Source organism: Amycolatopsis speibonae, from assembly GCF_042647925.1.
In the GTDB taxonomy this organism is placed as follows: domain Bacteria; phylum Actinomycetota; class Actinomycetes; order Mycobacteriales; family Pseudonocardiaceae; genus Amycolatopsis; species Amycolatopsis speibonae.
This window is the reverse complement of sequence record NZ_JBHRWK010000054.1, coordinates 1-53,944: the sequence shown is the minus strand read 5'-3', so window position 1 is coordinate 53,944 and position 53,944 is coordinate 1. Positions and strand designations below refer to the sequence as shown.

General features: G+C 68.3%; 56 protein-coding genes and 2 pseudogenes. 38 read left to right on the top strand and 20 right to left on the bottom strand.

The features are described 5' to 3' along the window. Positions 1–527 precede the first annotated feature (527 nt). From ACFOSH_RS29900 to kstD, 5 genes are all read left to right on the top strand, one after another. Complete coding sequence (locus tag ACFOSH_RS29900) at positions 528–1,451, top strand: hypothetical protein (RefSeq protein ID WP_378242587.1); 924 nt, start codon at positions 528–530, stop codon at positions 1,449–1,451. 60 nt (positions 1,452–1,511) lie between these two features. After that, positions 1,512–2,027 (top strand): winged helix-turn-helix transcriptional regulator, encoded by a 516-nt coding sequence (locus ACFOSH_RS29895; RefSeq protein ID WP_378242490.1) that lies wholly within the window; start codon positions 1,512–1,514, stop codon positions 2,025–2,027. A gap of 48 nt (positions 2,028–2,075) precedes the next feature. Then, positions 2,076–2,594 (top strand): SRPBCC family protein, encoded by a 519-nt coding sequence (locus ACFOSH_RS29890; protein ID WP_378242488.1) that lies wholly within the window; start codon positions 2,076–2,078, stop codon positions 2,592–2,594. Then, entirely contained in the window at positions 2,594–3,631 is a 1,038-nt protein-coding gene (locus ACFOSH_RS29885) for an LLM class flavin-dependent oxidoreductase (protein WP_378242486.1), read from the top strand. The genes ACFOSH_RS29890 and ACFOSH_RS29885 overlap by 1 nt, the downstream gene beginning before the upstream one ends. 143 nt (positions 3,632–3,774) lie before the next feature. Beyond that, positions 3,775–5,532, top strand: coding sequence for a 3-oxosteroid 1-dehydrogenase (gene kstD, locus ACFOSH_RS29880; RefSeq protein ID WP_378242484.1), 1,758 nt, complete (start codon positions 3,775–3,777; stop codon positions 5,530–5,532). On the opposite strand, the gene ACFOSH_RS29875 is transcribed toward kstD, so the two are convergent. Both ACFOSH_RS29875 and ACFOSH_RS29870 read right to left on the bottom strand, forming a co-directional pair. Next, positions 5,520–6,497, bottom strand: coding sequence for a hypothetical protein (locus ACFOSH_RS29875; protein WP_378242596.1), 978 nt, complete (start codon positions 6,495–6,497; stop codon positions 5,520–5,522). The genes kstD and ACFOSH_RS29875 overlap by 13 nt on opposite strands. Before the next feature lie 140 nt (positions 6,498–6,637). Continuing rightward, positions 6,638–6,829 (bottom strand): annotated as a pseudogene (locus ACFOSH_RS29870) (DUF1772 domain-containing protein); the annotation flags it as partial. Positions 6,830–6,945: 116 nt separating this feature from the next. Here ACFOSH_RS29870 and ACFOSH_RS29865 point away from each other — a divergent pair. Together ACFOSH_RS29865 and ACFOSH_RS29860 are read left to right on the top strand one after the other, a co-directional pair. Further along, positions 6,946–7,590, top strand: coding sequence for a TetR/AcrR family transcriptional regulator (locus tag ACFOSH_RS29865; RefSeq protein ID WP_378242482.1), 645 nt, complete (start codon positions 6,946–6,948; stop codon positions 7,588–7,590). A gap of 90 nt (positions 7,591–7,680) precedes the next feature. Further along, positions 7,681–8,235, top strand: a complete 555-nt coding sequence (locus tag ACFOSH_RS29860) for a TetR/AcrR family transcriptional regulator (protein ID WP_378242480.1) — start codon at positions 7,681–7,683, stop codon at positions 8,233–8,235. A 250-nt stretch (positions 8,236–8,485) separates the two neighbouring features. Here the strand turns inward: ACFOSH_RS29860 and ACFOSH_RS29855 are convergent, their stop codons facing one another. Both ACFOSH_RS29855 and ACFOSH_RS29850 read right to left on the bottom strand, forming a co-directional pair. Continuing rightward, the gene (locus ACFOSH_RS29855) at positions 8,486–10,048 is read right to left on the bottom strand and encodes an amidase (protein ID WP_378242585.1); all 1,563 of its coding nucleotides are present in this window, start codon (positions 10,046–10,048) and stop codon (positions 8,486–8,488) included. Between the two features lie 349 nt (positions 10,049–10,397). Beyond that, positions 10,398–11,090, bottom strand: a complete 693-nt coding sequence (locus ACFOSH_RS29850) for an IclR family transcriptional regulator (protein ID WP_378242478.1) — start codon at positions 11,088–11,090, stop codon at positions 10,398–10,400. Positions 11,091–11,319: 229 nt separating this feature from the next. On the opposite strand from ACFOSH_RS29850, the gene ACFOSH_RS29845 reads away from it, so the two are divergent. Continuing rightward, entirely contained in the window at positions 11,320–12,723 is a 1,404-nt protein-coding gene (locus tag ACFOSH_RS29845; protein WP_378242476.1) for a serine/threonine-protein kinase, read from the top strand. On the opposite strand, the gene ACFOSH_RS29840 is transcribed toward ACFOSH_RS29845, so the two are convergent. Both ACFOSH_RS29840 and ACFOSH_RS29835 read right to left on the bottom strand, forming a co-directional pair. Beyond that, entirely contained in the window at positions 12,698–13,555 is an 858-nt protein-coding gene (locus tag ACFOSH_RS29840; RefSeq protein ID WP_378242474.1) for an LLM class F420-dependent oxidoreductase, read from the bottom strand. The two genes, ACFOSH_RS29845 and ACFOSH_RS29840, sit on opposite strands and share 26 nt — an antisense overlap. Positions 13,556–13,581: 26 nt before the next feature. Next, positions 13,582–14,772 carry a cytochrome P450 family protein gene (locus ACFOSH_RS29835; protein ID WP_378242472.1) on the bottom strand — a complete coding sequence of 397 codons (1,191 nt, stop codon included), beginning with the start codon at positions 14,770–14,772 and terminating at the stop codon, positions 13,582–13,584. Between the two features lie 107 nt (positions 14,773–14,879). Here ACFOSH_RS29835 and ACFOSH_RS29830 point away from each other — a divergent pair, with 107 nt between their 5' ends. Continuing rightward, positions 14,880–15,962 (top strand): TetR/AcrR family transcriptional regulator, encoded by a 1,083-nt coding sequence (locus ACFOSH_RS29830; protein WP_378242470.1) that lies wholly within the window; start codon positions 14,880–14,882, stop codon positions 15,960–15,962. Here ACFOSH_RS29830 and ACFOSH_RS29825 read toward each other — a convergent pair. After that, complete coding sequence (locus tag ACFOSH_RS29825; protein ID WP_378242468.1) at positions 15,959–16,483, bottom strand: GNAT family N-acetyltransferase; 525 nt, start codon at positions 16,481–16,483, stop codon at positions 15,959–15,961. The genes ACFOSH_RS29830 and ACFOSH_RS29825 overlap by 4 nt on opposite strands. A 79-nt stretch (positions 16,484–16,562) precedes the next feature. On the opposite strand from ACFOSH_RS29825, the gene ACFOSH_RS29820 reads away from it, so the two are divergent. The 3 genes from ACFOSH_RS29820 to ACFOSH_RS29810 are packed head-to-tail and all read left to right on the top strand — an operon-like array spanning position 16,563 to position 18,387. Continuing rightward, on the top strand, positions 16,563–16,931 hold the full coding sequence (locus ACFOSH_RS29820; protein ID WP_378242466.1) for a winged helix-turn-helix transcriptional regulator: 369 nt from the start codon (positions 16,563–16,565) through the stop codon (positions 16,929–16,931). A gap of 46 nt (positions 16,932–16,977) precedes the next feature. After that, entirely contained in the window at positions 16,978–17,574 is a 597-nt protein-coding gene (locus tag ACFOSH_RS29815) for a TetR/AcrR family transcriptional regulator (protein WP_378242464.1), read from the top strand. 33 nt (positions 17,575–17,607) lie between these two features. After that, entirely contained in the window at positions 17,608–18,387 is a 780-nt protein-coding gene (locus ACFOSH_RS29810; protein ID WP_378242462.1) for an SDR family NAD(P)-dependent oxidoreductase, read from the top strand. Positions 18,388–18,465: 78 nt separating this feature from the next. On the opposite strand, the gene ACFOSH_RS29805 is transcribed toward ACFOSH_RS29810, so the two are convergent. From ACFOSH_RS29805 to ACFOSH_RS29785, 5 genes are read right to left on the bottom strand one after another with little or no spacing between them, the layout of a single operon-like run. Further along, complete coding sequence (locus ACFOSH_RS29805; RefSeq protein WP_378242460.1) at positions 18,466–18,969, bottom strand: hypothetical protein; 504 nt, start codon at positions 18,967–18,969, stop codon at positions 18,466–18,468. Positions 18,970–18,979: 10 nt separating this feature from the next. Continuing rightward, positions 18,980–20,275, bottom strand: a complete 1,296-nt coding sequence (locus ACFOSH_RS29800) for an NAD(P)/FAD-dependent oxidoreductase (protein ID WP_378242458.1) — start codon at positions 20,273–20,275, stop codon at positions 18,980–18,982. A 2-nt stretch (positions 20,276–20,277) separates the two neighbouring features. Next, complete coding sequence (locus ACFOSH_RS29795; RefSeq protein WP_093937072.1) at positions 20,278–20,544, bottom strand: DUF4235 domain-containing protein; 267 nt, start codon at positions 20,542–20,544, stop codon at positions 20,278–20,280. Further along, positions 20,541–20,834, bottom strand: a complete 294-nt coding sequence (locus ACFOSH_RS29790) for a DUF3618 domain-containing protein (RefSeq protein ID WP_378242456.1) — start codon at positions 20,832–20,834, stop codon at positions 20,541–20,543. Before ACFOSH_RS29790 ends, ACFOSH_RS29795 begins: the two co-directional genes overlap by 4 nt. After that, positions 20,831–21,244, bottom strand: a complete 414-nt coding sequence (locus ACFOSH_RS29785) for a phage holin family protein (RefSeq protein WP_378242454.1) — start codon at positions 21,242–21,244, stop codon at positions 20,831–20,833. The genes ACFOSH_RS29790 and ACFOSH_RS29785 overlap by 4 nt, the downstream gene beginning before the upstream one ends. A 137-nt stretch (positions 21,245–21,381) precedes the next feature. Between ACFOSH_RS29785 and ACFOSH_RS29780 the strand changes: the two genes are divergently transcribed. Together ACFOSH_RS29780 and ACFOSH_RS29775 are read left to right on the top strand one after the other, a co-directional pair. Further along, positions 21,382–21,843 (top strand): SRPBCC family protein, encoded by a 462-nt coding sequence (locus ACFOSH_RS29780; protein WP_378242452.1) that lies wholly within the window; start codon positions 21,382–21,384, stop codon positions 21,841–21,843. A 96-nt stretch (positions 21,844–21,939) separates the two neighbouring features. After that, positions 21,940–22,404: a hypothetical protein gene (locus ACFOSH_RS29775; protein ID WP_378242450.1), complete on the top strand. Its 465-nt coding sequence runs from the start codon at positions 21,940–21,942 to the stop codon at positions 22,402–22,404. A 67-nt stretch (positions 22,405–22,471) separates the two neighbouring features. On the opposite strand, the gene ACFOSH_RS29770 is transcribed toward ACFOSH_RS29775, so the two are convergent. From ACFOSH_RS29770 to ACFOSH_RS29760, 3 genes are all read right to left on the bottom strand, one after another. Continuing rightward, positions 22,472–23,260, bottom strand: a complete 789-nt coding sequence (locus ACFOSH_RS29770; protein ID WP_378242448.1) for a SigB/SigF/SigG family RNA polymerase sigma factor — start codon at positions 23,258–23,260, stop codon at positions 22,472–22,474. Continuing rightward, the gene (locus tag ACFOSH_RS29765; RefSeq protein WP_378242446.1) at positions 23,257–23,709 is read right to left on the bottom strand and encodes an anti-sigma factor; all 453 of its coding nucleotides are present in this window, start codon (positions 23,707–23,709) and stop codon (positions 23,257–23,259) included. The genes ACFOSH_RS29770 and ACFOSH_RS29765 overlap by 4 nt, the downstream gene beginning before the upstream one ends. A 64-nt stretch (positions 23,710–23,773) precedes the next feature. Continuing rightward, positions 23,774–24,106, bottom strand: a complete 333-nt coding sequence (locus ACFOSH_RS29760) for a plasmid stabilization protein (RefSeq protein ID WP_378242445.1) — start codon at positions 24,104–24,106, stop codon at positions 23,774–23,776. A gap of 111 nt (positions 24,107–24,217) precedes the next feature. On the opposite strand from ACFOSH_RS29760, the gene ACFOSH_RS29755 reads away from it, so the two are divergent. Next, positions 24,218–25,180 (top strand): TIGR03557 family F420-dependent LLM class oxidoreductase, encoded by a 963-nt coding sequence (locus tag ACFOSH_RS29755; RefSeq protein WP_378242443.1) that lies wholly within the window; start codon positions 24,218–24,220, stop codon positions 25,178–25,180. 116 nt (positions 25,181–25,296) lie between these two features. Further along, positions 25,297–25,488 carry a hypothetical protein gene (locus ACFOSH_RS29750; protein WP_378242441.1) on the top strand — a complete coding sequence of 64 codons (192 nt, stop codon included), beginning with the start codon at positions 25,297–25,299 and terminating at the stop codon, positions 25,486–25,488. Between the two features lie 13 nt (positions 25,489–25,501). On the opposite strand, the pseudogene ACFOSH_RS29745 reads toward ACFOSH_RS29750, so the two are convergent. Further along, positions 25,502–25,876: pseudogene (locus ACFOSH_RS29745) on the bottom strand (helix-turn-helix domain-containing protein); the annotation flags it as partial. Positions 25,877–26,200: 324 nt separating this feature from the next. Between ACFOSH_RS29745 and ACFOSH_RS29740 the strand changes: the two are divergent. Continuing rightward, entirely contained in the window at positions 26,201–26,608 is a 408-nt protein-coding gene (locus tag ACFOSH_RS29740; RefSeq protein ID WP_378242439.1) for a VOC family protein, read from the top strand. Between the two features lie 212 nt (positions 26,609–26,820). Then, positions 26,821–27,267: a hypothetical protein gene (locus ACFOSH_RS29735; RefSeq protein ID WP_378242437.1), complete on the top strand. Its 447-nt coding sequence runs from the start codon at positions 26,821–26,823 to the stop codon at positions 27,265–27,267. Between the two features lie 606 nt (positions 27,268–27,873). Here ACFOSH_RS29735 and ACFOSH_RS29730 read toward each other — a convergent pair. Together ACFOSH_RS29730 and ACFOSH_RS29725 are read right to left on the bottom strand one after the other, a co-directional pair. Further along, positions 27,874–28,023, bottom strand: a complete 150-nt coding sequence (locus ACFOSH_RS29730) for a hypothetical protein (protein ID WP_378242594.1) — start codon at positions 28,021–28,023, stop codon at positions 27,874–27,876. 510 nt (positions 28,024–28,533) lie between these two features. After that, positions 28,534–29,085, bottom strand: coding sequence for a dihydrofolate reductase family protein (locus tag ACFOSH_RS29725; RefSeq protein ID WP_378242435.1), 552 nt, complete (start codon positions 29,083–29,085; stop codon positions 28,534–28,536). A 91-nt stretch (positions 29,086–29,176) separates the two neighbouring features. Between ACFOSH_RS29725 and ACFOSH_RS29720 the strand changes: the two genes are divergently transcribed. The 13 genes from ACFOSH_RS29720 to ACFOSH_RS29660 all read left to right on the top strand — a co-directional run bounded on the left by ACFOSH_RS29720 (position 29,177) and on the right by ACFOSH_RS29660 (position 43,124). Further along, the gene (locus ACFOSH_RS29720; protein WP_378242433.1) at positions 29,177–29,662 is read left to right on the top strand and encodes a winged helix-turn-helix transcriptional regulator; all 486 of its coding nucleotides are present in this window, start codon (positions 29,177–29,179) and stop codon (positions 29,660–29,662) included. Positions 29,663–29,843: 181 nt separating this feature from the next. Continuing rightward, positions 29,844–31,100, top strand: coding sequence for an ATP-grasp domain-containing protein (locus tag ACFOSH_RS29715; protein ID WP_378242431.1), 1,257 nt, complete (start codon positions 29,844–29,846; stop codon positions 31,098–31,100). Positions 31,101–31,158: 58 nt separating this feature from the next. Continuing rightward, positions 31,159–32,472, top strand: a complete 1,314-nt coding sequence (locus ACFOSH_RS29710) for a lysine N(6)-hydroxylase/L-ornithine N(5)-oxygenase family protein (RefSeq protein WP_378242429.1) — start codon at positions 31,159–31,161, stop codon at positions 32,470–32,472. Positions 32,473–32,495: 23 nt separating this feature from the next. Next, positions 32,496–32,861, top strand: coding sequence for a cupin domain-containing protein (locus ACFOSH_RS29705; RefSeq protein WP_378242428.1), 366 nt, complete (start codon positions 32,496–32,498; stop codon positions 32,859–32,861). Beyond that, the gene (locus ACFOSH_RS29700) at positions 32,858–34,483 is read left to right on the top strand and encodes a class I tRNA ligase family protein (RefSeq protein ID WP_378242426.1); all 1,626 of its coding nucleotides are present in this window, start codon (positions 32,858–32,860) and stop codon (positions 34,481–34,483) included. Before ACFOSH_RS29705 ends, ACFOSH_RS29700 begins: the two co-directional genes overlap by 4 nt. A 7-nt stretch (positions 34,484–34,490) precedes the next feature. Continuing rightward, a complete protein-coding gene (locus tag ACFOSH_RS29695; protein WP_378242424.1) occupies positions 34,491–35,747 on the top strand; it encodes an MFS transporter in 1,257 nt (418 codons plus the stop codon). 30 nt (positions 35,748–35,777) lie between these two features. Beyond that, a complete protein-coding gene (locus ACFOSH_RS29690) occupies positions 35,778–37,517 on the top strand; it encodes an ABC transporter substrate-binding protein (RefSeq protein WP_378242422.1) in 1,740 nt (579 codons plus the stop codon). Next, positions 37,514–38,794 carry an ATP-grasp domain-containing protein gene (locus ACFOSH_RS29685; RefSeq protein WP_378242420.1) on the top strand — a complete coding sequence of 427 codons (1,281 nt, stop codon included), beginning with the start codon at positions 37,514–37,516 and terminating at the stop codon, positions 38,792–38,794. The genes ACFOSH_RS29690 and ACFOSH_RS29685 overlap by 4 nt, the downstream gene beginning before the upstream one ends. Then, positions 38,791–39,252 (top strand): cobalamin B12-binding domain-containing protein, encoded by a 462-nt coding sequence (locus ACFOSH_RS29680; RefSeq protein WP_378242418.1) that lies wholly within the window; start codon positions 38,791–38,793, stop codon positions 39,250–39,252. Before ACFOSH_RS29685 ends, ACFOSH_RS29680 begins: the two co-directional genes overlap by 4 nt. Next, positions 39,249–40,556, top strand: a complete 1,308-nt coding sequence (locus ACFOSH_RS29675) for a methylaspartate mutase (protein ID WP_378242416.1) — start codon at positions 39,249–39,251, stop codon at positions 40,554–40,556. Before ACFOSH_RS29680 ends, ACFOSH_RS29675 begins: the two co-directional genes overlap by 4 nt. Next, entirely contained in the window at positions 40,553–41,548 is a 996-nt protein-coding gene (locus ACFOSH_RS29670; protein WP_378242414.1) for an asparagine synthetase A, read from the top strand. Before ACFOSH_RS29675 ends, ACFOSH_RS29670 begins: the two co-directional genes overlap by 4 nt. Beyond that, complete coding sequence (locus ACFOSH_RS29665; RefSeq protein WP_378242412.1) at positions 41,545–42,798, top strand: glutamate synthase-related protein; 1,254 nt, start codon at positions 41,545–41,547, stop codon at positions 42,796–42,798. Before ACFOSH_RS29670 ends, ACFOSH_RS29665 begins: the two co-directional genes overlap by 4 nt. Then, positions 42,795–43,124, top strand: coding sequence for a hypothetical protein (locus ACFOSH_RS29660; protein WP_378242410.1), 330 nt, complete (start codon positions 42,795–42,797; stop codon positions 43,122–43,124). Before ACFOSH_RS29665 ends, ACFOSH_RS29660 begins: the two co-directional genes overlap by 4 nt. Positions 43,125–43,390: 266 nt before the next feature. Here the strand turns inward: ACFOSH_RS29660 and ACFOSH_RS29655 are convergent, their stop codons facing one another. Further along, a complete protein-coding gene (locus ACFOSH_RS29655) occupies positions 43,391–43,741 on the bottom strand; it encodes an MmcQ/YjbR family DNA-binding protein (protein ID WP_005163860.1) in 351 nt (116 codons plus the stop codon). Continuing rightward, positions 43,725–44,417, bottom strand: coding sequence for a hypothetical protein (locus ACFOSH_RS29650; RefSeq protein WP_378242408.1), 693 nt, complete (start codon positions 44,415–44,417; stop codon positions 43,725–43,727). The genes ACFOSH_RS29655 and ACFOSH_RS29650 overlap by 17 nt, the downstream gene beginning before the upstream one ends. A 187-nt stretch (positions 44,418–44,604) precedes the next feature. Here ACFOSH_RS29650 and ACFOSH_RS29645 point away from each other — a divergent pair, with 187 nt between their 5' ends. The 7 genes from ACFOSH_RS29645 to ACFOSH_RS29615 all read left to right on the top strand — a co-directional run bounded on the left by ACFOSH_RS29645 (position 44,605) and on the right by ACFOSH_RS29615 (position 53,589). Next, positions 44,605–46,071, top strand: coding sequence for an NB-ARC domain-containing protein (locus ACFOSH_RS29645; protein WP_378242406.1), 1,467 nt, complete (start codon positions 44,605–44,607; stop codon positions 46,069–46,071). An 87-nt stretch (positions 46,072–46,158) separates the two neighbouring features. Then, entirely contained in the window at positions 46,159–47,727 is a 1,569-nt protein-coding gene (locus ACFOSH_RS29640; protein WP_378242404.1) for a carbamoyltransferase C-terminal domain-containing protein, read from the top strand. 110 nt (positions 47,728–47,837) lie between these two features. Continuing rightward, on the top strand, positions 47,838–48,995 hold the full coding sequence (locus ACFOSH_RS29635; protein ID WP_378242402.1) for an NAD(P)/FAD-dependent oxidoreductase: 1,158 nt from the start codon (positions 47,838–47,840) through the stop codon (positions 48,993–48,995). After that, entirely contained in the window at positions 48,992–50,245 is a 1,254-nt protein-coding gene (locus tag ACFOSH_RS29630; RefSeq protein ID WP_378242400.1) for an ATP-grasp domain-containing protein, read from the top strand. Before ACFOSH_RS29635 ends, ACFOSH_RS29630 begins: the two co-directional genes overlap by 4 nt. 79 nt (positions 50,246–50,324) lie before the next feature. Beyond that, positions 50,325–51,137 carry a dimethylargininase gene (gene ddaH / locus ACFOSH_RS29625; protein WP_378242398.1) on the top strand — a complete coding sequence of 271 codons (813 nt, stop codon included), beginning with the start codon at positions 50,325–50,327 and terminating at the stop codon, positions 51,135–51,137. A gap of 10 nt (positions 51,138–51,147) precedes the next feature. Then, entirely contained in the window at positions 51,148–52,569 is a 1,422-nt protein-coding gene (locus ACFOSH_RS29620) for a cation:proton antiporter (protein ID WP_378242396.1), read from the top strand. Positions 52,570–52,575: 6 nt separating this feature from the next. Next, positions 52,576–53,589 carry a TauD/TfdA family dioxygenase gene (locus ACFOSH_RS29615; protein WP_378242394.1) on the top strand — a complete coding sequence of 338 codons (1,014 nt, stop codon included), beginning with the start codon at positions 52,576–52,578 and terminating at the stop codon, positions 53,587–53,589. Positions 53,590–53,944: the final 355 nt, after the last annotated feature.

Below are 53,944 nucleotides of genomic sequence, written 5' to 3'. Positions count from 1 at the left end.
GTTCGGTTGCTGTTGATCTTCAACTATTGATAACGCAATGTGAAGCGGTTTCGTGACCCGAGCCGACAACTTTCACACGTTCGGCTGAGAGCTGCGTCTCAGACGCTCACGCACGGTCCCCGTCGAGCACGTGCGGTGAGCACGCGGGAAATGCGGTCATTCGTGCAAAAGAAAGAGATTCCGCACGTGCATATTCCGGTGAATTGAAATACCCAACCGTTCGGCGGAGTGAATCGATATTTCGCGCGGTTAGCATCATCGTGCGTCGTTCAAGTATTTCCAGGAGACCGGCGTGGCACCGTCCTGGACCTCGGCGAGCTTGATCGTTGTGGATCAGGAGGGAGCAGCAATGGGCGTGCGAATAACCATCGCCATTCCAAGAGAAGACCAAGAGCGGCGAGACGCGGTTTACGGACCGCGACGGCGGGCTGTCCCGGGACGTGTTCACGCCCCGTCCCGGTTCGGTGCCGGGCCCGAACCTGCCGTGCCGAGGGTCCTGGGGCGTCGCCGTGATTGACCGGCTCCCGATGCGCGTCGGGCAGGCCGACATCGATCGGCTGGAGGGCGTCATCGCCGCGCTCCGGGCGCGCGACTATCGGGAAGGCGGCGGGTCCTGCCGGGAGCTGCTGCGGGTGCTGGAGCCATACGGTGTGGCACTGCGGCGGGGAATGATGTCCGAGACGCTGGCCCGGCGGCTGGCGGGTGTGATCGCGGATCTGCACAACCTGAGGGGGTGGACGGAATTCGACTCCGGCCGTCCCGCGCGGGCGGAGCGGCACTTCCACCTCGCGCTCGAACTCGCCGCGGAGTCGGGTAACGACGACCTCGTGGCCAACATCCGCTACCGGCTCGGCCGGATGTATCTGCATCACCGCTCTCCGGTGGAGGCGCTCGAACAGTTCGGTCACGGCCAGCTCGCGGCACGTCGCGCGGGAAGGCCGCTGTCGCAAGCGATCCTTTCGGCGAACGAGGCATGGGCGTACGCGCTGCTCGGCGACGTCCGTCAGTCACTGGACAAGATTTCCCTTGCGCCGGAACAGTTCGCCAGTTCCTTGGGAGACTTCGTCCCGTCGTGGTCCGCCTTCTTCACGGCCAACGACATGGCCGCGATGATCGGCACGGTGCGCACCGAGCTCGCCAGGATCGTCGACGTCCGCCACAGCCGGGAGGCCATCCCCGCGCTCACCGAGGCCATCGACGGCTATGGCCCGGACATGGAGCGCAGCCGGTCGCTGACGATGATCTGGCTCGCCGTCGACCACGCGCTGGAAGGCGACCTGGACCGGGCGGCGGAGGTCGGCCTCGCCGCGATGGAGATCGCGTACGGAATCCGTTCCGCGCGTACGCGGGATCGTTTGCGACCGCTGTCGGAAAGCGTGCGGAAGCGGGTGGGCGACATTAATGCACGAGATCTTCTTGACCGGATCGCAACATTTCGTGCCAGCGCCTGAGCGCCGCGTAATAGGTGGAGGAATGACCGGATCAATTCCGGCGGGCGTAGGCTCGCGGGCATGAAACGGACTTCGTTCGCGCAGTGGCCGTGCTCGATCGCGCGCACCATGGATCTGCTCGGCGACTGGTGGACGCCGCTGGTCCTGCGGGAGGCGTTCTACGGGATCCGCAGGTTCGACGAGTTCCAGCAGGAACTCGGCATCGCGCGGAACACCCTCGCCGACCGGCTGCGCCGCCTCGTCGGCGAAGGCCTGTTGGAAAAGCGTGCCTACCAGGCCGACCCGGTCCGTTACGACTACGTGCTGACCGAGAAGGGCGCGGATTTCTACGGGGTGCTCGCCGCGATGTCGCGCTGGGGTGACCGCTGGCTCGCCGAGGAGGCCGGGCCGCCGATCACGCTCCACCACGACACGTGCGGCCACGACACGCACGCCGAGGTCGTCTGCGCGCACTGCGCCGGGCCGCTCACCGCCGAGAACACGCGGGCGCGACTCGGGTCGGGCTACCCGCCGAAGCTCGCGAACCGGCCCGACGTGGTGCGCCGTTTCGCCGCGCAGGAAGGTTTGACAACGTAAGTCCATCTACGCAACTATCGAGGTCACGAGCACGGGAGGCGGACCACGATGGAGTGGACGGGCGCCAAGTACGCCGACAAACCGACGGTCGAGGTCGAGGCGTGGGTCGACGCGAATCCGGAGCGGGTCTGGTCGATCGTCTCCGACGTCCGGCTGATGCCGCAGATGAGCCAGGAACTCCAGGCGGCCGAATGGTGTGACGGCGCGGACGGCGAGGCGGCGGTCGGCAGGCGGTTCGTCGGCCGCAGCAAGCACGACGCGCTCGGCGAATGGGAGACCACGTCGCACGTCGTCGAATGCGACGAGCCGCGCGTCTTCACCTGGGCCGTGCACGATCCCGAGACGCCGACAGCGCTGTGGCGCTTCACGCTGGAGCCCGAGAACGGCGGGACGAAGCTCCGGCAATGGATGCGGCTCGGGCCGGGGCGGTCGGGCCTCTCGCTGGCCATCGACCAGATGCCGGACAAGGAGGAGAAGATCGTCTTCGTCCGGCTGCGCGAGTTCGAGAAGGCGATGACCGGGACCCTCGCGGCGATCAAGGAGCGGGCCGAGGTGGCCGGCGCGTGATGCGGACGGCGACCACGATCGAGGCTTCCCGAGGCTGGCGGGAGACGCTGGACTTCGTCCTGGAGGCGGAGAAGCTCGGTCTCGACGACTGCTGGGTCGCCGAGGCGTGGGGTTCGGACGCGCCGTCCGTGCTCGGCTATCTCGCCGCGCGGACCGAGCGGGTCCGGCTCGGCTCGGGGATCATCCAGCTCGGCACCCGGACCCCGGTGGCGATCGCACAGGCCGCGCTGACGCTCTCGGAGCTCTCCGACGGCCGGTTCGTCCTCGGGCTCGGCGCTTCGGGGCCGCAGGTGATCGAGGGTCTCCACGGCGTTTCGTTCGCCCGGCCGCTGACGCGGATGCGGGAAACGGTCGAGATCATCCGCCTGGCGTTCAGCGGGGAGAAGATCGCGTTCTCCGGCAAGGAGTTCGAGCTCCCGCTACCGGGCGAGAGCAGGCCGATGCGGCTGTCGACGACGCCGAATCCGGACATCCCGATCCATCTGGCCACGCTTTCGCCGAAACTGCTGGAGCTGACCGGCGAGCTCGCGGACGGCTGGCTGGGTACGAGTTTCGTCCCGGAGGGGGCGCAGGCGTACTTCTCGCATCTCGACGCCGGTCTCGCGAAGGCTGGCCGGTCGCGGGCGGACCTCGAAGTCTGCCAAGGCGCCGAGGTCGCCTTCGCCCGGGACGAGGACGAGTTGCGCGGGATGGTCGCGGGCCGCAAGGCCGAACTGGCGTTCAGTCTCGGCGGGATGGGTTCGGCGAAGACGAACTTCTACAACAACGCCTACAGCAGGCAAGGCTGGGCCGAGGTCGCCGCGGCGGTGCGGGAGCGCTGGCAGGCGGGCGACAGGGAAGGCGCCGCCGCGCTGGTGACCGACGAGATGGTGCTCGGCACGACGCTGATCGGCACCGAGCCGATGGTGGCCGAGCGGCTGAGCGTCTGGAGTGCCGCCGGGGTCGACACGGTCCGGCTGTACCCGGCGGGGGAGACCGTCGCCGACCGGCTCACCACCCTCGGCCGTGCGCTGGACCTGGTCCGCGCTCTGGGTTGAGAAGTTGGCCCGAATGCCCGCGCCGGTTGAGGTGACCGGCGGAGCGCGGCCGTCCCCGCCTGCTCCAGGCGGGTAGAACTTGTTTCACTTTTGCGTCCGGCTGGAGAACATGACCTCGTTCGATCACCACGCGAGGAGGATCCATGAGACCCGACACCAGCCTGTCCCGGCGCCAGGTTCTGCGCGGCACCGCCGCCGGGGCCGGGATCGCACTCGCGTCGGGTCTGCCGTTCGCCGGGACGGCCTCGGCCGAGACCGCGGTGATCGGCGAGTACGACGTCGTCGTGGTCGGTGCCGGCGCGGCGGGGATGACCGCCGCGCTGACGGCGGCCAAGCGCGGGCTCAGCTGCGTCGTGCTGGAGAAGGCGGCGAAGTTCGGTGGTTCGGCCGCCCGTTCGGGGGCGGGGATCTGGATTCCGTGCAACCAGGTGCTGGCCGAGGCCGGCGTCCGCGACACCCCGGAGCAGGCCGCACGGTACTTGGCCGCCGTGGTCGGCCCGTCGATCCCCGCCTCGCGGCAGCAGGCCTTCCTCGCCAACGGGCCGTCGATGCTGTCGTTCGTGATGGCCAACAGCCCGCTGCGGTTCCGGTGGATGGAGGGCTACAGCGACTATTACTCGGAACTGCCCGGCGGGATGCCGGACGGCCGCTCGATCGAACCCGATCAGCTCGACGGGAACGTCCTCGGCGCCGAACTGGCCAACCTGAACCCGCCCTATCTCGCCACGCCCGCGGGGATGGTCGTCTTCAGCGCCGACTACAAATGGCTCGCACTGGCCGCGGTGAACCCGAAGGGCGCCGCTGTGGCGGCAGCCTGCCTCGCCCGCGGCACGGCCGCCGCGCTCGCCGGGCGGAAACCGCTCACCATGGGGCAGTCGCTGGCCGCCGGACTGCGGGCAGGGCTGCAGCGCGCCGGTGTCCCGGTCTGGCTGAACACGCCGTTGACCGATCTCGTCATCGAGAACGGGAAGGTCACCGGAGTGACCGTCGCGGCGGGCGTGGTGAAGGCGCGGCGCGGCGTCATCGTCGGCTCCGGCGGATTCGAGCACAACGCCGCCATGCGGGCGGAATACCAGCGGCAGCCGATCGGTACACAATGGACTGTCGGCGCCCGGTCGAACACCGGGGACGGGATCCTGGCAGGCAAACGCGCCGGGGCGGCGCTCGACCTGATGGACGACGCCTGGTGGGGCCCGGCAATCCCGCTGCCCGGCGAGCCGTACTTCTGCCTCGCCGAGCGGACCTTGCCCGGCGGGCTGATGGTGGACGCGGCGGGCAAACGGTTCGTCAACGAAGCGGCGCCGTACAGCGACGTCGTGCACACGATGTACGACCGGAACCCGACGTCGCCCACCATCCCGGCCTGGCTGGTCGTGGACCAGCACTACCGCAACCGGTACCTCTTCCGCGACGTCGCGCCGCTGCTGCCGCTTCCCGATGAGTGGTACTCGGCGGGCGCGGTCAAGAAGGCGTGGACCGTGGAAGCGCTCGGCACCGCGATCGGCGTTCCATCACAGGCGTTGCGCGCCTCGGTCAACCGGTTCAACGGTCAGGCACTGTCCGGTGTGGACAGTGACTTCCGCCGGGGCGCCGGCGTCTACGATCACTACTACACCGACCCGTACGTCCTGCCGAACTCGTGCCTCGCCCCGCTCTGGGAACCTCCGTTCTACGCTTTCAAGATCGTCCCGGGCGACCTCGGCACCAAGGGCGGGATGCGCACCGACGCGCGGGCGCGAGTCCTGCGAGCGGACGGCTCGGTCATCGCCGGGCTGTACGCCGCCGGGAACGCCAGCGCGGCGGTGATGGGCTCCAGTTACGCGGGTGCCGGGTCGACGATCGGCCCGGCGATGACCTTCGGGTACGTCGCGGCGAACGACCTGGCGGATCAGCCCGGGTGACTGACCGCTCCGAAGAGTTCGCTTTCGACGTGCCCGACCGCGGTGATGGCGCCGAAGGCCAGGAGATGGAGAAGGCAGTGGTCGGTGTATCCGCCCGCTCGCCAGGTCTCCACGTCGATTTCGGTGATCCGGCCCGGAGCGATTCCGGCCAGGACGGCGAGGGTGGCGCCTGCCCGGTCGACCGGGTCCAAGGGAGCGAGCCAGGCGCGGTTTCCGTCGAGGGCGGATCGCCGATGGCGCGAGATCGTTTCGCGCACGACAGCCTGAGCGGGCTCGGAGAGGAGGCCGCTGCCGAGTTCGGCCGCGCGCCGCAGTGCGGCGTAGGCGGGGCCGACGGCGCTGGTGCCCGCCCAGCCGGGAATTCCGGCGGTCGGGACGTCGTCCAGCAGGGAAAGGCTGTCGCCGTCGGTTCGCTCTCGGTGGATCGCGCGGGCGATCGGCGCGCCGTCGAAGGCGGCGGGGGCGTCCTCGCTCATCGCGCCGGGAAGCAGTTTCTCGTTCAGCAGCACCAGGACCATCCGGTTGATGAAGTGCAGTGCGAGCGCCGTTCCGAGATATTCCGGTGTTTCCTCGGTGGGGAAGGGGAGAGGGCCGCCTGATCGTGCCCAGCGGGCGAGCGCGGCGAGGTCCTCGCCCGCCGGTTCCTCGCGACGCTCCAGAGCGGCCGCGGCGCCCTCCCCGCCGGCGAGGCGCAGGAACATCAGATGCCCGGCGGTGTCGTAGGCGCAGTCGTTGCGCTGTGAAACGGATACCGTGACGATTTCCTTGCGCCATCGGGGAACCGTGCCCGCCACCAGCGACTCGCGCAGCAGCGCCCAGCACGGGGCGAGCAGTTCCGGCGCGGGGGAGAGCATGCGGACCGCCGGGCCGATACTGCTGAACTCCGTGTCGACCTGCCGGTAGACGGCGGCCACCGGTCCGGTGGCGTCCTCGGGGGAAATCGGGGTGATGTGACGGAAGAGCATGGTGGGGGACCTTTCTTCGTGGGCTGGCGCGCCCGAGTGAAGGCGCGGTCGGGGAGCTGGAGTCGTGAAGCGGCGATGATCAGTGCGAAGGCGATGAGCGCGGCAAGGGTTCGGATGACGTTGTAGGTCTCCCAGTGATCGAGGATCGCCGCGTGGTCGGCGGGCGCCGTGGTGACCGCCCAGACCTTGATGCGGCCGTTGCTCGGCACGTTGCCGAAGCGGGTGACCAGGAACGACGTCACGACCAAGGCCGTGGCCATCCCGGCCAGAAGCCGCGGCCGCCCTCGGTTCAGAACGACGAGCGCGAGGGAGCTGACGGCCGCGAGCGCCATCGCGATCTGCATGACGACGCCGTTCCTCTGCATCAGCGCCGTGTGGAACGGTGACGAGACCGGACCTTATCTTTGACATGCTGTCAAACATAGTCGCTTGGGTTAAGCTTGACAACATGTCTGAGGTAGCTGCGGGTCGTCGGAGGCGACGGCGGACCGATGCCGACCGCAGCGCCGCCGCGATTCTCGCCGCGGCCAAGGAAGTCCTTGGTACGCAAACCACTGCGAGCGTCGAGGACATCGCGACGGCGGCCGGGGTGAGCAGGCAGACCGTCTACGCGCATTTCAAGACCAGGGAGGCACTCCTGGGTGCGGTGATCGACGCGGTGTCCGAGGAAGCCGCGCACGAGATGGACGCGGCGCGTCTCGGCGAGGGGCCCGCCGCGGACGCCCTGCTGCGCCTGCTCGACGTCGGATGGTGGATCTTCCGGCGCTACCCGCTGCTGCCCGGTGGGACGGCCGAGGAAAACGACCCCGAAGCCGACCGGGACCGTCACATGGCGGTGTCCGATCATCTGGACCGGCTGCTCACCCGGGGAAAGGCGGCGGGAGAGTTCGATCAGGAGCTCGCGAATCCCTGGCTCGTCAGTGCGATCGTGGCGCTCGGCCACGCCGCCGGACAGGCCGTGCACGCGAACCAGCTGACGCTTGAAGACGGGGTCGACGCGCTCGCGGAGAGCGTGCTGCGGCTCTGTGGTATCGAACGGCGGGGTATCGAACAGCGGGGTACCGAACGGCGGGGTGCCGACAGGCGGGACTGACGGGCACGGAACGCGCCGATGCGCTCACCGCCGGTCCCAGGCCCGCTAAGGTGAGTCGTTCGCGTGGCATCAAGGGCTGGGGGGTCCGCCATGGTTGTCAAACGTGCTTATCACCACGGGGACCTTCGACGTGCGCTCGTCCTGGCCGCACGGGAGGCTCTCGTCGAGCGAGGTCCCGAGGGGGTGAGCCTGCGCGGCGCGGTCGCGAAGGTGGGCGCGTCCACCGCGGCGCCGTACCGGCATTTCCGCGACAAGGACGCGCTGCTGGTGGCGATCGCCCTGGAAGGGCACGCCGAGTTGCGGGAGTGCCTGCGGGGCTGCGGCGCCAGGACAGTGACCGCGCTCGGGCATTCCTACCTCGGCTTCGCGCTGGAGAATCCCGCGCTGTACCGGCTGATGGTGGGCGCCGGGATCGGTGATCGTGCCGCGTATCCGGAACTCGCCGAGGCACACCGGGAGACCTGTGCGCTGCTGGCCGATCGGGTGGGGGAGCGGAACGATCCGGACGGTTTCGCCGTCACGCTGTGGTGCCTGCTCCACGGGCTGGCCACGCTCGTGATCGACGGTCACGTCGAGCGCGACTCCGCCGTCGCGGAGGCCGAACGCAGCCTCGGGTTCTTGGGCGGCGGCGTGGGGACGTCGTGACGGACGTTCGGGTCAGCGCCACGGGCGTCTTAGATGGCGGTCCGTGAAGGGCTCCTTGCCTACCCTGAAGGTAGTGAAGGAGGCCTTCGCTACCTTCGTGACCGCCACATGTGTACCAGCAGTCACAGCGGATGCGCGTGAAGGACCCCATCACGTACTTCAGGCGACCAGGGTGCCGCACCGGGGTGGGCCAGGGTGGTCTTGAGTGGCGATTCGGGTTAGAGCCCGAATCGCCACTCACGACATCGGTTCAGCCCAGCGACGGGATGAACGCCGGCAGCCGCCGGACCTTCGTGTCCTGCTCGAAGGCGTAGGCGATGGCCAGCAGTGACGGTTCGCTGAACCGCCCGCCCATGATCGACAGCCCGAGCGGCAACGGCCCGGCGTACGCCATCGGGACGGTCATGTTGGCGTAGCCCGAAACCGCCGCCGGTCCGGACGAGTCGATGAGCAGCGCGCCGTCGCCGACACCGAGCTGCGTCTTCCACGCGGCGTTGTTGGTCGGCGCCACGATCGCGTCCAGTTTGTTCCCGCGCAGCGTCTCGTCGAGACCTCGCCGGGCGGCGCTCGTCGCCGCTTCCCGCATCGCGCGGTACGCCGGATCGTTCAGGTCACCGGCGGTGGCCTGCGACCGGTCCCACAGATTGTGCGTCCAGTAAGGCATTTCGACCGCCGCGTGGTCCAGGTTGTACTGGATCAGCCCGGCGAGGTCGGCGGGGTGCTTGCCCCCGGTGGACGCGAGATAGGCGTTCAGATCGTGCTTGAACTCGGTCCTGATCGCGGGGAACTCGTTGGCCGCGATGACGTCCAGGTAGGGAATCGTGATCTCCACCGTGGTCGCGCCGAGCTTCCGCAGTTTGCCCAGCGCCTGTTCGAAAGCCGCCTTCGTCGTGTCGTCCGGGGTGTATACCTCGCGCCAGACGCCGATCCGCTTGCCGCGCAAGGCGTTGGGCCGCAAAAACTTCGTGTAGTCGTCGAGGGACTGCCGGGCGGCGTCGACGGTGATCGGGTCACGGCGGTCGGCGCCGTTGAGGGCCGCGAGCAGGATCGCGGCGTCCACCACGTTGCGCGCCATCGGGCCCGCGGTGTCCTGCTGCTTCGACACCGGCACGATCCCGCTGCGGCTGACCAGGCCGAGGCTCGGCTTGACGCCCACGATGCCGTTGGCGCCGGACGGGCAGCTGATCGAACCGTCCGTTTCGGTCCCGACGGCGACGGTCGCCAGATGTGCCGCGACCGCGACGCCCGGGCCGGACGACGACCCACACGGGTTTCGGTCGAGGACGTAGGGGTTGGCGGTCTGGCCCGCGAGCGGGCTCCAGCCGTTCGACGAACTCGTGGACCGGTAGCTCGACCACTCCGAAAGGTTGGCCTTGCCGAGGATGACCGCCCCGGCCTCACGCAGGTTGTCGACCACGCCGGCGTCACGGTACGGGCGGGAATTCAGCAGCGCCGTCGAACCCGCCGTGGTCGGCTGCCGGTCCGCGGTGTCGATATTGTCCTTGAGCAGCACCGGAATGCCGTCCATCGGCCCCTTCGATCGATGCCGGTGGCGCCGCGCGTCACTGTCCGCGGCGAGCCGCAGCGCGTCCGGGTTCGTGGTGAGCACCGCGTGCAGCGTCGGGTTCAGTTTGCGGATCCGCTGCAGGTAGAAGGTGGTCAATTCGACCGAGGACAGCCTCCCGGCGCGCATCGCCCGTTGCAGATCGGGGATCGTCGCCCGCTCCAGATCGATCCCGGCCACGACAGGACGACCGGACAGAGCCGAGGCCTGCGCCGGGACGGCCGTCGTGGCGGACGCGACGAACACCATGACGAGAAAGGCGGACACGGCCGCACCACGTCTGAACAAGGAATGTCTTGTCAAGGAATTCCCTCCTTGGTCGAAAGAATTCCTGAACCGTACGTGCGTCGCTTCTGTCCGGAAACGCCGAACGGTGTGGAGAAACGGTGATTGAATTGTCGTGCGGACGGCCGTCCGGTAGGCGATCGGTCACAGAAATGGCCTGATGGCAAGGGGTAGTCGTGCTTTCGGTACGCGGAGCTTCCGGTCGCGGACGCAGGGTGAGACGATTTCCGGCGTTTTCGTCGGAAATATTCCGTCCGAATTCAGCCGGTGGTCTCGTTCTCGGGTTGATCGGGGTTTGTTCGACGTTCGTCGATCATCCGGCCCGGTCCGGCCGCGAGTGCTCGGCGAGCGCGGCGCCGAAGGACCGCGCGGTGCTCGCCAAGCCGGCGACCGCCGAAACCGGGTCGCGCCGGGCGGGCAGGACGGCGGCGAGGGCCGCGCCGACCCGGCCGTCCGGGGTCCTGATGCCGACGGCGGCGCAGCCGAGGCCCGCCGTGATGGTCTCCGATTCGGTCGCGTACCCGGCCGTGCGGATCTCGAGGGCGTCGGTGTCCGGTTCGGCGAGCGCGGGGTGATGGGCGGCGAGCAGCCGCCCGGCGGCGGTCCCGGGCGGCAGCGGGCTGCCCGGCCACACTGGGACGTCGTCGGCGGGCAGGACGGCCCCCGCCGCGACCAGCGCGCGACCCTCCCTCGGGACCACGAGCACCAGGCTCACGCGCATCCGCGCCGAAAGCGCCGGCAGCCACTCCTTGGCCAGGTCCCGCAGTTCGGGCTGCCAGAACCGGCCGAGCCGGAACACCCGCGAGCCGATCCGGTAGCCGCGGCCCGCCCGCTCGACAGCGCCGAGGTCGGCCAGCTGGTCGAGGAGCCGGTGCACGGTGGTCTTCGGGAGCCCTGTGGCCCGCACGAGCTGGGTCAGGCCGGCCTGCCCGCCGTGTTCGTCGAGTGCTTCGAGCAACGCGAACGCGCCTTCGAGCACGCCGCGTCCGCCGATGGTTTCCCGCATCGCCGCCCTTTCCCGGAATCAGGCCACACCGGAGAAGTAAAGTGCGCTTCCGGCCGCCCGGGATACGAACTTTCGGGCAGCCGATGGGGCGAGGTTCCGCTGAACGGCCCAGACGCCGACGTGACCGACACCGCGCCCGAAACCACCGTGCCGGGTCCTGTGCCCCGGCGTGTTCCTGGCATGCTGGCAAGGTTCGCGCGAACACCACAGCTCCAGGGGGACGTCGATAATGGAGGAGATCCGCCGCCTCGCCGACCGGTTCGATCTCATCGAGCCCGTCGGCGGCGGCTCGATGGGCACCGTGTGGCGGGCGCGCGACGAAAACCTGGAGCGCATCGTCGCGGTCAAGGAACTCCTTCTGCCGCACGGGCAAGGGGAGCAGAAGGCCGACGAGGCCAAGAACCGCGCGCTGCGTGAGGCCAGGATCGCCGCGCGGCTGGTGCATCCGCACGCCATCACCGTCTTCGGGGTGATCGACGAGCAGGACCGCCCGTGGATCATCATGGAGTACCTGCCGTCGACCAGCCTCGCGGACAAGCTGCGCGAAGGGCCGATGGAGGTCGACGACGTCATCCGTCTCGCCATCCAGCTGTGCTCGGCGCTGGCCGCCGCGCATCGCGCGGGCATCGTCCACCGTGACATCAAGCCCGGCAACGTCCTGCTCGGCGACGACGACACCGTCAAGATCACCGACTTCGGGATCTCGCGGGCGATGGGCGACGTCCAGCTCACCGCGACCGGCGAGATCTCCGGGACGCCTGCGTTCCTGGCGCCCGAGGTGGCCCGCGGCGAGGACGCCACGTCCGCTTCCGACGTGTTTTCGCTCGGCGCGACGCTGTACACCGCGCTCGAAGGCGGCACGCCCTACGGCACTGCGGAAAACCCGATCGCGCTGCTGTACCGCGCGTCGAGCGGGGAGATCACCCCGCCGGTCAAGTCGGGGATCCTGACGCCGCTGATGAACCGCCTCCTCGACGTCCGGCCGGACAGCAGGCCGACGATGACCGAGACCGAGCGTGAGCTGCGGGCGCTGGCGGCGGGGGAGCCGACGACGCTCGTCGCCGAGGAACCGCCGCCGAAGGCGCGCAAGGGAATGTTGATCGGGGTGATCGCCGTGTTCCTCGTGCTCGCGGCGGTGGCCGCCGCGGCCGTGGTCGTGGTGCTCAACCGCGATGACGACGCCCCGACAGGTGCGGCGCCACCGGCTTCGCAGTCGCAGAGCGTCACCCCGCCGTCATCGGAGCCTGTCGCTCCGCCACCTTCGCCGTCTTCGGCACCCCCGTCGTCACCGCCGTCTTCGACTCCGTCGTCCTCGGCGGCGCCGCCTTCGGTGCAGACGCCGGGGCAGGCTCTCGCGGCCTACTACACGCTCATCCCGGGCAATCTCCAGGCCGGGTTCGCGGGGTTGAGCGACAACTTCAAGCGCACCAGGAACCAGAGCTTCGAGCGGTATTCGGGCTACTGGAAGTCATACCGTTCGGTGACTGTGTCGGACGTGTCCGAATCCGGCAACACGGTGACGGCGAAGCTCACCTACGTCACGACGTCCGGCGAGACCAGGTCGGGGCGGGAGACCTTCGTCCTGATCCAGCAGGACGGCCGCTACCTCATCGACTCCCAGCGGGCAGGCTGAGCTTCCCGGCGAGGCGCTGAAGCCAGGCCTCGACCTCTTCGGGGGAGCGGTCCGGGAGGCCGAAGATCGTTTCGGTGACGCCGGCGGCTTCCAGCTTGGCCAGGTTCTCCGGATCCGGGCGGACGCCGAGCGCTGAGATCTCGGGCTCGCCGGCGCGGCCTTCTTCGTGCCAGATCTCGCGTAGCCGACGGGCCTTGTCCTCGATGTCCGTGTCGCCAGGAGTGGTGAGCCAGCCGTCGGCCGACTTCGCGATCCAGCGGAACGTCTTCTCCGTTCCGCCCGCGCCGACGATCACCGGGATGTGGGCCTGGGCCGGTTTCGGCCATGCCCAGCTCGCGCCGAACGAGACGAACTCGCCCGCATACGAGGCTTCGTCGTCCGTCCAGAGCGCGCGCATCGCTTCCAGGTACTCGCGCAGGACCGTCCGCCGTTTGCCGCCGGGGACGCCGTGATCGGCCAGTTCGTCGACGTTCCAGCCGAAACCGACGCCGAGGGTGACCCGCCCGGCCGAAAGGTGATCGAGGCTGGCGATCGTCTTCGCCAGCGTGATCGGGTCGCTCTCGACCGGGAGGGCCACCGCCGTCGCGAGCCGGATCCGCGTGGTCACCGAGGCCGCGGTGGCCAGCGCGACCCACGGGTCGAGCGTGCGCAGGTAGCGATCGTCGGGCAGCGACGAGTCGCCGGTGCGCGGATGCGGAGCCTCCCGTTTGACCGGGATATGCGTGTGTTCGGGCACGTGGAAGGCGTCGAAGCCGGCGGCTTCCGCCGCTTTGGCGGCGTCCGCCGGAGTGATGCCCCGGTCACTGGTGAACAGTACGATCCCGTGTCTCACAGGCGGTCACGTTATTAGAACGTGTTTCAGTTTGCAACCGTCGCGTGCAGCTTGACCGGCAGGGCGTTCAGCCGCCAGGTGCCCGGGTCCGGGATCCGCAGCAGGCCGTCGGCAAGCGTCAGATCGGGGAATCGGCGCAGCAGGGCGGTGAGCGCGACCTCGGTCTGCACCCTGGCCAGCGAGGCGCCGAGGCAGAAATGCGGCCCGTGGGCGAACGCCAGGTGCCAGGCCGGTCCGGCCGCGCGCCGGATGTCGAAGACGTCCGGCGCGGTGAACGCCCTCGGATCCCGGTTCGCCGCGGCGATCGCGACGGTAACGGGTTCTCCTTCGGGGATCAGGACGTCGCCGATCCGGACGTCGGTCGTGGTGAGCCGGGGGACCGTCAGCAGCTGCGGGCTGCACCAGCGCATCAGTTCCTCGACCGCGCCGGGCATGAGCGCCGGGTCTTCGCGGAGTTCGGCCAGCTGCGCGGGGTGGGAGAGCAGGATCTCGACGGCGTTGGCGATGAGGTTGCCGGGCACCTGACCGCCGAGGACGAGCTGCCAGACCAGGGAGACCAGTTCGGTTTCGCTGAGCCTGTCGCCGTCTTCGGCGTGGATCAGGAGCAGCTGTGAGACGACGTCCTCGCCCGCCTCGAGTTTCCGGTTCGCGATGGCGGCGAGCGAGTCTTCGACGATCGCCGGGACCGCCTTCATGAGCCCTGGGCCGTCGCCGGCCGCGACCATGGTGCCGTACTCGCGCCAGCGCGGGCGGTCGGCTTCGGGGATGCCGACCAGCGCGCAGATCACGTCGACCGGCAGCGGCCGTGCGAAGGCGGTGACCAGGTCGATCTCGTCCTGTCCGGCGAGGCCGGCGAGGAGGTCTTCCGCGAGCCGCTCGATCCCCGGGCGGAACGCGGCGGCCTTGCGCGGGGTGAACGCGGGGGAGACGAGGCGCCGGAGCCGGAGGTGCTCCGGGCCTTCGACCACCTGCATGGATCGCATGTACGGGCGGCAGTGGTCGGGGATGTCCATCGGTGGGTAGCTGTCCGGGCTCAGGGCGAAGCGCGGATCGCTCAGCATCTTCCGCGCCTCTTCGTGGCGCAGGACCGCCCACATCGAGAACCCCGGTGCGACGAGCTTGGCGATCGGGGAGCGCTCGCGGGCCGGGCTGTACGCGGTGAACGGATCGCGCAGGACCTCGGGGTCGGTCAGGAGGATTTCGGGAACTTCGGACAAGGCAGGTCTCCCAGTTCGGATGTTCGAATCAGATGTTCTCATCATCTGAATGCTCAAGGTATCTTGATCCGGGTCCGAGGGCAATCGTGCGGGGTGACGGGAGACCGATGGTCCGGCTGAGCAGGGCGGAGACGCAGGAGCGCAATCGCGCGAAGGTGCTGGCCGCCGCGCGTGACGAGTTCGCGGGGCAGGGCTTCCGGGACGCCAAGATCGACGTCATCGCCGAGCGGGCGGAACTCACGCGCGGCGCGGTCTACTCGAACTTCCCCGGGAAACGCGCCCTGTACCTCGCCGTCCTGGCCGAGCTGGCGGAACGGTCCGCCGAAGCGCCGCACGCCACGCCGGGCAAGACGCTCCCGGACGCGTTGGGCGCGCTGGCCAGGGCGAGAGTGGCGGCGCTTCCCCTGGACGAGGAGCAGGCGGGTCTCACCCGCGACCTGATGCCGGAGGTGCTCGCGGACGAGCGGATCCGGCGTCCGTTCGCTCAGCTGATGAAACTCAACGGGCTGCTGCTCGGGCTCGCGCTGGAGCGGCTCGATCCGCCGGAGCGCCCCGCGGGAGCGCCGATCCCGCGCCGTGTCCGGCTCGCGGAGACCGTGCTGACCACGCTGCACGGCGCCGGCCAGCTGGCGGCCGCCGCGCCGGGACTCGTCGAACCCTTCGACGTCGTGAGCGCCTGTGAACGGCTGGCGGGGCTGCCTCTCAACGACTGGTGGGCGCCGCCGGTGATCGTGCCCGCCGCGCAGGCCGCCGACCGGCCGTGGTCACCGCCCGAGGCCGTGGATCTGGTGCGCGCCGACCCCTTCGTGCCTGCCGACGGCGTGGTCGTCGTACTGGGTACCCATCGGCTGACCGCCGCGGAGGAGGCCGTCCGGGCGTCCGGGGGTGACGTCACCGTCGTCGTGGTGACCAGTGAGCCCGACGAACTGGTCCCGCTGACCCGGCTGATCGTCGCGGAGGTGTGCGGGGGTCTGCGGCAGGCTTTCCCGGAGCCGTCCTGGCCCGGTGTGCGCGTGGTGTGCGACGTGACCGGGACGCTGGCCGCGGCCGCGGGAGTGCTCGCGGTCAGCGACGAGACCGAGGCCGCGGTGCGGACCGAGCGAGGCCGGATCGTCGCCACCGCGGACGGGCGCGGCGCGGGACACGCCGTCTCGACGACGGGCGAAGTGTCCCGAGTGGACAGCGCCTAGACGACGTCCGTGTGCCGGATCCGGTACACCTGCAGCCGAAGCCCGTAGTACTTCTCGGTTTCCCCGACCCAGTCCATCCCGAGCCGTTTCGCGGTCGCGATGGCGCGTTGGTTGGCGGGCCGCGCGACGGCGAAGAGTTCGTCCGTGTCCTGGGTGAACGCCCAGCCGAGCAGGGCGCGGGCGGCCTCGGAGGCGTATCCCTCGCCCCAGGCGTCCGGATGCAGCTGCCAGCTGATCTCCAGGTCCTCTTCGTACGGTGGCAGCAGGTGGATGCCGAGCCCGCCGACGACCGCACCGTCCTCCTTGCGCTGGATCGCCCATCTTCCGCGTGGTGGCACGAGATTGGGTTGCGCCTGCTGCCAGGCCTGCAGAACCGAACGCATGGCCGCGGCGTCGGTCACCCGGTCCATCGCCGGGGTGAGCCACCGGGTCACGTCGGTGGTGCCGTAGATCGCCAGCGCGGCTTCGGCGTCGTCCTCGGACCAGTCACGGACGACGAGCCTTTCGGTGGTCAAGTCCATGACAAAACGTTACGCGCACAGGCGGGGTGGTGGGGTGTCCGGATCATGACAACTCGGCAACCCGCGTACCTTGGCTTTCATGCGCGCCGACGCCTCGACGACCCCTGCTCAAGCCTGTCCGATCGCCCCGGTGGTCGACCTCGTCTTCAGTCGTTGGACGACGCCGATCCTGTGGACTCTCAACGAGTTCGGCAAGCAGCGGTTCGTCGGACTCGAGCGGCGCATCGGCTCGATCACGCCGAAGGTGCTGACCCAGCGGCTGCGGCAGTTGGAACGCGACGGTCTCCTCACACGGACCTATCACGCCGAGGTGCCACCCCGGGTCGAGTACGAGATCAGCGATCTGGGCCGGAGCCTGGCGCCGCTGTTCGCGACCCTCGCGGACTGGTCGGCGGAGAACCTGCCGAAGGTCGACGAGGCCCGGTCGGCCTACGACTCCGGTACCTGAGCCCGCATATTTGACCGATCGGTCCAGATGTGGTTAAGCTGCTCTCGTGTCCAGGGTGAAGGAATTCGACGTCGACGCGGCCTGCGATGCCGCGCTGGAACTGTTCTGGCGGCAGGGGTACGAGGCCACTTCGGTCAGCGATCTCGTCGCCGGGCTCGGCATCGGCAAGGCGAGTCTCTACGCGACGTTCGGCACCAAGCATCAGCTGTACCTGACGGTCTTGAACCGCTACATCGCCAGGGGCAACGAGCGGTTCGTCGAGGACTTCGCCGGACCGGGGCCCGCGCTCGCGGGGGTACGGCGGCTCATCGACCGCTATCTCGCCGAAATACTCGACGAATCCGGGCGCAAGGGCTGTTTCGTGGTCAACGCGGCCATGGAGCTGATGCCAGGGGATCCCGAGGTCGCGCGGGTGGTCGAGCGCAGCTGGGACGCGATCGAGCTGGCCCTGCGGATGGCGCTGAGCCGGGCGAGGGCGCAAGGCGAACTCGACGACGCCGCCGACCCGGAAGAGCTGGCCGGCTTCCTGCTCACCGTCCTGCAGGGAATGCGGGTGCTGAGCAAGGGACCCGATCCCGCGGCACGGGCCAAAGCGACGGCGAAGCAGGCCATCGCCGTTGTCGAAGCCGCTCGCAAACACTGATAATAGAACGATCGGACCAGAAAGTTGGCTACTGTGGGGACTACGAGGATTTCGGGGAAGCGCTTCAGCGGCAAGGTCGTCCTGGTCACCGGGGGAGGATCCGGGATCGGCCGGGCCACGGCGGCGGCTTTCGCGCGCGAAGGCGCTCAGGTCGTCGTATCCGGCAGGGACGGCGAGAAACTGCGTCAGACGGTGAAGGAGATCGAGACCGACGGCGGCGTGGCCGACGCGGTGACCGCGGACGTGAGTGTCGGCGCCGAAGTGGAGCGTCTCGTCGCCGAAACCGTGCGGCGGCACGGCAAACTCGACATCGCGTTCAACAACGCCGGTGTCCTCGGCAGCCCCGCGCCGACGGCGGATCTCGACGAAGACGGCTTCAACGCCGTCATGCAGACGAACCTCACGGGCACCTGGCTGTCCATGAAGCACGAGATCGCGCAGATGCGGGCAGGCGGTGGGGGAGTCATCGTCAACATGTCGTCCAACATCGGCTCGCACACCCGACTTCCGGGGATGGCCGCCTACGCCGCCTCGAAGGCCGCGGTGGACGTGCTGACCCGGACCGCCGCCCGCGACCACATCGCCGAGGGGATCCGGATCAACGCGGTCAGCCCCGGCGCCACCGACACCGGCATGTCGTTCCGGCCCGGCGAGACCGAGGCCGACCGTGCCGCCCGGCTCGGCGCGGTCATCCCGCTCGGCCGGATCGGCGCGGTCGAGGAGATCGCCGCCGCGGTTCTGTGGCTGGCGTCCGACGAGTCCGCGTACGTCGTGGGGCACGACATCGTCCTGGACGGCGGTGCGAGCGCCTGAGCCTCACCGGCGCGAAGGCACCAGTTCCTGCACCTTCGTCTTGAGCCCCTGCGTCACCAGGTGCCCCAGGTCCGGCGGCTAAACGTCCTCGAGGATCTTGGTGATCCCGGCGACGACGTCCGGATGACCGAGCGGCAGCGGTGGCGGGACCCGGTTGTACGGTTCGCCGATGCTGTGGGGAAGGACAGCCACCGAGGTCCCGGCGGAGCGCACCCGTTCGGCCAGTTCGGAGGACTCGTCCGGCACCGGGTCGATCAGCAGGACATGTGACGCGGCGCCCGGATGACGCTCGGCCAGCCGCAGTGCGTCTCCGGCCGATTCGCCCGCGGCCACGACGTCGATCGGCGGGTCGCCGGGTTCGGTGTCGCCGAACAGGTCGTCGGCCTGGCCGAGGGCGCCGTCGACCGGCAGCCTGCACCAGATGATCCGACGCCGCGCCGCGAGCGGCCGCCAGGTGGCCGGGAGTTCGCCGTTCTTGCCCTCGCCCGCGGGATCCAGGACCAGGAGCATCGCCCCTTCGTCGTCGCCGTCGGTGACGACCGGCGGCCCCTCGGCGCGGACGGGATCGGGTTCGGCGGGCATGCTCGTCTCCTCAGCGGTTCGTGCGGGGCAGTTCCGGGGAATCGGTGTCGAGGGGGACCGCGGCCGATCGGACCAGTCCTAATTGGACGGTCTGGCGTTTCGTCACCGCTTCCAGCGCCCAGTCGGTGGCGGTGCGCAACCGGTTGCCCGGCATGGCCAGCAGGTGGTAGCCGCGGGTGACCGCCTTGGCGGCGAGCCCGGAAAGGGGGATGTGCAAGGGATTCGCCGCGGCCTGGTGGGCGCCGAGGTCGACGACGAAGCCGAGATCGTGATGCCGGTAGACGCCGGGCGCACCGTGTCCGAGGGACGCGGCGACGTTCCGTCCGGCGAGCTTGCCCTGGCGTTCGGCGTGCTGGGCGGTCATCGGCGTGTATTCGCCGGGCCTGGTCAGATCCGGGACGGCGGCCGCGTCCCCGCACGCGTAGACGTCGCGCCGCCCCGAGACGTTCAGTTGCGCCGTCACGACGAGCCTGCCTTTGGCCGTCTTCATCCCCAAGGCTTCGACCAGGGGATCCGGCCGGACCCCGACGCACCACACCAGGGTGTGCGTCGGCACGGATTCGCCGGAGGTCAGGGTGACCCCTTTTTCACCGGCGTTGTCGATCGACGTCTTCATCAGCACCTCGACGCCGCGAGCCCGCAACACCTCGTCCGCGGTGGTGCCGAGCCGCTTGTCGAGCTCCGGCAGGACACGGTCGGCGACGTCCAGCAGCAGCCAGCGGATCTTCTGGCCGTTCAGCTCGGGATGCCGGGCGGCGAGGGCGGCGGTGAACGCCGGTCCCTGCGCGGCGACCTCGGTGCCGGTGTAACCGGCGCCGACCACGACGAACGTGCAGCGCGCGTCGCGTTCGGCCGGGTCCTTCGCGGAGGCGGCGAGTTCTATCTGCCGGGTGACGTGATCCCGCAGGTAGAGCGCCTCGGGCAGGCCTCGGAAGCCGTGGGCGTATTCGGGCACGCCCGGGATCGGCAGGAGCTTGTTGACGCTGCCGGCGGCGAGCACGAGACGGTCGTAGCCGATCGAGTGCTCGCGGTCCTCGGGGTCGGTGTAGCTCACGGCGCGGCCGTCGAAGTCGACCGACGTCGCGGTGCCGAGCACCAGGCGCACCCCGCGCAGGGTGCCGGGGATGGACACCGAGATCCGCCGCGGTTCGAGGATCCCGGCGGCGACTTCGGGCAGCAAGGGGAGGTAGAGGAAGTAGTCGGTCGGGTTCAGCACGACGATCTCGGTGTCTTCGCCGACCGACTTGAGCAGGGTCTTGGCGGCGTTGTAGCCCGCGAACCCTCCTCCGATGATCACTACGCGCATCGTCAGTCCTTCGTGGGCCAGTCGCCGGTCGCCTTGCGGTAGCCGACCGCGCCCGCCCGTTCGGTGGCCGCCTTCACCGCGCCGAAGATCGCTCCCTGCGCGGCCGCCGCGACGATCACCTGAGTCCAGGTGAAGTCCCGGTCCGTGGCGTTCGGCGCGTCTTCCTCACCGCTCACGCGTTTCCAGATCTGCTTGAACGCGATCCCGGCGAGCACCCCTCCCGCGGCGCTCACGACCATGTTCAGCGGTTTGTAGAGAACCTTGTTCACGACGAAGACCTCTTTCGCATGATCAGCCGGATCGTCACCAACAGCGCGAGAACACCGGCGAAGATCGGAAGGGGATTCGCGCGGACGACTTCGGTGCCCTGGCGGAACTTCTCCGCCGCGGGCTCGGAGATCTTGGCGCCGGCCTTGTCCACCTTGGCGTCGAGGTTGTCGTTGACCCTCGTCTTGACGTCCATCTTCTTGCCCAGCGCGTCGAGGGTCTCGGTGAGCTCCTCGCGGGTCACGTCACGATCGGTACGGGCTTCTTCGGCGTTCTTGGGAAAATCGGTCATGAGCGCACTCCTTGTTTGACGGTGTCGACATCTTCGCGGACGCCCTCGATGGCCTCTTCCGGCACCGGCGGTGTCGCGCTCGCGACCTCCTTCTTGCCGACGACGGCCGAAAGGCCACCGATCAGCAGCAGTGCCGCGCCGGTCACCACGGCCGCCAGCCACGCGGGCATGACCAGGGCGAGTGCCAGTACCACCGCGGCGATCAAGGTCGCCAGGCCGAAAAGCGCGAAGATCCCGGCCGCGCCGAACAATCCGGCGCCGAGTCCCATCCGCTTCCCTTTGCCCTGCAGTTCGAACACGGCCAGCCGCATCTCGTCCCGTACCAGGCGTTTGACCTCGTCACTCAGGTCTGAGACCAGTTCACCGACCGACCTGTCCCCGGACGGCTTCCGGTGGGCTTCTTCGATCATGGAGCACCTCCTCGGAGCGTTCTGCCCGCCGGGTACCCGGCTGCCCGGACGATCAATCACGGGGTGTTTCGCCCCTCCGGGCGTCGGGTAGCCGGGGGAGTGCCGGCTCGAAAAGCACCCAACCGACAGGAGGATGCATGAGCACGATCACCGAAATGGTGGACGTCGAAGTCCCGGTGAAGACCGCGTACAACCAGTGGACCCAGTTCGAGACCTTCCCGAATTTCATGGAAGGTGTCGAGGAGATCCGCCAGGTCGACGCGACCCACACCCACTGGGTGACCAAGTTCGGTGGTGTGAGCCGGGAATTCGACGCGACCATCACCGAACAGCATCCCGACGAGCGCGTCGCGTGGACATCGGACTCCGGTCCCGACCACGCGGGCGTCATCACCTTCCATCGCTTGGACGACAACAAGACCCGTGTCACGGCGCAGATGGAGATCGATCCTGAGGGCTTCGCCGAGAACGTCGCCGACAAACTCGGTGTGCTCGACCGGCGGATCAAGGGCGACATGAAGCGGTTCAAGGAGTTCATCGAGAGCCGCGGCCGCGAGTCCGGCGCGTGGCGCGGTGACGTGGACCGCCCCGGCAGCTGACTCTCGCCCGGGACCTCCCCCTGGAAGACCGCGTTTTCCAGGGGGAGGTCCCGGGTATCTCTTGGGTGAGGTTCACAACGAAGGGAGCGTTCCGGCATGACTACCAACGCATACGTGGCCTTCCTCGTCATCGGGGTGGCGCTGGTCATGCTCGACGGTCTGATCATCTACCAGAGCGGTAAGCGTTACCTGCGAGGTTCCTACGGTGATCCCGCCGCCGGCGCGTCCATGACCTGGCTCGTCACGGTGCTGTTCCACCTCGCCACGCTGGGCGTCTTGGCGCTGCTGTCGACCATCGACATCGGCGGCAGCGACCTTCCGGGTGTGGTAGGCAGGCTGGGTGTGCTGTTGCTGGTCCTGGCCATCGCCCACGCGATCACGCTGAGCGTGCTTTCGCGGATCCGCGGCGAGCAGGAGGCCGAAGCGGTCATCAACCGCCCCAGGCAGCATGTCGAGCCCGAACAGCAGGGCACGACGGTGACGCCGGTGCCCGGGCAGGAAGGCCGTTACCCGACCGCCAGCCCGTCGATCGAACAGCAGGCGCCGTACACGACGCCGTAAGAGGGCAGCTTCCCGAGTACGTGAAAGGCCCCTTCCCTCGGCTCAGCGAGGGAAGGGGCCTTTCACGCTATTCCGAGAGCTTTCCTCGCAGCTGCTCCAAGGTCTGCGAGAGAAGCCGCGAAACGTGCATCTGCGAGATGCCGACCCGTTCCGCGATCTGCGTCTGGGTGTAGCCGCCGAAGAACCGCATCACGAGGATGGCGCGCTCCCGCTTCGGGAGTTCCCGCAGCAGCGGTTGCAGCGCCTCGTGGTTCTCCACCAGGGCCATCTCGTGGTCCTCCTCGCCGATCGTGTCGGCGAGGGAAAGTGACTCGGCGGGGTCGTCGTGGACCGGCTTGTCGACCGACAACGTCTGGTACGCCTGACCGGCGAGCAGTCCTTCGCGCACTTCGTTCACTTCGAGCCCGAGGTATTCGGCGAGTTCGGTCGGGGTCGGCGCGCGGCCGAGCCGCTGGGACAACGCGGCCGTGCCCTGGCTGAGCGAGACATGCAGCTCCTTGAGCCGCCTCGGTACCCGGACCGACCAGCCGGTGTCCCGGAAGTGCCGCCGGACCTCGCCCATGACCGTGGGGACGGCGAAGGAGAGGAAATCGTGCCCGCGGCCGGGGTCGAAGCGGTCGACCGCGTTGATGAGGCCGATCCGCGCCACCTGAACCAGGTCTTCCCGCGGCTCGCCCCGGCCGGAGAACCTGGTGGCGATGTGCTCGGCGAGCGGCAGCAGTTCGGTCACCAGCTTGGCACGCAGGTCCTGGCGACGCTGGGAATCCTCCGGCAGGGAGGACATCTCCTCGAAGAGCGGTTCGCAGTGAGCGTAGTCGTCCGCCTGCCTCGTGAGTGTCTTGCGCTCGCCGCTCACCCGTCGCTCGTTCCCGGGGCCAGGACGAGGTCGATCGTCGTCGTACTCCCCAGTTCGCCGGGAATCGGTTCGCATCGTGCGGTCACCGAGCCGGTCAAGGTCGTCAGGACGTGCCAGCCGAAGGTCGTCTCGCTCGGTAGGAAGGGCGTCGCCGTCCGCGTCGAGATCGAGACGGCGATCCCCGCCGGTACTTCGTGGTAGACACAGCAAAGAACAGCTCCCGGTTCAGCGGGCTGGACAAGCTGGGAACAGGCTTCGTCGACGGCCATCTTCGCGTCTGAAATGGCGTCCAAGCCGAAATCCGCCCGCGCCACCACACCGTGGGTGAGCGTGCGGACGAGAGGGATCTGTTCCGCCTCGGCGGGAAGGCAAAGCTCGACCCGGTCGAACAGTGCGTCCGACTGAGGGCGGGTCTGGGGAGTCAGGCCACCCCGTCCATGTGCATCCATTACGAAACCCATCCGTCCGTGGCCGTGAGGTATCCGCTGCGGGGATCCGCCGCGGGACGCGTGATCAACGGCCAAGGGCGCGCTGAAGCTCCTTTTTGGACATCTTCGACCTGCCCTTGACGTCGCGTTTCTTCGCTTCGTTGTAGAGCTGGTCCTTGGTCGGGCCGTTCGGGCCAAGGCGGTTTCCCGATCGCTTGCCACCCCGCCGCTGCGGCGACATGTCCTGGACGGACGTCCGGCTCGCTTCACGGGACTCGCCCGCCCGCGCGCGGTTCTTGTTGACCGTGCGCGCGGCGATCTCCTCGGCCCGGCCGGTGCTCGCGCCCCGGTCCTTCACCGAATCCTTGATGTTCTCGTACTGACGTTCTCGTTTTTCGCTCCACGCCTGCTGAGGCATCGCGACTCCTCTCTTCCCCGGATCAAGTACCCCGTTCGATTCGCTGGATAAACGTCCGGTTGATCCCGGGAATGGACGGGTACGCGGAGGTCAGACGCGAAGGAGGCTTCGATGCGGATCGGCTACACGCTCATGACCGAGCAGACAGGGCCGAAGGACCTGGTGGGATACGCCGCCGGGGCCGAACGGGCGGGATTCGACTTCGAGGTGATGAGCGACCACTACTCGCCTTGGCTGAACGAGCAGGGCCATTCGCCGTACGCGTGGAGCGTCCTGGGAGCGGTCACCCAGAGCACCGAACGGGTCGAGCTGATGACCTTCGTGACGTGCCCGACCATGCGCTATCACCCGGCGGTTGTGGCGCAGAAAGCGGCGACCGTCCAGGCGCTGTCGGACGGCCGGTTCACTCTGGGGCTCGGCGCGGGGGAGAACCTCAACGAGCACGTCGTCGGGCGTGGCTGGCCGCCGGCGAACGTCCGCCACGAGATGCTCGCCGAGGCTGTCCAGATCATCGGGGGGCTGTTCGACGGCGGGTACTTCAACTACGCGGGTGACCACTTCCGGGTGGACTCGGCGAAGCTCTGGGATCTCCCGGAACAGCGTGTCCCGATCGCCGTCGCGGTGTCCGGATCGCAGTCGGTGACCCGGTTCGCGCCGATCGCCGACGCGATGATCGCGGTGGAGCCGGACGCCTCGCTCGGCCGGGAGTGGGACGCCACCAAACTCGGGCCGCCGACCAGGAAGATCGCCCAGCTGCCGGTGTCCTGGGGTGAGGATCGCGACGCCGCGATCCGGCGGGCGCACGAGCAATTCCGCTGGTTCGGTGGTGGCTGGAAGGTCAACGCCGAACTGCCGGGGCCCGCGGGGTTCGCCGGGGCCACCCAGTTCGTCAAACCGGAGGACGTCGCCGCGGCCATCCCGTGCGGGCCGGACGTCGACCGGATCGTGAAGCAGGCGGGCGAATTCGAAGCCGCCGGATTCACCGACCTCGCCTTGATCCAGATCGGCGGTGACCAGCAGGAAGGCTTCCTCCGGTTCGCCGAGGACACCTTGCTCCCGGCGTTGCGGGGCTGAATCACACGGACGGAGTAAGGCGGCCGTGTCTCTGCGCACCCGGCCGGGGACACCTGTGTGCAAAGCCGCGATCGTGGGTATCAGAGCGGCACGGCGTCCTTGACAAGGGGGAACTGATGAGAAACGAACTCGGCCTTCACCCGCTGCCCGACCTGCTGCCGGAAGGCCAGGACACGCCCGAACAGGAGGCCGTCCGCCGCAAGGCGGCCCTCGCCGTGGCTTCACACGCGACGAGCGCCGAAGACTGCGCGACGCTGCTGGACATGCTCGGCCTGCACGATGGCGGCCGCAGCTCCGAGGTGGCCTGACTCAGTCGCCGGGTCACGAGGTCCGGGTCGGCGCGACGATGCCGTACTCGTGGATCTTCCGGTAGATCGTCGCCCGGGAGATCCCGAGCAGCTGGGCCGCGCGCACCTTGTTGCCGTCGGCGTCTTCGAGGCTCCGCACGATCGCGTCGCGCTCGATCACCTCGAACCGGTTGAGCGGGCGTCGCGCCACGGCGTGGAACTCGGCGGGAAGGTCGCCGGGGACGATGGCCCCCGCGCGGCGGCGCTGCGCGACCTTTCTCAGTACCTGGTAGAGCTGGCCCGCGTTGCCCGGCCATTCGGCCCGCATGAGCAGGTGCAACGCGGCGGCCGAGCAGGTGAGGCGCCCGCCGTAGCCGAGTTTGCTCAGGAACAGGGGGATGAGTTCAGCTGGAGGACCCGTACCTCCTCATGTGCAGCGAGAAGATCACCCGGGTGCAGCAGCTGATGCCGTTTGCTGGACAAAGTGATGCGCGCGCCGAGGCTCCTGGTACGGGGGTGCTCGGCGCGACGTCGCCGAAGCGTCGACACTGAAGCGGCATTCACGACAGGGTCTGTTCGTCATCGGAGCGCATTGGGGAAATCGCTCACCGCATTCGGTGAACGGGGTTGAATTTTCGTTGCCTGAAGGAATTCACCCAGCCGTAGTCAAGCCGTTGTCGCGCCCGGTGGGGTCTGCCAGGATGCTCGTGACCCGACCAGAAGGAGCGTTCCAGTGGCTTCCCGTCTCAACCCTTACCTCAGCTTCGCCGGCGACGCCCGGCAGGCCATGGAGTTCTACAAGTCGGTGTTCGGCGGAGAACTGACGCTGAATACGTTCGGCGAGTCCGGTATGGCGGGTTCGCCGGTGGAGGACCAGATCATGCACAGCCAGCTCGATTCGCCGAGCGGCTACACGATCATGGCGTCGGACACGCCGCCGGGAATGGAGCACAAGCCGGGCACCAACCTGTCGGTCAGCCTCAGTGGCGATGACGGCGGGGAATTGCGCGGATACTGGGAGAAACTCTCCGCGGACGGCACTGTTTCGGTCCCGTTCGAAAAGCAGATGTGGGGTGACGAATTCGGTGCCTGCACCGACAAGTTCGGTATCTCGTGGATGGTGAACGTCATTCAAGGCTAGGGGCTTCCGGCCCTGTCCGATCCGTGCCGAAGCTCCCGACTTCCGGGGACTTGCGGCTCCGATCGCGCGAAACCTGTGATGCCGCCGGGTGGACCCGCCGTTCTTCCTTCGTGAGGATTCGGCGGTTCCATCGGGAGGCAGGGTATGAACAAGAGGGTCGTGGCACTGCTGGCATCGGCGGGCGCCGCAGTTTCCGTCGCGGGACTGAGCGGTTGCGGACGACGACCGCCGGGACGCCGGTCACCGTGGTGCGGGAGATCGTGCCGCCGTCGACGACCACTGCCATCGTCGCGCCATCGGCTACATCGGTGGTCGTGGTGGAGCCTCCGGTAACGGTCACCCGGGCGCCTTCGCTCACGTCGTGTCAGCGCCTCGCCGCCGACGGATTCTCTTACCGGCAACCCGATGACACCGTCAGCGGACTCGATGATCGACCGCACGGTCCGTCGGTCGACGCCCGCGCTGCGTGCTCCGGTGTTCCCCGACACCCGTTCCCACGCCACGGCGAGGAACGCGGGGTCGGCCACGAGGTTGAACAGATCATCAAACCGGCGGCCGGGATCGGCCGCTGCCCACTGGTGCAGTTTTGTTTGCATTCCCAGTACCCGCTGCCCGGCCGTATACGGCACCAACAGCAGATCACCGATGTTCACCGGTGACAACTCTTCTGGCATTACCCGAACTCCTCCGCTTCGTCTCGCTGCCGCCCTTCCCCATGCGGACGGCTTTCCCGTCCTCGGAGTACTACGACGGCTCCGCCCCACCACGCACCCCTCAGCGGGCAATGCGCCTATCCACCCCGACACCACGGGCTGCGGTTCCGGCGTGGAGGGCCGTGATGGTTCCCATGTTCACGTGTATCCGATCGACGAGTGAGGCACTCAGCTTTACCCCGGCAGTCCCTGTGAATACGCCACAGACTTTCTCCACAGACTGCCCAGAACACCAGATCCGGGCGGGCGCTACACCTTCCATTCGGTTCGCGCGCACTGCAATACCGACCCAGATCCACCAGGTTCGAGTCGGCTCCACCTAACGAGGCCTCAGACACTGATTCCTACTCGTATACCTTCTCGTCTCGCTCACCGAGCCCGCACCATCTGGCAGTTCTGGCACGACTCGACTTTGTCAGGACCGCTTGCCACCTCGACCCACCCATTCCCGTGGATCAGGCTGCCCTCAGCTTCACTGAACCGCTGTGACGGCTCAATATCGGAGGTCTTTCACCTCCGATCGGATAAACACGCGCATCATGGCGCACATGCTCAATATGATGGGCGTGACAATTCTTGGGTCTTCGATGACGCCCCGGGAACCCGCATCACCTGCAGGAACTGCCGCACGCCATGGGCAAGCTCCAGCTTGCCAGCGCGCCACAACTCCTGCGGCAACTCGGGAAGAACAGTCTCGGACACCCCTCCACAGTACGCCACTAAAGTCGAACATGTGTTCGTAATTTTAAGTGACAATGAAACGAAGGCGCCGACATCTAAAGGGTGGTTTCACCAGAACGAATCCACTACTCGGCGCAACAACAAGATTACTGAAACTCAAAGAAGGCTAAGAACGTACTCAAGTAGGACGGCACTGGGAGTCTCGTGAGTGGTAAAGACGGTTAGTGTCATCATTGCCGCTCACGAGAATCAAGCGACGCGGACGGTGCCCCATCGCACCAAAGGGTTCTGGCAGAATCATCTTGGGTGTGGCGTGACGTCGTGTCTCGGTGGTCTTCTGTGCGGGGCGGCGACGTCCGCGGAAAGAGAGGGAACATGGCCTCGGCGTTCACCGTGGGGTCGTCGAAAGCGCCTTCATCTTGCCGCACTGGTGCCGCCGCATCCGCTGGGAAGGCCGCGACGAAACCCGTAAAACCCGCCATCACCTGCCGGCGTCGACTCGGGTCCCGGTATCTCGCTGAAGCCGTCGCGTCACCGAACCGGCCGGAACCGGACATCGACGGACGCGAACGGGTCCCCTTCGCCGACACCACGCAGGCGGATCGGCGGCCCGCCGGGGTTGTCGTACAACCGGATGCCGTCGCCGAGCAGGACCGGCGCGATGTGCAGGTCGATCTCGTCGATCAACCCGAGCCCGAGCAGCTGTCGGCCGATGTTCGGCGAGAACACCTCGAGGTTCTTCCCGTCCGCTGCCTCCAGTCCGATCCGGACAGCTTCGGCGGGCCCGCAATTCAGGAACGTGACACCGTCCGCGGGGGTCGCGTCCTCGGGGTGATGGGTGAGGACGAAGAGTGGCCCTTTCCAGGCGCCGCCATAGATCCCGCCGGGCTCGGGGTAAGCGTCCCAGCCGTCACGTCCGCCGAGGACGGCGCCGGTGGTCGCGACGTACTCCTCGATCAGGTCCGGCCGGGACGTCAGGCCCGCCATCCAGTCCATGGTGTGCGCCGGCCCCGCGACGAAGCCGTCGAGGGACATCGTGAAGTGCCAGAGCGCTTTCCCGCTCGCTGTCTGAGGTTCGAGCATCTCGTCTCCCACTGCTTGCGTTTTGCAATCGGTTGGTCCACGGTAAGGCGAGTGATGGTAGATTGCAACCACTTCGTCCGGAGGTGAAGGAATGGTGGAACCCGCCCGTTCGGGCTGTCCGATCAACGCCGCGGTCGAGGCGTTCGGTGACAGCTGGAGCCTGCTGGTGCTGCGGGACATCATGTTCGGCACGCGGCGCTACTTCCGGGAGCTGCTCGCCGGGTCCGAAGAGGGGATCGCTTCCAACATCCTGGCCGACAGGCTGAAACGGCTGGTCAAGGCCGGTCTGCTGACCCGGGAGGACGCCGGGCCCGGCAAGCGGGCCGCGTACAGCCTGACCGAGGTGTCGATCCAGCTGGTGCCCGTGTTCGCCCAGCTCGGTTCCTGGGGTCTGCGCCATCGTCCGACCACGAAGCGGCTGCGGGTGCGGGCGGAGCTGCTCGCGGCGGGCGGGCCGGAACTGTGGGCCGAGTTCATGGCCGAACTGCGGGTCGTCCACCTCGGTGAGCCCGCCCCGGAGCAGAGCGGGCCCGGCGTGCTGGAGCGTCTCGCCGCCGCATACGACGCCGCTCTCTGACCGTCGCCGCGGCCTTGCCCCGCAAGGGCTCCCGCTGACCGCGACGCCTGAACAATCCCCATAGCATCCCCGGCCCTGCCACGCATCTCGTTGATTGTTCTGCCCGAATCAAGGGTTCCGGTCAACCAATCCCCGGGATGTAGTAGCCCGCGACGAAGCGACGGGCTGGTGGGGAGAGGGAATGAGCTCAGCGGAGGGTGTTGTCCTGGTGATCGGCTGCGGGATGCGGCCGTACCGGGAGTACCTGTTGGCGTCGGCCGGGCACCGGCATCCCTTGTGGCTGTTCAACGGGGCCGAGCCGACCTGGCAGGAGCGCTACATCACCGGCGCCACGGTGCTGGACCTGCAGGATCGCGACGCCGTACTGGCCGCGGCCCGCGCGGTGAACGCGAAGACGCCGGTGCTCGGTGTGGTGTCGTGGGACGAGGCGCTGATCGTCACGGCGGCACACGTCGCGGACGAGCTCGGCCTGCCGGGCGCGGGGATCTCCGCGATCGAGGGCTGCCGCGACAAGTGGCTCAACCGCCGGACGCTCACCGCGGCCGGAGTGGCGCAACCGGACTTCGGGTTCGTGCACGACGAAGAGCAGGCGGTCCGCGTGGCCGACCGGATCGGGTACCCGGTCGTGGTCAAGCCGCGCGGAGGCGGGGCCAGTATCGGCGTCAGTTTCGCGGAAGACGGCGAGGCGGTGCGGAAGGCGTTCCGGACCGCGGAGGACGCCAGCTTCGGCGGCTCTCCCGCGTACCAGGGCGGGGCACTGGTCGAGGAGTACCTGTCCGGTCCCGAGATCAGTGTGGACGGTGCCGTCGTGGACGGTGAGTACACGCCGATGTTCGTGGCGCACAAGACGGTCGGCATGCACCCGTACTTCGAGGAACTCGGCCATCTGGTCAGCTCCGCGGACGAACTGCTCGCCGACCCGGTGCTCCGCTCGACGCTGGCCCGCGCGCACAGCGCGATCGACTTCCGGTACGGCATCACCCACACCGAACTCAAGCTCACCGAACGCGGGCCGGTGATCGTGGAGATCAACGGCAGGCTCGGCGGCGACCTGATCCCGTTGCTCGCGCGGTTCGCGACCGGGATCGACCCCGGCGCGGCCGCGGTCGACGTCGCGCTCGGCATGCGCCCCCACCTCCCGCACGAGGCCGAGCCTCGATGGGTCGGGGTGCGGTTCGGCTACCCGAAACAGGACTGTGTCGTCGAGTCCGTCTCCGTGCCGGGTTCCGGGCGGGACAACGGGATCCTCACCGCCGACGCGCTCGTCGAGCCGGGGGCGCGGATGCGGCTGCCGCCGGCGGAGTTCATCTCGCGGCACGCGTACGTGATCTGCGCGGGCAGCGATCCCGACGACTGCGAAGTGGTGCTGGACAAGGCCATGGCCCAGGTCCGGCTGACAGCGCATCCTCTGCTGCCTTCGGTGGCCGCCGGTGGCTGACCGCGCACGGGCACCGCAGAACACCTTCCAAGCACTCACAACGATGGCGGAGCAAACAATGGCGAACCGTGATGTCGAGCTTCTCGCAGTCGGAGCAGGACCGTCCAACCTGGCACTCGCCGTGGCGCTCGAGGAGCTCGCGCCCGGCCTGGCCCGCGATTCGGTCCTGCTCGAACGCGACGAGGAGGTCTCCTGGCAGCGGGGCATGCTCCTGCCGGAGGCGCTGTCGCAGGTCTCGTTCCTCAAGGACCTGGTGACCCTGCGCAACCCGTGCAGCCGCTTCTCGTTCCTCAGCTACCTGCACGCCACCGACCGGCTCAACGAGTTCGTGAACATGGGCAGCTTCGTCCCGTACCGGGCCGAGCTGGCCGACTACCTCAAGTGGACGGCCGACTCGCTGGCACTGGTGGACCTGCAGCGTGGCCGGGAATGTCTTGACATCACTCCCGTGTGGACGGACGGCACGCTCACCGGCTGGGACACCAGGGTCGCAGACGGCGAGACCATCCGCAGCCGGTACCTGGTGGTCGGCGCGGGCCGGGACGCGCGGATTCCCGACGAGCTCAGGACGGTGAACCAGGACCGCGTCATCCACAGCACGCAGTACCTGCCGAGGATCGCCAAGCTGCGCAAGGACCTCCCGTACCGGGTCGCGGTGATCGGCGCCGGGCAGAGCGCGGCGGAACTGTTCGGCGCGGTGCAGAACGATCTGCCCGAATGCAAGCCGACCATGGTGATGCGTTCGATCGGCCTGAACTACTACGAGAGCAGCAAGTTCAACAACGAGCTGTTCTTCCCGTCCCATGTGGACAAATTCTTCGACGCACGGCCGGAAGCGCGCGAGCAGATGCTCAAGGAGATGCATCACACGAACTACTCCGGGCTGGCGCCGGGCACGATGGACGCGCTCTACCGGTCCATCTACCTGGACCGCCTCTCGGGTCGTTCCCGCCTCGAAATGATCACGATGAGCGACATCACCGACGCCCGCGACGAGGGCGACGAGATCGTGCTGGAACTGACCGACCGGCGCACCGGCGAGACGCGGGAACTGCGCACCGATCTCGTGCTGCTCGGCACCGGGTTCTCCCCGGAGATGCCGAGGATGGTCCAGGAGATCGCGAATTCGATCGGTCTCTCGGAGATCAAGGTGACCCGTGACTACCGGCTGGAGATCGACCAGCCCGCGACCGCGGCCGTCTACCTCCAGGGCGTCAACGAAGCGACGCACGGGATCGCGGACTCGCTGCTGAGCGTCCTCGCCCCGCGCGCCAACGACATCCTGCAGGACATCCTCGCCCATCGCGGCGAGTCCCCGTCGGTGCCACCGCAGCCGGCGTCGGACACCGCGCCCATCGTCGCCACCCGCTGATCACGGAGAAGGAAGAGAAAGTCATGGAGCTGCGTCCGCTTGAGCGGGAAAAGATGGTCTTCGAGAACGGCGCTTACGGCCAGCGGCTCCTGCCGTGGGCGGCGCTGAACGCGCCGTTCGAAGGCGCCTGGGTCACGGTGCCGGCGCACGGCGCGACGGGTGCGCACTCCCACCACGAGTACGAGCTCTTCATCGCCGTCAGCGGCGAGGCTGTCATCGAGTCCGGGGGAGAGCGCCGTCCCTTCCGCCCCGGCGACCTCGAGTTCCACAAGCCCGGCACCGAACACCGCATCCTCAACGACGGCGCGGAGGACTTCGAGATGTACGCGATCTGGTGGGACTCCGACATGACGGCGAAGTTCGCCGCCCGGCACGAGGAGCTGGCGTGACCACGGCCGACACGCGGCCGGTGGTGATCATCGGCGGCCCTCCGACGTCCAACGGGGACCTGCACATCGGGCATATCGCCGGCCCGTACCTCGGCGCCGACGTGCACCGGCGATATCTGCGGGCGGCAGGCCGTGAAGGGGTTTTCGCCTCCTGCACCGACGACAGCCAGACCTACCTCGTCACCAGTGCGGCCCGGGTCGGGACGACACCGCCCGAGCTGGTGAAACGGTCGACCGAGGACATCCAGCGCACGTTCAAGGCGATGGGCGTCGAGGTCGACGGCTTCTCGCCGACCGACGAAGGCTACAAGGCGCTCGTCCACGACTACGTCAAACGCCTGTACGACAAGGGAAAGCTTCGTCTGCGCAAGGTGCGGCTGCCCTACAGCGAGAGCAAAGGGGAGTTCCTGGTCGAGGGGTTCGTCGGTGGCGGCTGCCCGACCTGTCTCGCGGACAGCCGCGGCGGGTTCTGCGAGGGCTGCGGGCATCCGATCGACTTTGACGCGCTCATCGAACCGTATTCGGTGCTCGACCCGGCCGACGAGGTGACCTACCGCGAGACGGAGATCATGGTCCTCCCCGTCTCGGAGTACCGCGAACAGCTCCTCGCCTACTACGAGGAGCGCGGTCCGTCGTGGCGGCCGCACGTGCTCGGCCTGATGCGGGAACTGCTGGCCGGTCCGTTGCCGGACTTCGCGATCACGTATCCGGTGAAATGGGGACTGCCGGCACCGTTCCTCCAGACCCCGGGGCAGCGGCTCAACGCGTGGGTCGAGGGTATGCCCGCCTCGATGTACTGCACCGAGTACGCGTTGCGGCGCAACGGAAAGCCGAAGGCCGCCGACGACGACGCGTGGCTCGCGGAGAACGACGCGCGGGTCGTGGTGTTCATGGGGTTCGACCCGCTGTTCACCTGGGGCGTCGTCCACGTCGCCGAGCTGATCGCCCTCGAGGGCCGCTACGTCCTCCCGGACACCCTGCTCGTCAACGAGTTCTACGAGCTGGAGAACGAGAAGTTCTCCACCAGCAAGGGACACGTGGTCTGGGCCCGTGAGCTGGCGGCCGAGGTGCCGCGTGACATCGCGCGGTTCCACCTCAACCTCACCGCTCCCGAGTTCGCCCGGACCAACTTCTCCCGCGCGGCGCTGGAGAAGGTCGCGGGGGAGCGGCTCGTCGCGCCCTGGAACGAACTCGCCGAGACGCTGGCCAAGCTCACCGCCGAAGTCGGCGGTGAGAGCGGCTCGCTCCCGGTTTCGGCCGAGGCCACGGAACGCGCGGCGGCGATGGTCTCCCGGTTCGCCCTGAACTACGAACTCGAGGACTTCAGCCTCAGCCGGGCCGCCGATCTGATCGTGCAGCACGTCGGGCGCCTGCGCACGGCGACGGAACGCACGCTGGAGAGCAACCTCGACCAGGAGGTGCTCCGCGGCGCGCTGGGCGACCTCTTCCTCGAACTGCGTGCCCTGATCGGCTGCGCCTCGCCGATCCTGATCGATCTCGCCGAACGTGCCGCCGAAGCGGGCGGATTCGACCTCCGGATCACCGCGGACGCCTTCGACGTCACGCACACCACGGCCTTCGCCGTGCCACCACTGGAATTCCCCCCGACGAGCGAGGTCTGAGAACCCCATGTCACTCGACAGCACCCTCACCCCCGACGCGGTCCGGAGTTCCCGGCTCGCGGAACGCCTGCTGGTCCCGGCGGGGTTCGTCACCACGGCGGGCAACGCGTTCCAGATCACCGCCGCCGCGATCCTGGTCTTCCACGCCGAGCAGACCACGCTCGCCGTCGGCTGGCTGTTCATCGCGGTGTCGATCCCGCAGGTCGCGCTCGCGTTGCTGTTCGGCAAGCTGGTCGACAGGGTCGACAGGCGGATGCTGTGCGTCGCCGCGGACCTGGTCAGCGCGATGACCGCGTTCGCCCTGCCGGTCTGGCTGTGGATCGGCGGCCCGGCGAACCTGGGTTCCTACATCGCGAACTTCATGCTCGCCTGCACGGCGGCGTTGTTCATGCCCGCGAGCAACGGCCTGATCAAGGAACGGATCGCCGACGATCGGCTCGGGAAGTTCAACTCGCACTTCGAGATGGCGAGCAACGCCGGCATGCTGCTGGCGTCGTCGCTCGCCGGGTTCCTGGTGATCTGGTTCGGCGCCACACCGTTGTTCATCTTCAACTCGCTGACCTTCGTCCTCTCGGCCGTCCTCGTCTACGCGATCGGCCGCAAACCCGCCAAGGCGCCGGTGGTCACCGAAGCGGCGGTGGACCCGTCGGCACCGGTCGAGGCTCCCGTGCAGCAGCCGATCAAGCGGCTCGCGCTGTTGTACGCCAACGGGAACATCGGCCTGATGGTCGCCAACGTCATCCTCACGACGCTGATCCTGCAGACCTTCGACCAGGGCGCGTGGATGATCGGCGTGGTCGACGCGCTGGCCGGGGTCGGCTTCATCGTCGGCGCCGCCGCGTACGGCAAGGTCAGCAAGCGGTTCAAGGGCATCCATCTGGCCGTGCTCGGCACGCTCGGGAACCTGATCTGCCTCGCGATCCAGCCACTGCACTACATCGCGCTGATGGCGGCCATCCCGTTCGCCGGGTTCTGCTTCGCCCAAGGCCGGATCGCGGCCCGGACACTGCTGATGCGGGCGAGCCCGGAGGACCGGGTCGGCCGGATCTTCGGCGGCACGCAGGCTGTCGGTCTCGGCCTCGGTGTCGGGGCGACCGTCGGGCTGTCCGCGCTGGCGGACGCGACCACCGTCCCCTACGCGTTCTGGGGCCTGGCGATCCTGCAGGGCGTGATCGTGATCGGCACCTACTTCAGTCTGGCGAAACCGCTGTCGGCGCAGGAAAAGAAGCAGCCGACCGAGGTTCTCGAGGCGACCGCCGCCTGAGCGCGGCCTGATGCGGAGGAAGCGAACATCATGACGGACAAGCGGATCAAGGGTGGCGTCGCGACCTGGGCCTGCCTGCCCGGGTTCCCGCCCGCGGTGATCTTCCCCTTCACCCCGGGCGAGCGCTTCGGCGTGAGGAGCCTTTACGAGTTCCAGATGCTCATGTACCGGCCCCTCTACTGGCTGGGCCGTGACGGCGCGCCGGAGATCGACTGGGACCTCAGCATCGGCGAAGAGCCGGTGTGGGACGAGAGCGGCCGCACCTGCACGGTCCGGATCAAGCCGTGGAAGTGGTCCAACGGCGAGACGGTCTGCGCGGACAACGTCATCTTCTGGATGAACATGCTGAAGGTGAAGGGGCCGAGGTTCGGCGCCTACTCCGAGGGCTACTTCCCGGACAACCTGGTGTCGTTCGGGAAGGCCGCCGACGACAAGGTGAGCTTCACCTTCGACAAGGCGTACTCGACGAACTGGGTGCTGTTGAACCAGCTCACCATGATCACGCCGATGCCGAAGGCCTGGGACCGCACCGCGGACGGCCCGGCCGACGCGACACACGACATCGACCAGGCCGAAGCGGTCTACGAGTTCCTGATGGCGGAGAACGGTGACGTCGTCGAGGAGGACAACTCCCATCGGACCCGCTGGGCCGACAGTCCTGTGTGGAGTGTCGTCAACGGTCCGTGGCGGCTCAAGAGCTACACCGAGGAAGGTGTCGTCACCTTCGTCCCGAACGAGCACTACTCCGGGCCGAACCCGCCGCATCTCGACGAGTTGCGCCAGGTCTCGACGACGTCGGACGAGCAGCAGTACGAACTGCTGCAGTCGGGCGACGTCCAGGTCGGGTTCCTGCCGCCGGGAATGGGTGTCCAGCCGGACGGCGACCCGACGAAGGGCGGGCCGAACCCGCTGGGCGAGGGGTTCCAGCTGGAACCGCAGATCCTGTTCAACATCAACTTCATGGCGGTCAACTTCAGCAACCCGACCGTCGCCGGGAACCTGATCCGGCAGCCCTACGTCCGGCAAGCGCTCCAGAGCTGTTTCGACCAGGAGTACGGCGCGCGCGAGGTCTACCAGGGCTACGGCTGGAGCCAGACCGGGTCGATCCCGGTGCTGCCCAAGAGCGACCTGGTGTCGCCGAAGATCTCCGAGCGCGGCGGCTTCTGGCCGTTCGACCTGGAGAAGGCGCGGCAGTTGCTCGCCGACAACGGTTGGGACGTCAGCGCGTCCCCCGCGGTGTGCGTGCGGCCCGAGGAGGCAGGCGAAGGCATCCCGGCCGGCACCGAGTTGAGTTTCTCCCTGCGCTACTGGGAAGGGCGGCCTTCGCTGGCGCGGCTCATGGCGCAGTTCCGGGACGACGCGGCCAAGGCCGGGATCGAGATCCGCCTGGAAGAGGTGATGGGGTCGGTCCTGGTGGCGGAGGACGGTCCGGGTGAGAAGCGGATGTGGGAGCTGTCCTGCTGGGGCGGCGGCTGGGTCTACAACTACCCGACCGGCGAGAACCTCTTCCAGAGCGGGGCCGCCTGCAACTTCAGCAACTACCGCGACGCCAAGGCGGACGAGCTGATCGCGAAGACGGTCACCTCCGACTCCGTCGAAACGCTGTACGAATACCAGGAGTACATCGCCGAGCAGGCCCCGGTGATCTTCATGCCGACGTTCCCGCGGCGCTTGTTCGAGGTCGCGGGCAACCTGCGCGGGTTCTCGCCGATCAACCCGTACGGCCTGATCAACCCCGAGAACTGGTACTACGTCCAGGACGAGTCATGACGCGGCCGGTGGTGCTGGTCGGGTTCGTGGCCGCCGCGCTGGGGTCGTCCATCAAGGACTTCCAGCCGGACGGTTCGGTCATCTTCGTCGAGGAGCCCGACGTCATCCGCAAGCGCAACGCGCGGGAGACGGTGGCCGGTTCGGCGCTGGTGCGCGAACTGATCGAATGGGAGTTCCACCTCCCCGGCAAGGCGGACGAGTTCTACCACGTCCACCGCGACCTCGACCCGGCCGCGGTGGTGCCGCTGACCGAGTACGCGACCCCGTTCGCGGCCCGGCTGGCGGAACGGTACGGCCTGCCGGGCGCGGGGTTCGGGGCGGCGCAGATCCTGCGGGACAAGGGGGTGCTGCGGCTGGTCAGCCGGGCGGCGGGGATCGCGAACCCGGCGTCGGCGCGGGTCGAAAGCCCGGAGCAGGTCCGCGAGTTCATGGCGCGGCATCCGGGGAAGACCGTGCTGAAGCCCGCGAACCGGCAGGCGTCGGTGGGGACCCAGGTGCTCGCCGACGCGGCCGAGGCCGAGCAGGCGTGGGCGAACTGTGTGGTGCAGGACGAAGGGATCTTCGTCCCGGACCGCGCGATGGAACTGAAGATGCTGGCCGAGAGCTTTGTCGAGGGCGACGAGTACAGCGTCGAGATGCTGCTGCGGGACGGCGAACCGCTGTTCGCCAACGTCACCGGCAAGGAGCTGTTCCCCGGCCCCCGGCCCGTGGAACTCGCCCACATCGTCCCCGCCGACATCCCGGACGACCTGACCGCGTCGCTGAACGAGGAGACCCGGCGGCTCATCGCCGCCGCCGGGTTCCGCACCGGGATCGTCCACTGTGAATGGATCGTCTCGGACGGTGTCCCGTACCTGGTCGAATGCGCCGGCCGGTTCGCCGGCGACGGCATCATCGAGCTGATCCAGCGCGCCTATCCGGTGGAGCTGAATCGCGCCTACTTCTCGGTGATGAAGGACGAGCCGGTCGTGGACGTGCTGCCGCGCCGAGCCGAACGCGGTGCCGCTGTCCGGTTCCTCTCCATCGAGCCGGGTCTCATCGAGGACGTGCGCGGGGTCGAGAAGGCGTCGCAGGCCGAAGGCGTGTTCATGTGCGACGTCGGTGTTTCGGCAGGCGACCGGTTCGACGGGCTGCGCAGTTCGTGGGACCGCGTCGGCGATCTGATGGTGACCGCGGACAGCCCGGCGAAGGCGTTGCGCCTGGCCGAAGAGGCGGTCGCGCTGATCGAGATCGACGTGCGGCCGGACGGCGAAGAGAGGGAGAAAGCCGCACCATGAGCATCGAAGCCGTCCAGCCCGCACTCCCGGACGCCGGTCTCGACGTGATCGTCACCGGGCTCTCGTCCGACGCGCACACCTGGAACCTGGTGTACCTGGAGCTGTTGCTGGAGGAACTGGGCTGCCGGGTGACCAACCTCGGCGCCTGCGTCCCGGACGCGACGATCGTGCGCGAATGCGCGCTCCAGCGACCGGATCTGGTGGTGATCAGCAGCGTCAACGGGCACGGCCGCCGGGACGGGGTCCGCCTGATGGGTGCCTTCCGCGCCCATCAGGCGCTGGTCGCGACGCCGGTCGTGATCGGCGGGAAGCTCGACGTCGTGGGCGGCAGCAACGCCGCACGGCTGATGGCGGCGGGGTTCGACGCGGTGTTCGAAGACTCCGGCGGGCTGAGCCCGTTCCGGACGTTCATCCACACCTTGTCGGTCCGCACCGGTGTGCCGCTGGGTGCCGGATGAAGGTGCTCGCCCCGCGACGGGGGCTTTCGTTCGGCGAGGTGGTCGCGCGCCACCACGCCCGGGGAGAGCTGGTCGTCCAGCCTCGGATGGGTTTCGCGGATCCGGAGCGGATGGGCCGGGGGCTGCTGGCGACCCGCGAGGCCCGCGCCGCGACCGTCGGCACGATCACGATCGACAGCTACACCCGGGTCGGAGACCACGAAGCCGCGCGCGAGGCGCTGGCCGCGGGCGCCGATCTCAACGGCTACCCGCTTGTCGACCACGATCCCACGACGACGGCGGCCTTGCTCGGCGCGGTGCTGGACGGGGACTTCCCGGTGCAGATCCGGCACGGCTCGCCGGATCCCCGCCGGATCGTGCGGACTCTGCTGGACCACGGGCTCCACGCGACCGAAGGCGGGCCGGTCTCCTACTGCCTGCCCTACAGCCGGATGCCGCTCTCGGCCGCCGTCGACAACTGGCGGCGGTGCTGCGAGACCCTGGCGATGGCCAGGGGACCGGAGCTGGAACCGCATCTGGAGACCTTCGGCGGCTGCATGATGGGCCAGCTGTGCCCGCCGGCGCTCTTGGTCGCGTTGAGCGTGCTGGAGGGGATGTTCTTCTGGCGGCACGGCGTCCGGTGCCTGTCCTTCAGCTACGCGCAGCAGACCCACGCCGGGCAGGACGAGGAGGCGATCGCCGCGCTGCACGCCCTGATCAGGGAATACGTGCCGCACGCGCGGACGCATGTGGTGATCTACGGCTACATGGGCGTCTACCCGAGGACTCCCGGCGGCGCGCTGGCGCTGATCGCGGAGTCCGCGCGGCTGGCCGCCCGCACCGGCGCGAGCAGGCTCATCGTCAAGACCACCGCCGAAGCGCACCGGGTGCCGACCGTGGCGGAGAACGTGACCGCGCTCGAACACGCCGCTGACGCCGCCGCCGGGATCACCCGTATCGGCAGGCTCGGCGACACCGGGATCCACGCGCAGGCGAAAGCGTTGGTGGACAACGTCCTTTCGCTCGACAGCGATCTCGGCAGGGCGCTGGTCACCGCGTTCGCGCGGGGCCAGCTGGACGTCCCGTTCTGCCTGCATCCGGACAACGCCGGCCGCGCGCGCGGACGGCTGGACCCCAGCGGGCGCCTGGAATGGCAGCGGATCGGCGGGATGCCCTTGGGGGATCTCGTCGACCTGCCCGCGGACCGGCGGATGACGTCGGGCGATCTGCTGGACGCGCTCCGGTACGTCGAGCGGACGTTCGACGAGAAGTACGGGATGCCCGGAATCGAGACCGTGAAACTAGTACAGGGGAGCAGAACATGACTGGTACACCCGAGGTGGCACTGCCGCCGGGCACCCGCGAGCACCTGACGTCGCCGGTGACGCAGGCGGCGTTGCGCATCCAGAACAGCATCACCGCCGGAACCCGCGAATACCTCGGCATGAACGGGTTCGTGGAACTGCAGCCGCCGCTGATCGGGCCGGTCACCGACCCCGGATGCCGTGGCGCCAAACAGGTCGACGTCGACTACTACGGGCACAAGTACAAGATGATGACCAGCGTCATCCTGTACAAGCAGGCGTCACTGCTCGCGTTCGACAAGATCTTCTACGTCGCCCCGAACGTGCGGCTGGAGCCACTGGAGACCTCGACCACAGGGCGGCACCTGGTCGAGTTCACCCAGATCGACGTCGAGGTCGCGCGGGCGAGCCGCGAGGACGTCCTCGACCTGGCGCAGGGCCTGCTCCGGCACGTGGTGACGTACACGCTGCGAGAGTCCAAAGTGGACCTGGCCACGCTCGGCCGGGACCAGGCCGCGTTCACGGCGTTGCTGGACGAAGACTTCGAGCGGATGACGCATCGCGAGGCGGTGTCGCGGCTGCAGGGACTGCTGCACGGGCAGAGCGCCGACGCGGAGATCGACTGGCAGGGCGAGCGGATCATCTCCGGGCAGACGAACCGGCCGTTCTTCATCGTCGACTACCCCAAGGGGTCGCGCGGGTTCACCGATGGCGAGTCGAGCACCGAACCGGGGGTGCTGCGGAACTTCGATCTCGTCGCCGCGGAGGGGTTCGGCGAGCTCTGCAGCGGCGGTGAGCGCACGCACGAGTACCGGCGGCTCATCGAGCGGATGCGGGAGACGGGGGAGAACCCGGCGAAGTACGCCTGGTACCTCGACCTCGCGCGCGAAGGACTGCCGCCGAGCGCGGGCTTCGGGATGGGGCTGGAGCGGGTGACGCGCTACATCGCCGGGCTCGACGCGGTCTGGCAGGCCAACGCGTACCCGAAGCTGCCCGGGATCGCGACGCCGTGATCACCGCACGGCAGCTCCCGGAAGACGCGATCCGGGCCCGGGCGCGGGAAGGCAGCGCGGCGATCTTCCCCGACGTCGGGGGATACGGCCGGTCACTGTTCGGTGCTGACGTCGGCTCGGGTGGCGATGAACTCGACCGCGCGCGGATCGTGCCGCCGGTGTTCGTCCCGCGGCGCCTGGAGAAGATGTTCGACCTCGCACGCGAACCGGTCTACGGCGATGTCGGGCTCTCGACGGTCCTCGGCGGCTTCACCGCGCCGTCGCCGGTGTTCCTGTGCGCCTTTGGATCGACTCAGGTAGCGGGCAGCGGTCTCGGGATCGCCGCGAGCGAGCAGGCGGGCAGGCTCGGGATGCCGATGGTGATCGGCGAGAACGTCGTGCCCATGCACGGCTACGGCCGGATGGGCGAAAGCGCCGAAGACGGCCTGCTCGGCCGGATCCGCGCGTACGCCGGCGCGGTGCCGGACGGGCTGGGCGGCGTCGTGGTGCAGCAGAGCACCGAAGACGCCGACGCGGAGGTGTGGAACCTCGTCTACAGTGACCCGTCCGCGACGAAACTGCTGGAAACCGGGCGGCTGGCGTTCGAACTCAAGGTCGGGCAGGGTGCCAAACCGGGTCTCGGCGGGATGACCGTGCTCTCGCGCACGGCCGCCGGCGAGATCGCCGAACAGTACACAGTGGACGAAACCTTCGGCACGGACACTTCCATGGTGCTGCGCTCCAGCAGCCCCGGCACGTTCACCGGGGAGATCCTGCGCCAGCAGATCCACCTGATGCGCAACAACTACCCGCGGGCCAGGGCCTGGGTGAAACTGCACCCGGGCCGCGACGTCGGCGAGGCGGCGCAGGTCGCTTGGGCGGCGGGAGCGGACTCCGTCACCGTGGACGGCGCCGAGGGCGGCACCGGCTGGGCGCCGTCGGTATTCCTCGACCAGGTGGGGTTGCCGCTGGTGGAATGCCTGCGCCGGGTCGGCAAACACGACGCGTCGCTGCTGGTGTCGGGGCGGATCTGGGAAGGGGCCCGCGCGCTGAAGTGTCTGGCCATGGGCGCTTCCGCGGTCGGGCTCGGCCGGGCGGCGCTGCTGGCCGTCGACGAGGACGCGACCGAGGGACTCGTGCGGCTGGTGCGGTGCCTCGAACTCGAACTGCGGCTGCTCACCAGCGCGCTCGGGAAGTACGACCTCGCGGATCTCACCTCGGACGACCTCTGGTTCCCTGGTTCTTCGGCACGGACGGAGCAGCACGGATGATCAACTACGACGGGAAACGTTTCCGCAAGGTCAGCACCGACCCGAACGCGCCGGTCACCCTGTACCGGCAGCGGGACGACCTGGTGTGGGCCGAACTGACCGGTGGTGGGGTGCGGCTCGGTTCGCTGACCGGGAAGTGCGGCGAGGACGGCACGATCGACATGGCTTACACGATGGTGCTCGCCAGCGGCCAGGTGATCTCGGGGCACAGCACGAACACGCCGGAGTTCCTGCCGGACGGCCGGATCCGGCTGAACGAGGTGTGGGAGCGGTACGGGACTCCCGGCTCGCGCGGCACCTCGGCGATCGAGGAGGTCGCGGAGTAGGACCTCCCGAAGTACGTGAAGGCCCCCTTCATTGCGCTAGGCGCAGTGAAGGGGGCCTTCACGTACCTGTGCTTCGGCGCCGCACTCGCGAGTTCCGTCTCCAGACACGCGAGTCACGTCTCTGATCACGCGAGTCACGTCTGCGAGCCCGCGACGGCGGAGCGCGGTTTGTCCGTGAACGGGCCTTTTCTATCGCCCGAAAGGTAATTCACGGGACCGAAAAGGGCGGCCGAAGGGGCTGAACGGAGCACGCCGAAAGGAGTAACTCAGTTCGGGTTCTTTTCGAGGTATTCCGTCCAGACCTTCTTCGGCACGCACATTCGCCACGAGTCGACGATCAGCTCTCGTAACTCCTCGTAATCGATCGCGGACAGCCGGACGCGAACCCACTGATAGCGCATATCGGACGGAATCGGCATCATGAACTTGTCCGGCTCGCCCGCCACCAGTGCTTCGCGCTCTTCTTTGGGATAGCCGAATCCCAGCACGGTTTCGTCAGGCGAGAGCGAAAGGAACACGATTCGCCCCACGCGGAACTTGGCCCGGTCCCGGACCAGGGCCTCATAGGCGCGAGGCAGCTCCGACGCGATCCGTCTGACGTCATCCCCGGTTACCATTTTTCCACCATTCTCCGCTGTCTGTTCCCCAGTCACCCTTGGCGCCCATGGTGAAGGCGACGTAAAGGTATTCGTCGAGGACCTTCGCCAGTGACACGGGTCTGCCCACAAGGGCGGAGATCTCTTCCCCGCTGTCTCCCGCCTCCGCGATCACCGCGGCGGCCCACTCGCGGCCGAGCCGCAGATGCCTGCCGAAAGCGGCAGCGTCCCGGGCGCCGTGGAGGGTGGCCGCGATGGCCGCGTCCCACGGCATGATCGCGTTGGGACGCAACGCATACAGGGCTTTCGCCGCAGCGGTCGGGCCCAGCGTACGCCTCGTCCGTCCCGCTGAGACGACGACACTCGAGAGGTCCGCGTACGCCTTCGCGGCCGAGTCGATACCCGCATCCGTTAGGTGGACGAGGTCGACTGTGGGCAGTGCGGCACCCCAGGTCTCCCACCAGGCCCGGACCCCGTCGTCGAACGGGGCGGGCTCGCCGTCCCGGGGATACCGGATGCGGCATCCCCACGAGTTCAACCAGCGCAGAAGAATTGTGCGGTGTGCGGGCTGTGACAGGTCGATCGCGGACTGCGTTTCTTGGATGAGCCGGAGCCATGAGGTGTCGGCATTCGCGAAGCCGTTGAAGACTTCGGCGGTGCGCCGGAGTTCGGCGAGTGGGGGCAGGGGGCCAGACATGGGCGAACCCTATCCGGTGCCACCAAGGGGGTGAATTTCCGCGTCCAACTATTGGACTTTGTACATTGAGTCACCTATTTGTATCTGCTGCATGGTTCATTGGTCCTTTAGGGTTGTGGCCAGGAAGGCCACAAGGATGGCGGTCACGCAGTGCGATCGTGTTACCCCATCCAGGGGAGGAGAAGGCATGGGCAGACCCGAGCGACCGTTGGACGGCTCCACTGGTCCGATCGCCGCATTCGCTCATGATCTGCGCGTTTTGAGGAACCGGGCGGGAAACCCGAGCTACCGGGAACTCGCCAGGACGGCACTGTTCGCTCCTTCCGTATTGTCCAGCGCGGCCAGCGGCCACCGGCTGCCCACGCTCGCCGTGACCTTGGCGTTCGTCTCCGCGTGCGGGGGAGACCGGGCGGCGTGGGAACGGCGTTGGCGGAGTATCGCGGGGCAGACGGGGGCAGGTGTCGAGGCGCGGGAGGAGCGTGCACCCGCGCCGTCGCCGGCCGAGATCCCGGCGGATGGCGCGCACGCGCTGGCATCCGGCGTCATCCATCTCGCCCGTCCGGCCCAGTTGCCCATGGGGTCGAGGACTTTCGTCGGCAGGGAAGGGGATCTGGCCGACGCCGCCGAGATGATCGGGGCGACCGGTCCGGTCAAAGTGCCGTTGCTCGTCAGTGGTCCGATCGGGGTAGGTAAGACCGCCTTCGCCCTGCGGCTGGCCGAAGAGGTGGCGGCGGACTTCCCGGACGGGCAGCTCTACGCCGACCTGAGCAACAGCGGGACCGGTGGCCGCTCGGCCAACGGGATCGTGCGCGGCTTCCTGCGCGCGCTCGGCGTGCCGGCGCATCTCGTGCCCGACGACCCGATGCAGCGGATCGGGTTGTACCGATCCCTGCTGGCGGAACGCAGGTTGTTCGTGCTCCTGGCGGGCGTCAGCGACGAAGGGCAGGTGCGGCCGCTGCTGGGTCAGGCTCCGCACAGCCAGGTCGTGGTGACCAGCCGCGCGCGGCTGCTCGGGCTGGAGGACACGAACCGTGTCGAGCTGGATATGTTCTCCCGTAAAGAATCACTGGCATTGATCGGGCGGATCGCCGGGCCGGGCCGGGTGCGGGCGGAGCACGACGCGACCGATTCGATCGCCGAACTGTGCGGGGATCTGCCGCTGGCGGTCAACATCGTCGGCCGCAAGATCGCCGCGCGCCCGGAATGGGCGATCGCGTACACGGCGGGACAGCTCGCCGACCGCGAACGGCTCATGGACAGCCTCAGTGTGGGTGACGTCAACGTCCGGGACCGGTTCATCGCGGCGTACGAACATCTGTCGCCCGCCGAACGCGAGGCCATCCACCACTTCGGGCAGAGCGGGGCGGGCTGGACGACGTCGATCGGCGTCGCCGCGGCGATGGGCATCATGATCGAGACCGCCGACGAGCTCCTCGAGTCCGTCGTGGACGCCGGGCTTCTCCAGCGCGCCAACGTCGCGGGCCGCTACGCGGTCTCCCGGTTGGTCAGCGCGTTCGCCGCCGAGCGGCAACGGGAACCGAATCCGTTCGCCGCCGCCGTGCCGATGGTCGGCCGCAGGGCGCGGAAGAACGCGTTCGAATCGCTGCGGCACGAGGCCGTGCGCACGCTGCCGGGCGGCTCGTCCGAAGGTTGATTGTTCGAGCCGCGCGGCGCTTCCGGTCAACGGGCCGCGCGGCTTGAATGAATCGACGAATGCAGGCGAGCGAAATTCGGTGACACAATGCTGATTCTGTCGATGAAGGAGGGCCACGATGGCGGGATCGTGGCGATCGAGGACGGCAAGCTGCTGTTCGCGCTGGAGTCGGAAAAGGACAACTACCCGCGCTACGACCGGATCACCGGCGAGCTGATGGCGCGTGCGGCGGGCATGCTCGACAAGCAGCCCGACGTGGTCGCGCTCGGTGGCTGGGTCAAGGGTGAGTTCTCGGTGGAACCCCCGTCCCGCACCGGATACTTCGGTGTCGGCGAGGGCGCGATCTCCGACGAGGCGGGCAGGTTCTTCGGCAAGGACGTGCGCTACTTCTCCTCCACCCACGAGCGCTCGCACATCTACACCTCACTCGGGATGGCCCCCGCGGCCCCCGGCCAGGCGTACTACTCCCTGGTGTGGGAGGGGAACATCGGGGACTTCTACCGGATCGACGAGCGCGGCGAAGCCACCCATCTGCAGCACGTGCTGGCCGACCCCGGCGCGAAGTACGCCTATCTCTTCGCGCTGGCGGACCCGGGTTTCCCGCTCGGCAAGGGAAAGTTCCGGTTCAACGACGCCGGCAAGCAGATGGCGCTGACCGGGTTCGCCGAGTCGGGCCCGCTCACGCCGGACGAGCAGAAGACCATCGACTTCATCCTCGACCGTGACGGCATCATCCTCGGTCTGGGCAAAGAGGAGATGTCCTGGTCCCATCTGTACAACGCGGGCGTGTGGTCGCAGGAGTACCGCAACGCCGCGGCGAAGCACTCGCAGGCGATCTTCAACCGGTTCCACGACTACGCCGCGAAGAACATGACCGAGGGCCTGCCGCTGCTGATCTCCGGTGGCTGCGGGCTGAACTGCGACTGGAACCGGTTGTGGCGTGAGAGCGGTTTGTTCTCCTCGGTGTTCGTGCCGCCGTGTCCCAACGACAGCGGTTCCGCGCTGGGCACGGCCATCGACGCGCAGTGGTTCTACACCGGACAGGCGACCATTGATTGGGACGTCTACGCGGGGGAGAACTTCGTCGAGGACGTGATCCCGGATCCGGTCAAGTACGAGACGCGGCCGCTCGTGGCGAGCGAGGTCGCGAAGTACATCAAGGACGGCAACATCATCGGCTGGGCACGGGGCCGGTACGAGATGGGCCCGCGGGCGCTGGGCAACCGGTCCATCCTCGCCGCGCCGTTCACCGTGGACACCACCGTGCGGCTCAACAAGATCAAGCGCCGTGAGGAATACCGCCCGATCGCTCCGATCGCGCTCGAATCCGACGCGCCCAAGTGGTTCGTCGGTTCGGTGCACGACCCGTACATGCTGTACTTCAACCACGTCACTTCCGATGAGCTGAAGGCCATCACGCACGTCGACGGGACAGCGCGCACCCAGACGGTGACGAGGGAACGCAACGCCGGCATCACCGACCTGCTCGAAGCTTTCCGCGAGCAGACCGGGTTCAGCGTGCTGTGCAACACCTCGCTGAACAACAACGGGCGCGGTTTCCTCAACCGCACCAGTGATCTCATCGAGTACGGGGAGACGTACGGCCTCGACGGCTACGTCATCAACGACACGTTCGTGACCCCGCGCGTCTCCTGATTCCTTGCCCGACGGGGGCGAGACCCGGATGCCACGCTCCCAGTCGTGGCATCCGGGGACCCCGTGCTGCCCAAGCGCCCAAGCGCAATTTCGCCCGGAGGGGGAAGATCATGCGAATCGTGCTCGCGGGCGGCGGTGTCATCGCGCTGCTGACCGCGGTGGAGTGCGTGTCGGCCGGGCACGAAGTGGTGATCGCCGACCAGGCGGACATTCCGTTTCCCGGCGCCACGTCGTTCGATCGCCATCGCGTGCTGCGCGCGTTGCATCCCGGTGACCTCGCCACCACGGCGGCCGCGGTCGGCGCGCATCACGCGTGGACCGAACTCGAGCACCTTTTGCGCACGACGTTCTACGAACAGGTCGGCGCGCTCACCGCGATCGCGGCGGGTGAGGCGACGGCCGCACGGGACCTGCTGATCGCGGCCGGGTCCAAGGCCGAAGTGTTCGGAGCGGACGAGCTGGCCGCCGAGTTCCCGCACGCCGGGTTCACGCCCGGGACGGGTGCGATCTTCGAATCGCATGCCGGAGTACTGCTCGCCGACCGGGTGCTGGCTGCGTGCGCGGGCTGGCTTCGCTGGAACGCGAACGCGGAACTCCACCCGCACCGCAAGGTCGTCGGGGTCGACACGGACCGGGCAGAGGTCCGGCTGGCCGACGGCGGGCTCCTGCGGGGCGACGCGGTCCTGCTGGCGGCGGGACCGTGGTCCCGGGATCTGCTGGCCCCCGAGCTGGCCCGGGAACTCGTGCTGCACCGGCAGACGATGCTCTACTGCGACGTCCCGCCCGCCGACGCAGCAGCATGGGCGGCGACACCGGCGATCACCTCGCTCGGCTCCACCGGCGGAGCGTGGCTCGTCCCGCCGGTCGCCGGGACGCCGTTGAAGCTCAGTGCCGCGAGCGCCTGCCGGGTCGTCGACGAGATCGGCGGCGCCGCCGCGCCCTCGTGGTGGCGTGAGCACCTGATCGACACGTTCACCGCGCTGATCCCGGGCTTCCGCCGGGACTGGCTGATCGACACCCGGGACTGCCACTACCTGGCCCGGCGCTCCACCCTCGGCCCGATGCTCGCCGTCCTCGGCGACCGGGTCCTGTCCTACGCGGCGTGCGGCGGCTCGTCCTTCAAGTTCGCCCCGCTGATCGCCCGGTCCCTGGCCGCCCGCCTGACCGGCGCGAACCCGGCCCCGACCGGACTCGAACCGCTCGACCGGCCGCACGTGCGCGCGGCCGGCGTCCACCCAACCCGTCTTGCCCTGCGAGGTGTGTCGTGAAACTGCTCGCGCTGGAAGCCAGCCAGAACTCCTACTACTACCTGCCCCGGTACCAGCAGATCGAGGACTTCGGCGGGGTGCTGTACGTGCTCAACGGGATCGGGACCGAGGATCTCTGGCCGTCCGAGCGCTACCGGATCGCCGGCAGCAACCACCTCGACGACCTGATCGAGCATGCGAAGGCCTGGCACGCGGAGGAGTCCTTCGACGGCGTGCTCACCTTCTCCGAGTCCGGCGTGGTCCTGGTCGCCGCGGTGGCCGAGGCCCTCGGCCTGCCCGGCATCGGGGTGGACGCGGCGCGGACGAGCCGGAACAAGCTGATCATGCGGCAGGCACACGAAAAGGGTGGCGCCGCTCATCCGGACTTCCGGTTCGTCGAGGACCTCGACGCGGCGCTGCGGGCGGCGGACGATTTCGGCTACCCGGTGATCCTGAAGCCGACACTCGGCGCCGCCAGCAACTTCGTCTTCCGCGTCGACGACGAGGAGAAGATGCGGGAGCGCTACGCGCAGGCACGCGAAGGCATCGACAAGATGACCTGGTACAACATGGAGGCCGAAGGGCTGGACCTCGGCCCGCACGGCTTGCTCGTCGAGTCCTTTCTGGACGGTCACGAACATCTCATCGAGGCGCTCGCCTGGGACGACGAAGTCTACCTGGGTTCCATTGTGGACAGGGTCACGTCGGAAGGTGAGACCTTCGACGACGACGTGCACCACGCCCCGACGTCGCTGACCCCGGAGCAGGTGGCGGAGGTGCACGCCGTGGTGACCGCCGGGGTGCGGGCGCAGGGGCTCACCCGCGGCGCGCTGCACGCCGAGGTCCGGTTCCACCAGGGCGAACCGTTCCTGCTGGAGATCGCCGTCCGCCCCGGTGGCGGGGGACTCGACCACATGGCGCGGCTTTCGGCCGGATACGACCCGATCCGGGGACTCATGGACGTCTCCCGCGGCGTGCGGCCGGACGTCCGCCACTTCACCCCGACCGGGCTGCACACGGCCGCGATGTGCCTGATCTGCCCCGGCGGGGTGGTCGCCTCGATCGAGGTCCCGCCGGCGGTGAACGAGTCGGAGTCCCTGTACTACCTCAAGATCTTCGCGAAGCCGGGTGACCTGATCAAGCGACCACCGCTCGGCAACAACATCTTCGGCGGCATCGGCGCGCTCGGCGCGTCCTTCGACGAAGCGATGCGCAACGCGAACGACCTGGCCGGGAAGATCGAGGTCAAGCTGAGCGAAACCCAGAAGTAGCACCGGATTCCGTTCGACGAAGCCGGCCCCTTACCCAGGGGCCGGTGGAGGAAGACGCCCAAAACCGCGTGGAGGAAGTGTGTCAAGGACAGCCACCGAACGGCACTACCTGATGGTCAGACCGACGTATTTCGACGTCGAGTACTCGATCAACCCCTGGATGGACCCGAAGAAGCCCACGTACACCGAGCTGGCCATCGCCCAGTGGGAGTGGCTGCACGACCTGTACGTCGACCTGGGGCATCGTGTCGAACTGCTCGACCCGCTGCCCGGCCTGCCCGACATGGTGTTCGCGGCCAACGGCGCCACCGTGGTCGAGGGGCAGGTCCTGGTCGCGCGATTCCACCACATGCAGCGTGCGGGCGAGTCCGAGGCGTACCTGGAGTGGTTCCGGGCCAACGGATATCGCTACGTGCGGCAGGCGCAGTGGGTCAACGAGGGGGAGGGCGACTACCTCGTCGCCGGGAAGAAGATCCTCGCCGGGACCGGGTTCCGCACGAATCCCGAGGCGCACAACGAATCCCGCGAGTTCTTCGGCCGTCCGGTGATCGGGCTGACGCTGATCGACCCGCGGTACTACCACCTCGACACGGCGCTCACCGTCCTCGACGACGAAACGGTCATGTACTACCCGGGGGCGTTCTCCGAGGACAGCCGTCTGGCGTTGAAGGAGATGTACCCCGACGCGATCCTGGCTTCCGAACGCGACGCTTCCGTCTTCGGCCTCAACGCCGTTTCCGACGGCAAACATGTCGTGCTCCCGCAAGCGGCCACCGAACTGACCGCGCAGTTGCGTGAGCATGGCTTCGAGCCGATCGGCGCCGACCTGTCGGAACTGCTCAAGGCGGGTGGCAGCGTCAAATGCTGCACGCTGGAACTGCGTGCCGGGTGAGGAGAACTCGATGGATTCAGCGGTAGGGGACCGGACCGGGCGCACCACGCTGCGCCGGATCCTCGTCGGTACGGCGCTGATCGCGGTACCGGTGGTGGTCATCGCCGTGGTGCTCGGTCTGGGCTCGGCCTACGAACCGGTCGCGGGCCCGTCGGCCAAGACGGCGGCCGGCGGACCCGACACCTACGCGCGCCTGCTGGTCGCGCTACCGGTGATCCTGGGCGCCTGTTATCTGGCCGGTGTGCTGGCCAGGCGGCTCGGCCAGCCCGCGGTCATCGGCGAGATCGTCGCGGGCATCCTGCTGGGGCCGTCGTTGTTCGGGATCGTCTGGCCCGACGCGTTCGGCTGGCTGTTCCCGGGCGGGGTGGTCTCGGCGATCAACATCCTGTCGCAGCTGGGCCTGATCTTCTTCATGTACCTGGTCGGTTCGGAGATCGACGTCGACGCGGTGCGGCGACGCGGATTCACCGCGGTGACGGTCAGCCAGGTCAGCATCGCGCTGCCGATGGTCTCCGGCATCGTGCTCGCGCTCGGCATGTACCCGCTCTTCGGCGGTGACGTCGGTTTCCTCGCGTTCGGCCTGTTCATCGCGGTCTCCATGAGCGTGACGGCCTTCCCCGTGCTGGCACGGATCCTGACCGACCGCGGCATCTCGAAGACCCCGCTGGGCGCGCTCGCGCTCACCTGTGCCGCCGTCGACGACGTCGCCGCGTGGTGCCTGCTGGCCGTCGTGGTCGCCGTCAGCCAGGGCGGTTCCCCGGCCGAGGTCTTCCTGACCGTCGGGCTCACCCTGCTCTTCGTCGTGGTGATGGTCTACGTCGTCCGGCCGCTGCTGGGCAAGCTGCTCGCCAGGGCGCCGGAGCCCGCGGTCCTCGCGATCCTGCTCGGCGGGATCATGCTGTCGGCCCTGGCCACCAACGAGATCGGCATCCACGCGCTGTTCGGCGCCTTCCTCTTCGGCGTGATCGCGCCGAGGCGGGATCCGGTCGTCGCCCGCGCCGCCGGGAAGCTCGGCAGTGTGACCCTGACGCTGCTGCTGCCGCTCTTCTTCGCCTACACCGGACTGCACACCGAGTTCAGCCTGCTCGGGTCCGGCTCGCTGTGGCTGTGGACCCTGCTGATCACGGCGGTGGCGGTGTTCGGGAAATGGGTCGGCAGCACCACGGCGGCCCGGCTGACCGGGGTCGGCTGGCGTGAGTCGCTGTCGCTCGGGGCGCTGATGAACTGCCGGGGGCTGACCGAACTGGTGGTACTCAACGTCGGCCTCCAGATGAAGGTGATCAGCCCGACGGTGTTCGCGATGCTCGTGATCATGACGCTGGTCTCGACGATCGCCACCGCCCCGGCGCTCAGCCTGATCGCCAGGTTCGGGAAGAAGTCCGAAAAGGACTTGGACAAGACCGCCGGTCCAGCGGCGGCGGAAAGTAGATAGGACACCATGACCAGCAAGGAAGAAACCCTAGTCGGCACCTTCGCCGAGGTCGTGCTCACCGATGAGGTCAGGGACGTCATCGGAAGCGAGTTGCGGTCCTTCCCGGACCCCGTCGGCGACATCGACCGTTCGCTGGCGATGCTCCGGGTCGCCTTCGCGAAGCTGCCCATCGACCAGCTGCAGACGATCCTGGACTTCGGCAGGCACGTCGACACCCCCGGTGTCGCCCTCGTGCGCAACCTGCCGGTGGACCCGGAACTCCCGGAGACGCCGGTCGACGGGGAACCCAGCGCGGACAAGAAGACGTTCGTCGCCGAGACCGTCCTTTTGGGACTGAGTCAGCTCCTCGGCGAACCCGTCGGGTTCACCACCGAGAAGAGCGGGCGGCTCGTGCACGACGTCGTCCCGGTGTCGGCGGGGGCGCGAAGCCAGACCAATCAGAGCTCACACGTGTTCCTGAACTTCCACAACGACATCGTGCACGACGAGGTGGGCCGGTACGACGTGTCCAATCCGGACTTCCTGGTGCTGAACTGTGTCCGCCAGGACGGGAACAAGGAGGCCGTCACCTACTACGCCGACGGCAGGGACATTTCGGCCGCCCTGGACCCGGAGGTGCTTGACATCCTTCGCCGTCCGCTGTTCCGCCTCAACGCGCCCGGCAGCTACGTGCGCGATGTGGCCAAGGGGGCCGACGTGCTGTCCGACCTCGTACCGGTGATCTCGGGGCCGGCGGACTCGCCGGAGGTGGCTGTTTCGGCCAACGGGGTGGTGGGGGAGACCGTCGAGGCGGAACAGGCGCTGGAGGAACTGCAGCGAGTCTGCCGCGAGGTCGCGCACCAGGTCAAACTGGAGCCGGGGACGGCGCTGCTGATCAACAACCGCAAGGGCCTGCACGCGCGGTCGCAGTTCTTCGCCCGGCACAACGGGCGCGACCGGTGGCTGCAGCGCACCTACATCCGGCGCAGCCTGTGGACGATCCGGTACCGGGGGACGGCCGAGGACCGGCGGGTGCACTGAACTGCGGTGCGTGGCTACGACGGTTGTTGAAGGGTAAGGCAAACGTTCGGGCTGGTGAAGGGGACTTTCGCCGCATCGCACGCGGGGAGGTTCCCTTCGCGCCACGTTCGCAAGGGTTCCGGTGTCCTGAGTCGCGCTGCGGAATGTCCTGAAGGGCCCCTTTAAGACGTTGAACGTCTTAAAGGGGCCCTTCAGGACATGACGTCGAGTCACCGAACCCCAGGTGCTCCCGATGTGGCATTGGGGACATCCAGCTTGGATCCACCGGTGTTGATGTGGTGTTTGGGGTGTGTCTGGGTACGCAAATGCCCTCTGGCTTGGGATGATTGTTCTTGCGACGGAACAAAAACCAGCT

What these genes read in the sequence shown, in the direction of transcription:
- ACFOSH_RS29900 (WP_378242587.1), top strand. Translation starts at nt 528, where the DNA reads ATGCGCGTCGGGCAGGCCGACATCGATCGGCTGGAGGGCGTCATCGCC.
- ACFOSH_RS29895 (WP_378242490.1), top strand. Translation starts at nt 1,512, where the DNA reads ATGAAACGGACTTCGTTCGCGCAGTGGCCGTGCTCGATCGCGCGCACC.
- ACFOSH_RS29890 (WP_378242488.1), top strand. Translation starts at nt 2,076, where the DNA reads ATGGAGTGGACGGGCGCCAAGTACGCCGACAAACCGACGGTCGAGGTC.
- ACFOSH_RS29885 (WP_378242486.1), top strand. Translation starts at nt 2,594, where the DNA reads ATGCGGACGGCGACCACGATCGAGGCTTCCCGAGGCTGGCGGGAGACG.
- kstD (WP_378242484.1), top strand. Translation starts at nt 3,775, where the DNA reads ATGAGACCCGACACCAGCCTGTCCCGGCGCCAGGTTCTGCGCGGCACC.
- ACFOSH_RS29875 (WP_378242596.1), bottom strand. Translation starts at nt 6,497, where the DNA reads ATGCTCTTCCGTCACATCACCCCGATTTCCCCCGAGGACGCCACCGGA.
- ACFOSH_RS29865 (WP_378242482.1), top strand. Translation starts at nt 6,946, where the DNA reads ATGTCTGAGGTAGCTGCGGGTCGTCGGAGGCGACGGCGGACCGATGCC.
- ACFOSH_RS29860 (WP_378242480.1), top strand. Translation starts at nt 7,681, where the DNA reads ATGGTTGTCAAACGTGCTTATCACCACGGGGACCTTCGACGTGCGCTC.
- ACFOSH_RS29855 (WP_378242585.1), bottom strand. Translation starts at nt 10,048, where the DNA reads ATGGTGTTCGTCGCGTCCGCCACGACGGCCGTCCCGGCGCAGGCCTCG.
- ACFOSH_RS29850 (WP_378242478.1), bottom strand. Translation starts at nt 11,090, where the DNA reads ATGCGGGAAACCATCGGCGGACGCGGCGTGCTCGAAGGCGCGTTCGCG.
- ACFOSH_RS29845 (WP_378242476.1), top strand. Translation starts at nt 11,320, where the DNA reads ATGGAGGAGATCCGCCGCCTCGCCGACCGGTTCGATCTCATCGAGCCC.
- ACFOSH_RS29830 (WP_378242470.1), top strand. Translation starts at nt 14,880, where the DNA reads ATGGTCCGGCTGAGCAGGGCGGAGACGCAGGAGCGCAATCGCGCGAAG.
- ACFOSH_RS29825 (WP_378242468.1), bottom strand. Translation starts at nt 16,483, where the DNA reads ATGGACTTGACCACCGAAAGGCTCGTCGTCCGTGACTGGTCCGAGGAC.
- ACFOSH_RS29820 (WP_378242466.1), top strand. Translation starts at nt 16,563, where the DNA reads ATGCGCGCCGACGCCTCGACGACCCCTGCTCAAGCCTGTCCGATCGCC.
- ACFOSH_RS29805 (WP_378242460.1), bottom strand. Translation starts at nt 18,969, where the DNA reads ATGCCCGCCGAACCCGATCCCGTCCGCGCCGAGGGGCCGCCGGTCGTC.
- ACFOSH_RS29800 (WP_378242458.1), bottom strand. Translation starts at nt 20,275, where the DNA reads ATGCGCGTAGTGATCATCGGAGGAGGGTTCGCGGGCTACAACGCCGCC.
- ACFOSH_RS29790 (WP_378242456.1), bottom strand. Translation starts at nt 20,834, where the DNA reads ATGACCGATTTTCCCAAGAACGCCGAAGAAGCCCGTACCGATCGTGAC.
- ACFOSH_RS29785 (WP_378242454.1), bottom strand. Translation starts at nt 21,244, where the DNA reads ATGATCGAAGAAGCCCACCGGAAGCCGTCCGGGGACAGGTCGGTCGGT.
- ACFOSH_RS29780 (WP_378242452.1), top strand. Translation starts at nt 21,382, where the DNA reads ATGAGCACGATCACCGAAATGGTGGACGTCGAAGTCCCGGTGAAGACC.
- ACFOSH_RS29775 (WP_378242450.1), top strand. Translation starts at nt 21,940, where the DNA reads ATGACTACCAACGCATACGTGGCCTTCCTCGTCATCGGGGTGGCGCTG.
- ACFOSH_RS29765 (WP_378242446.1), bottom strand. Translation starts at nt 23,709, where the DNA reads ATGGATGCACATGGACGGGGTGGCCTGACTCCCCAGACCCGCCCTCAG.
- ACFOSH_RS29760 (WP_378242445.1), bottom strand. Translation starts at nt 24,106, where the DNA reads ATGCCTCAGCAGGCGTGGAGCGAAAAACGAGAACGTCAGTACGAGAAC.
- ACFOSH_RS29755 (WP_378242443.1), top strand. Translation starts at nt 24,218, where the DNA reads ATGCGGATCGGCTACACGCTCATGACCGAGCAGACAGGGCCGAAGGAC.
- ACFOSH_RS29750 (WP_378242441.1), top strand. Translation starts at nt 25,297, where the DNA reads ATGAGAAACGAACTCGGCCTTCACCCGCTGCCCGACCTGCTGCCGGAA.
- ACFOSH_RS29725 (WP_378242435.1), bottom strand. Translation starts at nt 29,085, where the DNA reads ATGCTCGAACCTCAGACAGCGAGCGGGAAAGCGCTCTGGCACTTCACG.
- ACFOSH_RS29720 (WP_378242433.1), top strand. Translation starts at nt 29,177, where the DNA reads ATGGTGGAACCCGCCCGTTCGGGCTGTCCGATCAACGCCGCGGTCGAG.
- ACFOSH_RS29715 (WP_378242431.1), top strand. Translation starts at nt 29,844, where the DNA reads ATGAGCTCAGCGGAGGGTGTTGTCCTGGTGATCGGCTGCGGGATGCGG.
- ACFOSH_RS29710 (WP_378242429.1), top strand. Translation starts at nt 31,159, where the DNA reads ATGGCGAACCGTGATGTCGAGCTTCTCGCAGTCGGAGCAGGACCGTCC.
- ACFOSH_RS29705 (WP_378242428.1), top strand. Translation starts at nt 32,496, where the DNA reads ATGGAGCTGCGTCCGCTTGAGCGGGAAAAGATGGTCTTCGAGAACGGC.
- ACFOSH_RS29695 (WP_378242424.1), top strand. Translation starts at nt 34,491, where the DNA reads ATGTCACTCGACAGCACCCTCACCCCCGACGCGGTCCGGAGTTCCCGG.
- ACFOSH_RS29690 (WP_378242422.1), top strand. Translation starts at nt 35,778, where the DNA reads ATGACGGACAAGCGGATCAAGGGTGGCGTCGCGACCTGGGCCTGCCTG.
- ACFOSH_RS29685 (WP_378242420.1), top strand. Translation starts at nt 37,514, where the DNA reads ATGACGCGGCCGGTGGTGCTGGTCGGGTTCGTGGCCGCCGCGCTGGGG.
- ACFOSH_RS29680 (WP_378242418.1), top strand. Translation starts at nt 38,791, where the DNA reads ATGAGCATCGAAGCCGTCCAGCCCGCACTCCCGGACGCCGGTCTCGAC.
- ACFOSH_RS29675 (WP_378242416.1), top strand. Translation starts at nt 39,249, where the DNA reads ATGAAGGTGCTCGCCCCGCGACGGGGGCTTTCGTTCGGCGAGGTGGTC.
- ACFOSH_RS29670 (WP_378242414.1), top strand. Translation starts at nt 40,553, where the DNA reads ATGACTGGTACACCCGAGGTGGCACTGCCGCCGGGCACCCGCGAGCAC.
- ACFOSH_RS29660 (WP_378242410.1), top strand. Translation starts at nt 42,795, where the DNA reads ATGATCAACTACGACGGGAAACGTTTCCGCAAGGTCAGCACCGACCCG.
- ACFOSH_RS29655 (WP_005163860.1), bottom strand. Translation starts at nt 43,741, where the DNA reads ATGGTAACCGGGGATGACGTCAGACGGATCGCGTCGGAGCTGCCTCGC.
- ACFOSH_RS29650 (WP_378242408.1), bottom strand. Translation starts at nt 44,417, where the DNA reads ATGTCTGGCCCCCTGCCCCCACTCGCCGAACTCCGGCGCACCGCCGAA.
- ACFOSH_RS29645 (WP_378242406.1), top strand. Translation starts at nt 44,605, where the DNA reads ATGGGCAGACCCGAGCGACCGTTGGACGGCTCCACTGGTCCGATCGCC.
- ACFOSH_RS29640 (WP_378242404.1), top strand. Translation starts at nt 46,159, where the DNA reads ATGCTGATTCTGTCGATGAAGGAGGGCCACGATGGCGGGATCGTGGCG.
- ACFOSH_RS29635 (WP_378242402.1), top strand. Translation starts at nt 47,838, where the DNA reads ATGCGAATCGTGCTCGCGGGCGGCGGTGTCATCGCGCTGCTGACCGCG.
- ACFOSH_RS29620 (WP_378242396.1), top strand. Translation starts at nt 51,148, where the DNA reads ATGGATTCAGCGGTAGGGGACCGGACCGGGCGCACCACGCTGCGCCGG.
- ACFOSH_RS29615 (WP_378242394.1), top strand. Translation starts at nt 52,576, where the DNA reads ATGACCAGCAAGGAAGAAACCCTAGTCGGCACCTTCGCCGAGGTCGTG.